Annotated in this window: 59 protein-coding genes and 6 tRNA genes (2 of these 65 cut by a window edge); 10 read left to right on the top strand and 55 right to left on the bottom strand. The window is 38.9% G+C overall.

The window, feature by feature from the left end; all coding sequences use genetic code 11:
- The 8 genes from IHV12_RS15915 to IHV12_RS15880 form a co-directional block, all read right to left on the bottom strand.
- Window positions 1–288, bottom strand: the beginning of a protein-coding gene (locus tag IHV12_RS15915; RefSeq protein ID WP_197191475.1) for a molybdenum cofactor guanylyltransferase. 318 nt of this gene lie to the left of the window's left edge; 288 of the gene's 606 nt are visible here — the first part of the coding sequence; the start codon lies at window positions 286–288; the stop codon falls past the left edge of the window.
- Complete coding sequence (locus IHV12_RS15910) at window positions 273–1,058, bottom strand: DUF92 domain-containing protein (RefSeq protein ID WP_197191474.1); 786 nt, start codon at window positions 1,056–1,058, stop codon at window positions 273–275. Before IHV12_RS15910 ends, IHV12_RS15915 begins: the two co-directional genes overlap by 16 nt.
- Window positions 1,059–1,616, bottom strand: a complete 558-nt coding sequence (locus IHV12_RS15905) for a 5-formyltetrahydrofolate cyclo-ligase (protein WP_197191473.1) — start codon at window positions 1,614–1,616, stop codon at window positions 1,059–1,061.
- Between the two features lie 108 nt (window positions 1,617–1,724).
- Window positions 1,725–1,874 (bottom strand): 50S ribosomal protein L33, encoded by a 150-nt coding sequence (rpmG, locus tag IHV12_RS15900; RefSeq protein WP_066242361.1) that lies wholly within the window; start codon window positions 1,872–1,874, stop codon window positions 1,725–1,727.
- A 99-nt stretch (window positions 1,875–1,973) separates the two neighbouring features.
- Window positions 1,974–3,956 (bottom strand): glycoside hydrolase family 15 protein, encoded by a 1,983-nt coding sequence (locus tag IHV12_RS15895; RefSeq protein ID WP_197191472.1) that lies wholly within the window; start codon window positions 3,954–3,956, stop codon window positions 1,974–1,976.
- A gap of 3 nt (window positions 3,957–3,959) precedes the next feature.
- Window positions 3,960–6,371 carry a sugar phosphate nucleotidyltransferase gene (locus tag IHV12_RS15890; RefSeq protein ID WP_197191471.1) on the bottom strand — a complete coding sequence of 804 codons (2,412 nt, stop codon included), beginning with the start codon at window positions 6,369–6,371 and terminating at the stop codon, window positions 3,960–3,962.
- Window positions 6,371–9,169 (bottom strand): 1,4-alpha-glucan branching protein domain-containing protein, encoded by a 2,799-nt coding sequence (locus tag IHV12_RS15885; RefSeq protein ID WP_197191470.1) that lies wholly within the window; start codon window positions 9,167–9,169, stop codon window positions 6,371–6,373. Before IHV12_RS15885 ends, IHV12_RS15890 begins: the two co-directional genes overlap by 1 nt.
- A gap of 11 nt (window positions 9,170–9,180) precedes the next feature.
- Window positions 9,181–9,828 (bottom strand): DUF4912 domain-containing protein, encoded by a 648-nt coding sequence (locus IHV12_RS15880; RefSeq protein WP_197191469.1) that lies wholly within the window; start codon window positions 9,826–9,828, stop codon window positions 9,181–9,183.
- 368 nt (window positions 9,829–10,196) lie between these two features.
- Between IHV12_RS15880 and IHV12_RS15875 the strand changes: the two genes are divergently transcribed.
- Window positions 10,197–10,388, top strand: coding sequence for a hypothetical protein (locus IHV12_RS15875; protein WP_066396184.1), 192 nt, complete (start codon window positions 10,197–10,199; stop codon window positions 10,386–10,388).
- Between the two features lie 19 nt (window positions 10,389–10,407).
- Window positions 10,408–10,872: a hypothetical protein gene (locus tag IHV12_RS15870; RefSeq protein WP_197191468.1), complete on the top strand. Its 465-nt coding sequence runs from the start codon at window positions 10,408–10,410 to the stop codon at window positions 10,870–10,872.
- On the opposite strand, the gene IHV12_RS22920 is transcribed toward IHV12_RS15870, so the two are convergent.
- The 8 genes from IHV12_RS22920 to IHV12_RS15835 form a co-directional block, all read right to left on the bottom strand.
- Complete coding sequence (locus tag IHV12_RS22920; RefSeq protein WP_255552626.1) at window positions 10,867–10,989, bottom strand: hypothetical protein; 123 nt, start codon at window positions 10,987–10,989, stop codon at window positions 10,867–10,869. The genes IHV12_RS15870 and IHV12_RS22920 overlap by 6 nt on opposite strands.
- Window positions 10,990–11,135: 146 nt before the next feature.
- Window positions 11,136–11,795 carry a phosphate signaling complex protein PhoU gene (gene phoU / locus IHV12_RS15865; RefSeq protein ID WP_191753821.1) on the bottom strand — a complete coding sequence of 220 codons (660 nt, stop codon included), beginning with the start codon at window positions 11,793–11,795 and terminating at the stop codon, window positions 11,136–11,138.
- Between the two features lie 23 nt (window positions 11,796–11,818).
- Window positions 11,819–12,604, bottom strand: a complete 786-nt coding sequence (pstB, locus tag IHV12_RS15860; protein WP_370568839.1) for a phosphate ABC transporter ATP-binding protein PstB — start codon at window positions 12,602–12,604, stop codon at window positions 11,819–11,821.
- Window positions 12,605–12,650: 46 nt separating this feature from the next.
- Window positions 12,651–13,529 (bottom strand): phosphate ABC transporter permease PstA, encoded by an 879-nt coding sequence (pstA, locus tag IHV12_RS15855; protein WP_197191467.1) that lies wholly within the window; start codon window positions 13,527–13,529, stop codon window positions 12,651–12,653.
- On the bottom strand, window positions 13,529–14,443 hold the full coding sequence (gene pstC, locus IHV12_RS15850; protein WP_197131217.1) for a phosphate ABC transporter permease subunit PstC: 915 nt from the start codon (window positions 14,441–14,443) through the stop codon (window positions 13,529–13,531). Before pstC ends, pstA begins: the two co-directional genes overlap by 1 nt.
- Before the next feature lie 149 nt (window positions 14,444–14,592).
- Window positions 14,593–15,552 carry a PstS family phosphate ABC transporter substrate-binding protein gene (locus IHV12_RS15845; protein WP_197131136.1) on the bottom strand — a complete coding sequence of 320 codons (960 nt, stop codon included), beginning with the start codon at window positions 15,550–15,552 and terminating at the stop codon, window positions 14,593–14,595.
- A gap of 234 nt (window positions 15,553–15,786) precedes the next feature.
- A complete protein-coding gene (locus IHV12_RS15840; protein ID WP_197191466.1) occupies window positions 15,787–17,838 on the bottom strand; it encodes a penicillin-binding transpeptidase domain-containing protein in 2,052 nt (683 codons plus the stop codon).
- A 120-nt stretch (window positions 17,839–17,958) separates the two neighbouring features.
- Window positions 17,959–19,236 carry an MFS transporter gene (locus tag IHV12_RS15835; RefSeq protein WP_197191465.1) on the bottom strand — a complete coding sequence of 426 codons (1,278 nt, stop codon included), beginning with the start codon at window positions 19,234–19,236 and terminating at the stop codon, window positions 17,959–17,961.
- A 232-nt stretch (window positions 19,237–19,468) separates the two neighbouring features.
- On the opposite strand from IHV12_RS15835, the gene IHV12_RS15830 reads away from it, so the two are divergent.
- Complete coding sequence (locus tag IHV12_RS15830; protein ID WP_197133118.1) at window positions 19,469–19,729, top strand: hypothetical protein; 261 nt, start codon at window positions 19,469–19,471, stop codon at window positions 19,727–19,729.
- Here the strand turns inward: IHV12_RS15830 and IHV12_RS15825 are convergent, their stop codons facing one another.
- The 9 genes from IHV12_RS15825 to IHV12_RS15785 all read right to left on the bottom strand — a co-directional run bounded on the left by IHV12_RS15825 (window position 19,730) and on the right by IHV12_RS15785 (window position 23,410).
- Entirely contained in the window at window positions 19,730–20,341 is a 612-nt protein-coding gene (locus IHV12_RS15825; RefSeq protein ID WP_197133120.1) for a superoxide dismutase, read from the bottom strand.
- Window positions 20,342–20,556: 215 nt separating this feature from the next.
- Window positions 20,557–20,632: transfer RNA gene (locus IHV12_RS15820), tRNA-Phe, on the bottom strand.
- A 9-nt stretch (window positions 20,633–20,641) separates the two neighbouring features.
- Window positions 20,642–20,734: transfer RNA gene (locus IHV12_RS15815), tRNA-Ser, on the bottom strand.
- 7 nt (window positions 20,735–20,741) lie between these two features.
- Window positions 20,742–20,818, bottom strand: a tRNA-Ile gene (locus IHV12_RS15810).
- Between the two features lie 25 nt (window positions 20,819–20,843).
- Window positions 20,844–20,919: transfer RNA gene (locus IHV12_RS15805), tRNA-His, on the bottom strand.
- 22 nt (window positions 20,920–20,941) lie between these two features.
- Window positions 20,942–21,018 (bottom strand) — tRNA-Met (locus tag IHV12_RS15800).
- 4 nt (window positions 21,019–21,022) lie between these two features.
- Window positions 21,023–21,097 (bottom strand) — tRNA-Asn (locus IHV12_RS15795).
- A 153-nt stretch (window positions 21,098–21,250) separates the two neighbouring features.
- Complete coding sequence (locus tag IHV12_RS15790; RefSeq protein ID WP_197133122.1) at window positions 21,251–21,733, bottom strand: DUF456 domain-containing protein; 483 nt, start codon at window positions 21,731–21,733, stop codon at window positions 21,251–21,253.
- Between the two features lie 72 nt (window positions 21,734–21,805).
- Window positions 21,806–23,410, bottom strand: coding sequence for a Na/Pi cotransporter family protein (locus tag IHV12_RS15785; protein WP_197133413.1), 1,605 nt, complete (start codon window positions 23,408–23,410; stop codon window positions 21,806–21,808).
- Window positions 23,411–23,600: 190 nt separating this feature from the next.
- On the opposite strand from IHV12_RS15785, the gene IHV12_RS15780 reads away from it, so the two are divergent.
- Window positions 23,601–24,140: a DUF1189 family protein gene (locus IHV12_RS15780; RefSeq protein ID WP_197191464.1), complete on the top strand. Its 540-nt coding sequence runs from the start codon at window positions 23,601–23,603 to the stop codon at window positions 24,138–24,140.
- 32 nt (window positions 24,141–24,172) lie between these two features.
- On the opposite strand, the gene IHV12_RS15775 is transcribed toward IHV12_RS15780, so the two are convergent.
- On the bottom strand, window positions 24,173–25,048 hold the full coding sequence (locus IHV12_RS15775; protein WP_197191463.1) for a DUF1002 domain-containing protein: 876 nt from the start codon (window positions 25,046–25,048) through the stop codon (window positions 24,173–24,175).
- A gap of 168 nt (window positions 25,049–25,216) precedes the next feature.
- Between IHV12_RS15775 and IHV12_RS15770 the strand changes: the two genes are divergently transcribed.
- Together IHV12_RS15770 and ispG are read left to right on the top strand one after the other, a co-directional pair.
- Window positions 25,217–25,540 carry a LysM peptidoglycan-binding domain-containing protein gene (locus IHV12_RS15770; RefSeq protein WP_197133128.1) on the top strand — a complete coding sequence of 108 codons (324 nt, stop codon included), beginning with the start codon at window positions 25,217–25,219 and terminating at the stop codon, window positions 25,538–25,540.
- Between the two features lie 101 nt (window positions 25,541–25,641).
- On the top strand, window positions 25,642–26,754 hold the full coding sequence (gene ispG / locus IHV12_RS15765) for a flavodoxin-dependent (E)-4-hydroxy-3-methylbut-2-enyl-diphosphate synthase (RefSeq protein WP_197191462.1): 1,113 nt from the start codon (window positions 25,642–25,644) through the stop codon (window positions 26,752–26,754).
- A 440-nt stretch (window positions 26,755–27,194) separates the two neighbouring features.
- Here ispG and IHV12_RS15760 read toward each other — a convergent pair whose 3' ends face one another.
- The 9 genes from IHV12_RS15760 to IHV12_RS15720 form a co-directional block, all read right to left on the bottom strand.
- Window positions 27,195–27,572: a DUF4190 domain-containing protein gene (locus tag IHV12_RS15760; RefSeq protein ID WP_197191461.1), complete on the bottom strand. Its 378-nt coding sequence runs from the start codon at window positions 27,570–27,572 to the stop codon at window positions 27,195–27,197.
- Between the two features lie 115 nt (window positions 27,573–27,687).
- Window positions 27,688–27,900, bottom strand: a complete 213-nt coding sequence (locus IHV12_RS15755) for a DUF1540 domain-containing protein (RefSeq protein WP_144699038.1) — start codon at window positions 27,898–27,900, stop codon at window positions 27,688–27,690.
- Window positions 27,901–27,969: 69 nt separating this feature from the next.
- Window positions 27,970–28,383: a Fur family transcriptional regulator gene (locus IHV12_RS15750; RefSeq protein ID WP_197133415.1), complete on the bottom strand. Its 414-nt coding sequence runs from the start codon at window positions 28,381–28,383 to the stop codon at window positions 27,970–27,972.
- Between the two features lie 8 nt (window positions 28,384–28,391).
- Window positions 28,392–29,240 (bottom strand): metal ABC transporter permease, encoded by an 849-nt coding sequence (locus tag IHV12_RS15745; RefSeq protein ID WP_197133135.1) that lies wholly within the window; start codon window positions 29,238–29,240, stop codon window positions 28,392–28,394.
- Between the two features lie 12 nt (window positions 29,241–29,252).
- Window positions 29,253–30,029, bottom strand: coding sequence for a metal ABC transporter ATP-binding protein (locus IHV12_RS15740; RefSeq protein WP_197133138.1), 777 nt, complete (start codon window positions 30,027–30,029; stop codon window positions 29,253–29,255).
- Window positions 30,030–30,151: 122 nt separating this feature from the next.
- Window positions 30,152–30,805, bottom strand: coding sequence for an HAD family hydrolase (locus IHV12_RS15735; protein WP_197191460.1), 654 nt, complete (start codon window positions 30,803–30,805; stop codon window positions 30,152–30,154).
- Between the two features lie 102 nt (window positions 30,806–30,907).
- Window positions 30,908–31,828, bottom strand: a complete 921-nt coding sequence (locus tag IHV12_RS15730) for a metal ABC transporter substrate-binding protein (RefSeq protein ID WP_305069390.1) — start codon at window positions 31,826–31,828, stop codon at window positions 30,908–30,910.
- 13 nt (window positions 31,829–31,841) lie between these two features.
- Window positions 31,842–32,714, bottom strand: coding sequence for a metal ABC transporter permease (locus IHV12_RS15725; RefSeq protein WP_144699028.1), 873 nt, complete (start codon window positions 32,712–32,714; stop codon window positions 31,842–31,844).
- Window positions 32,711–33,460, bottom strand: a complete 750-nt coding sequence (locus IHV12_RS15720; RefSeq protein WP_197133145.1) for a metal ABC transporter ATP-binding protein — start codon at window positions 33,458–33,460, stop codon at window positions 32,711–32,713. The genes IHV12_RS15725 and IHV12_RS15720 overlap by 4 nt, the downstream gene beginning before the upstream one ends.
- A gap of 290 nt (window positions 33,461–33,750) precedes the next feature.
- On the opposite strand from IHV12_RS15720, the gene IHV12_RS15715 reads away from it, so the two are divergent.
- Entirely contained in the window at window positions 33,751–35,010 is a 1,260-nt protein-coding gene (locus tag IHV12_RS15715; protein WP_197133148.1) for an NCS2 family permease, read from the top strand.
- Between the two features lie 101 nt (window positions 35,011–35,111).
- Window positions 35,112–35,372, top strand: a complete 261-nt coding sequence (locus IHV12_RS15710) for a DUF2624 domain-containing protein (protein ID WP_066396234.1) — start codon at window positions 35,112–35,114, stop codon at window positions 35,370–35,372.
- A gap of 63 nt (window positions 35,373–35,435) precedes the next feature.
- On the opposite strand, the gene IHV12_RS15705 is transcribed toward IHV12_RS15710, so the two are convergent.
- A complete protein-coding gene (locus IHV12_RS15705) occupies window positions 35,436–36,329 on the bottom strand; it encodes a deoxyribonuclease IV (protein WP_197191459.1) in 894 nt (297 codons plus the stop codon).
- 23 nt (window positions 36,330–36,352) lie between these two features.
- Window positions 36,353–37,636, bottom strand: coding sequence for a DEAD/DEAH box helicase (locus IHV12_RS15700; RefSeq protein ID WP_197191458.1), 1,284 nt, complete (start codon window positions 37,634–37,636; stop codon window positions 36,353–36,355).
- A gap of 175 nt (window positions 37,637–37,811) precedes the next feature.
- Between IHV12_RS15700 and vrrA the strand changes: the two genes are divergently transcribed.
- Together vrrA and IHV12_RS15690 are read left to right on the top strand one after the other, a co-directional pair.
- Entirely contained in the window at window positions 37,812–38,438 is a 627-nt protein-coding gene (vrrA, locus tag IHV12_RS15695) for a VrrA/YqfQ family protein (RefSeq protein ID WP_197191457.1), read from the top strand.
- A 117-nt stretch (window positions 38,439–38,555) separates the two neighbouring features.
- A complete protein-coding gene (locus IHV12_RS15690) occupies window positions 38,556–39,503 on the top strand; it encodes a 4-hydroxy-3-methylbut-2-enyl diphosphate reductase (protein WP_197191456.1) in 948 nt (315 codons plus the stop codon).
- Between the two features lie 57 nt (window positions 39,504–39,560).
- On the opposite strand, the gene IHV12_RS15685 is transcribed toward IHV12_RS15690, so the two are convergent.
- The 18 genes from IHV12_RS15685 to IHV12_RS15600 form a co-directional block, all read right to left on the bottom strand.
- Window positions 39,561–40,682, bottom strand: a complete 1,122-nt coding sequence (locus IHV12_RS15685) for a Nif3-like dinuclear metal center hexameric protein (RefSeq protein WP_197191455.1) — start codon at window positions 40,680–40,682, stop codon at window positions 39,561–39,563.
- Window positions 40,679–41,380: a tRNA (adenine(22)-N(1))-methyltransferase gene (locus IHV12_RS15680; protein ID WP_197133161.1), complete on the bottom strand. Its 702-nt coding sequence runs from the start codon at window positions 41,378–41,380 to the stop codon at window positions 40,679–40,681. The genes IHV12_RS15685 and IHV12_RS15680 overlap by 4 nt, the downstream gene beginning before the upstream one ends.
- A gap of 182 nt (window positions 41,381–41,562) precedes the next feature.
- Window positions 41,563–41,907 carry a cytochrome c550 gene (cccA, locus tag IHV12_RS15675; RefSeq protein ID WP_066237583.1) on the bottom strand — a complete coding sequence of 115 codons (345 nt, stop codon included), beginning with the start codon at window positions 41,905–41,907 and terminating at the stop codon, window positions 41,563–41,565.
- A 240-nt stretch (window positions 41,908–42,147) separates the two neighbouring features.
- On the bottom strand, window positions 42,148–43,761 hold the full coding sequence (locus IHV12_RS15670; protein ID WP_197191454.1) for an AMP-binding protein: 1,614 nt from the start codon (window positions 43,759–43,761) through the stop codon (window positions 42,148–42,150).
- A 33-nt stretch (window positions 43,762–43,794) separates the two neighbouring features.
- On the bottom strand, window positions 43,795–44,934 hold the full coding sequence (locus IHV12_RS15665) for an acyl-CoA dehydrogenase family protein (RefSeq protein ID WP_197133167.1): 1,140 nt from the start codon (window positions 44,932–44,934) through the stop codon (window positions 43,795–43,797).
- 254 nt (window positions 44,935–45,188) lie between these two features.
- Window positions 45,189–46,319 carry an RNA polymerase sigma factor RpoD gene (rpoD, locus tag IHV12_RS15660; RefSeq protein WP_066396256.1) on the bottom strand — a complete coding sequence of 377 codons (1,131 nt, stop codon included), beginning with the start codon at window positions 46,317–46,319 and terminating at the stop codon, window positions 45,189–45,191.
- 42 nt (window positions 46,320–46,361) lie between these two features.
- Window positions 46,362–48,170 carry a DNA primase gene (dnaG, locus tag IHV12_RS15655; RefSeq protein ID WP_197191453.1) on the bottom strand — a complete coding sequence of 603 codons (1,809 nt, stop codon included), beginning with the start codon at window positions 48,168–48,170 and terminating at the stop codon, window positions 46,362–46,364.
- A gap of 59 nt (window positions 48,171–48,229) precedes the next feature.
- On the bottom strand, window positions 48,230–48,697 hold the full coding sequence (locus IHV12_RS15650) for a YaiI/YqxD family protein (RefSeq protein ID WP_197133173.1): 468 nt from the start codon (window positions 48,695–48,697) through the stop codon (window positions 48,230–48,232).
- Between the two features lie 185 nt (window positions 48,698–48,882).
- Complete coding sequence (locus IHV12_RS15645) at window positions 48,883–49,698, bottom strand: pyruvate, water dikinase regulatory protein (protein WP_197133175.1); 816 nt, start codon at window positions 49,696–49,698, stop codon at window positions 48,883–48,885.
- Between the two features lie 18 nt (window positions 49,699–49,716).
- A complete protein-coding gene (locus IHV12_RS15640; RefSeq protein ID WP_231620774.1) occupies window positions 49,717–50,376 on the bottom strand; it encodes a helix-turn-helix transcriptional regulator in 660 nt (219 codons plus the stop codon).
- Window positions 50,377–50,467: 91 nt separating this feature from the next.
- Complete coding sequence (gene recO / locus IHV12_RS15635; protein ID WP_197191452.1) at window positions 50,468–51,211, bottom strand: DNA repair protein RecO; 744 nt, start codon at window positions 51,209–51,211, stop codon at window positions 50,468–50,470.
- A 47-nt stretch (window positions 51,212–51,258) separates the two neighbouring features.
- Window positions 51,259–51,402 (bottom strand): YqzL family protein, encoded by a 144-nt coding sequence (locus tag IHV12_RS15630; RefSeq protein ID WP_197133180.1) that lies wholly within the window; start codon window positions 51,400–51,402, stop codon window positions 51,259–51,261.
- Window positions 51,403–51,703: 301 nt separating this feature from the next.
- On the bottom strand, window positions 51,704–52,612 hold the full coding sequence (gene era / locus IHV12_RS15625; protein ID WP_197133182.1) for a GTPase Era: 909 nt from the start codon (window positions 52,610–52,612) through the stop codon (window positions 51,704–51,706).
- Window positions 52,605–53,003: a cytidine deaminase gene (locus IHV12_RS15620; RefSeq protein ID WP_197133184.1), complete on the bottom strand. Its 399-nt coding sequence runs from the start codon at window positions 53,001–53,003 to the stop codon at window positions 52,605–52,607. The genes era and IHV12_RS15620 overlap by 8 nt, the downstream gene beginning before the upstream one ends.
- A 7-nt stretch (window positions 53,004–53,010) precedes the next feature.
- Window positions 53,011–53,397 carry a diacylglycerol kinase family protein gene (locus IHV12_RS15615; RefSeq protein ID WP_197191451.1) on the bottom strand — a complete coding sequence of 129 codons (387 nt, stop codon included), beginning with the start codon at window positions 53,395–53,397 and terminating at the stop codon, window positions 53,011–53,013.
- Complete coding sequence (gene ybeY / locus IHV12_RS15610; protein ID WP_197191450.1) at window positions 53,394–53,861, bottom strand: rRNA maturation RNase YbeY; 468 nt, start codon at window positions 53,859–53,861, stop codon at window positions 53,394–53,396. Before ybeY ends, IHV12_RS15615 begins: the two co-directional genes overlap by 4 nt.
- The gene (locus IHV12_RS15605) at window positions 53,858–55,957 is read right to left on the bottom strand and encodes an HD family phosphohydrolase (protein WP_197191449.1); all 2,100 of its coding nucleotides are present in this window, start codon (window positions 55,955–55,957) and stop codon (window positions 53,858–53,860) included. Before IHV12_RS15605 ends, ybeY begins: the two co-directional genes overlap by 4 nt.
- A gap of 219 nt (window positions 55,958–56,176) precedes the next feature.
- A protein-coding gene (locus tag IHV12_RS15600) for a PhoH family protein (RefSeq protein WP_144698989.1) crosses the window boundary here: on the bottom strand, window positions 56,177–57,101 show its 3' portion. 38 nt of this gene lie beyond the right edge of the window; only the last 925 of its 963 coding nucleotides appear in the window; its start codon lies beyond the right edge, outside the window — the gene reads right to left on this strand; its stop codon occupies window positions 56,177–56,179.

Genomic DNA, 57,101 nt, shown 5'->3' with positions numbered 1-57,101 from the left:
TCCCTTTCTTTCCATCATCGCACTGTATATTCCCGCTAAAGGACCTTTTCCTTTAAAAGATTCAACATCGGTAATTAGTTCTGTGGCATAAGAATGGCTGTGCTCTAACTTCTCTATCCATTCTTCACGAACAACAGCTACGAGCTCATCTGAATGTGGAGCGATTGCATTCATCGCTTTTTCAAAAAAAGTGGTAACTCCCCATTTAGCGAACAATTTTGGACTACCAAACCTTCTAGATTCACCGCCTGCAAGAACAACCCCTATAACTTTCAACTTAGGAACCATATGTATAAACCTCCCGCAATCAGACCTCCAATAATCGTAGAGGAAAAATTCACAAGATTGTTTGTAAAAAAGGCATATCCAAATACTTTTACCGTCTTGGCACCACAATGAGCGCTGCTTTCGGTTTCTCTTTTACAAATGGAACAAACATACTTTTGTTCAAACCAAGCCCCGAAAAGGGTATCTGCTACGTTTCCTAAAAATCCAGAAATCGCAACACACAGCAGAATCGTAATCGATGTGTCATAAAGAAAATAAAAGCTAAAACCAATTAATAATGCTCCTGTCGCTGCTGCAACTGTACCTAGACTTGATACTGCACCTGATAAACCAGGTTCAACCTTTTTCCATTCTTTAATATGAAACGGTCTTCGCTTCGATAGGACACCTATCTCTGAAGCCCATGTATCTGCTGTAGCTGTCGCAAAGGTAGCCGCAAACACAATATGCCATAAAGGATCTGAAAGCGTCAGATGACCTATTGCTGCAAGTAGAGCTGCTCCACCATTGGCAAGTACTTGCCAAGCAGACCTTCCCTTTTTGTCTTCGATGTGTAATGCGTCTTGATCCTGTTTTTTGTCTTTCTTCCATTTCGTTAAAAGTGTAGAAGTTATGAAAAAGAGACCGAGAATAATCAAACCTTGCCAACCAAAAGCCTTATTAATAATTACTCCCAATATAAAAGCTGTTAAACTGCCTGCAATCGTTAGCCATTTGAATAAAGCTGACATGATGGAAAGAAGAGCGATACCTACAAGTATGATCATCATCTACCGAAATCGACCCTCTTCCGTAATAACCGTATCCACAGGGATATCATAGTTTTCATGTGGAAGAGAATTCGTAGTCTGTAAGGTGTAAGCAATTGAAAGTTTAGAACCATCATAAGATTGTAAGTAGCGATCGAAATATCCGCCACCGTAACCAATTCTGTACCCTTCTCTATCAAATACAAGACCTGGTACGATGATCATGTTCAGTTGAGACGGCTCTATGCACGGAGTAACATCTACCTTAGGTTCGTATAGATCCATATATACATTTTCTAGTTCTTCATATGAACGTATCTCTCTGAACTCCATCTGTTTATGTTTAGAGTAGCACTTAGGGACGCCGACAATCTTTCCTTCAGTCCATGCTTGGTTTATGATGTAAGACGTATCAAGCTCAAATGTTCTAGAAACGGTGATACCGATACAATTTGCCTTCTTCCATTCGTCCGTTTGAAATAAAAGATTAGATATCGATTCGCTTTTTACCTTTCTTTCTTCTTTTCCCATTGAGAGCAACAATTGTTTTAACTTCTTTCGCCATTGTGATTTATCCATATATTAAACACCTCTATAACGTGATGTATTTATCTTATCATGAGTCTGATTGCATGAAAAAACGCCTGATCCCTCATTTGCATGGGTCTCAGGCGCTTCTACGTGAAATTACTTTGTTTCACGGTGAACTGTGTATTTCTTTAAACGCGGGCTGTATTTTTTAAGCTCTAAACGGTCTGGATTCGTACGCTTGTTTTTTGTAGTGATGTAGTTACGATCACCAGTTTCAGTACAAGCTAAAGTAATGTTTACACGCATTGTTGTTTCCCTCCACATCTTTACCAAAGTACATTTTCATGGTTACTAACAGTCATATTCTCTATTAAACCATACCATAACATGATAACAAATTCTTTTCTAACGAGCAAGTGAGTTTTGTGAAAGTTTCTCATAGACTTTGGTATATTCTTTGAGAACATCTATAAATGTAGCATGTGACCATGTGAGAGGAGCCACTGACAAAGCCTCTCCAGTAAACGGATGCAGTTGTTCAGGTAAGACACCTGTAGAAAAACTATGTTCGTGAACCCAGCGTAAAATTTCATGAGGACGTTCTAGGTCTTGAAGTGATTTCGCACATTGCACATGCCATTTTGCAAGCCATAGCGTACAGATCAACCATGGATTCCCAGGCGCTCTTGTCATATCGTGCGTTTGTTGAAAGTAATAATCATTCGTATACCTTGCTATCCCGCCAACACCGGACTTAATGCTAAGCTCTTCATTCATCTGCTGCATCGTTCTGACGATTCGTTCATCATCGGCAGGATATACACCAAACGCAAAGAGAGCATACATGCTAGATTCCATCGTGAAATCTTTTTTATAGGCGTTATCATCCAACAGATAGATACCTCTTAAAAACCTTCCTGAATCTTCATCATACAAATGCTTTTCCATTCCAGCTTTTATTCGGTCTGCACCCTTCTTATACCTCTCTGCTCGATCATCTTCACCGAATAGCGTCGCAAAAGAATAAGCAGCCATAAGACCCCCATATACAGAGCTTGCTGTAAAGGTAAAGATCCCTCTTCTTTCTTCCCAAAGATCATAAGAAGGCAACGGAAGGTCAAGCTCTTCTTGCATATATTGAAGCAAAAATCTCGCACTCGGACGGACTAATGATCGATAGAGAGATTGAGCAAACTCAATATCTCCTGTTTCTTTATAATGTTCCCAAAATGCCCACAGTACGAGCGCTGTTTCATCTTCTTGAATCGGCAGCTGGCTCGATCCTTCTTTATCGATCATTGGATGCCAAGATGATCCGATCGAACCGTCGGGGTTATATTTATGATGAAGGTATCCTTCTTTTGTTAAAACATCTGCACACCTGCGATAGAAGTTCTTCACCATTCCATGAAAACCCGCTTTTGCGACAGCGGCTGCTATCAGTGCACCGTCTCTCGGCCACATGTAACTATAATGGTCGCGGTTATAATGCTGAATATCAGAATCATTGGCCGCTATGATATAACCATTCTCATTGGTTTGTGTCCGAATGATCAGTAAGCTTCTGTTATATAGATCAAGAAGTTCATCAGAGAGGTTGCACGGATTGATCTTTGTTTTATTTACCCATCTCCTCCAATACACATCGATCTTATCTAAAGTTAAAGATGGACCGATCTCCATGAGGTAATCGTAGAGCGAAAACACTTCCTCTCTACTTTTTCCAACGGTTAGAGCATAGTGCACGTCTCCTTTTCCGTGTGGTGGAACAATGCCTTGTACGGAAAAAGTACTATCCACTGATCCTTGCGCGATCGGGTTTACATGAAGATGACCATCTTCTGCATCTCTCCATGTTCCTTCAGCACTTAAGAAACGTTTGACCCCTGTTGTGTACTGGTCAATCCCCTTTTGATCGAATGAACCTGCAAACAAAAAGTAACGATTCTTCTTATAGTGGATGATCACAGATTTTTCAGGATCAAAGTAAGCTGTGTCTCCCACTTCATTCTCATAGATAGTTAGATCTTGGTGGAAGAAAAGTTTGATCCTTCTTTCTTCATTTGATTCGTTTAAAACGGTGATTCTCCGCATAAACATATTTTCTCTTTGATGTACGGCATCTTCAATCTTGAGCGTTATGCCTTCTTTTGCGTTCTTTGCGTACGAGAGTGTAACGAGCGAGTCAATATGATAACCGGGCTCGATCACCCATTCTTTTGAGGAAAGCCAAGAAAAGGAGCCATTGATACTGGCTCCTAGACGGTTAACATGCCCCTGTACATGATTTTGCTGACCGACGTAAGGAAAATAGATGTCTCTGATCTGCAAATATTCATCTAAATTGATCAATAATTTTCCGTTTCCTAAAACCAAATGTCTTGGCATCTGTTACACCTGCTGATACAACTGTATTTTTTCAATATATTGCGATGCCGCTTGTTTCGCTTGTTCAGGATCCGTATTCTGAGAATACACTGTGAAAACAGGCTGCTCTACGTCTGGAAGAATAAGCGTCCATCCACCTTCAGGATGGAAAACCTTAATACCATCAAGCAATTCCACATTGTTATCACGGATATCTTCCATCAGCCTGCGCATCACTCGGCCTTTCTTATCTTTTGGACAAGGTACATATTCTCGTAGCATATGAACATCTGGAAGCATCTTTACGAGTTCAGATAATGTGATCTGCTGCATTGCCATGATCTCTAAAATATGAACAAATGCGTATTGAGCGTCGTATTGGTAATTAAGGACCCCATCCCCTACTTCCATGATAGAACGTGGGTTAGCTTTCGTTCTGATCAACTTTCCTTTTAAACGTTCGGCGATGGAATCTAGCGCAGATGATCCATACACAGGGATAGCCATCTCTTTTTGTTTACCTTGAGAAAATGCTGTGAAAACATAGAGAGCAAGCATGGTCTCTTCATCTAACACTTCACCAGTCTCCGTAATGAGACGCAATGTTTCACCCGCTTCTCCGATCAAAACTCCGATATTGGCATTTGTTACTCTTACAAAAGATGCCATTTCCTCTGGTTTCGTTTGATATGGCGCGGTAAGGATCTCACAGTTCAATCGATTATAAAGGTTAGGAATAAAGTTCAGATAAGGCTGGTGGTTGTAATTCACCACAACTCTAAACTTTGCTTCTTGGATACCCTTTTCTTGTATTTCTTCTAAAAGCGCGGAAATATAATCTTCATGTTTGTTCGCCTGTACAGCACCTTTTCCAATACGATCAAATGATGCACGTCTATAATCTTCCTGCCAATATGCATTCTCGATCTTTCTTTCAAGATCTGAATGTATTGGAAGTCCTTTTTTATCATAGAATTCGATCATCAGTTGTTTCTCTCCCGTAGGATTAGAGAACCTTACGTAAACACCGCCTTCTAAGCGTTCTTCTTCGATAGAGAAACGGACAACTGGTGCGACAGTAGGACTAATATCAAGCGTGTGCACCCCGGAAGAATGAAGTCCTTGTATAAAAGATTGTTTAATCATAACTGAAAAGTCATGCGAATCACTTGCGATGATGATCTGTGATCCATAAGGGAGAACAGCTCCATAAGCTGATGCCAGTCTTGCGATATAATCTGGTGTGATCTCCACGTTAGCGATCCCAGAAACTCCTCTAGATCCAAACAAAGATTTTGTAGCTTTTTTACCCCATACGATCGAGGTGTGAACAAGCGCTTCTTCAAAGATCTCTTTTTCTGGCCAGATTTTAACATCTGGCTTTAGCGTCGCATTTTTACCTATCGTACAATGGTTACCTACTACAGCATGTTCAAAGATAGACGCGTCCTTCTCCACTTTCGTACCGTTCGCGATAGTTGCTCCTCTTAATTCACACTGATCTCCTACAAAAACATCGTTCCATAACACCGTTTTCTTTAAAGAACTTCCTGAGCTTACTACGCTATTCTTTCCAACAACAGATAGCTTTCCGATATGAGAGCCCTTCCTGATCACTGCTCCATCTGCAATGCTGACAGGAGCCTCGATCACAGCTCCATCTTCAATAAAAACATTCTCACCGATCCAGACACCTGGCTCTTTTTCTTCTCCCGCAAATGGAAGATCCACCAAGCCGTTCAACATATCGTAATGGGATTGGCGATACTGCTGAAGGCTTCCAATATCAGACCAATATCCCTCCGCTTGATAACCAAACAAATTTTTATCTTCTTTCATTAATAGCGGAAACAAATCCTTGCTAAAATCTACCGGAACATCTTTCTCGATAAAATTAAATACTTCTGGTTCAAGTACATAGATACCCGTATTCACAGTATCACTAAAGACTTCATTCCAGCTTGGCTTTTCAAGAAATCGAATGATCTTTCCTTCTTGATTGGTCATGATCACACCATATTCTAATGGTGAATCAACTTGCTTCATGAAGATCGTAGCGAGTGAATCGTTATCTTCATGAAATTGGATACCTTTTTCAAGGTTAAAATCCGTTAACGCATCGCCGGAGATCACGATAAAACGCTCATCAAGAAATTCTTCAGCATTTTTAATGGACCCAGCTGTTCCTAAAGGAGAATCTTCAACAAAATATTGAAGGTTCACACCAAAATCACGGCCATCACCAAAATAGTTTTTGATTGCGTCTGGTAAGTAATGAACGGTAACGGCGATATCTGTAATCCCAAATTTCTTAAGAAGTTCGATCCCATACTCCATTACGGGTTTGTGAAGCATCGGCACCATTGGTTTTGGCATATTGCATGTAAGAGGTCTTAAACGTGTCCCTTTTCCACCAGCCATAATTACACCCTTCATTAAACGATACCTCCCACTTTTGATGTTTGATTTTGTTTACTAATATAGAGTTCTGCAGTCTTTTCAGCAATGGAATCCCAGCTGAAAACGGTTCTAGCTATTTCCTCTCCATTCTTAGCGATGTCTTGGCAGCGTTCACGGTTTCTTAGGATATATTCTACAGCCCACACAATACTCTCTGGATCGTTAGGATATACTTTTAACCCTGTCTTTTCATGATCAATAATTTCTCTTAAACCTCCCGTATCAGAAACGATAGTCAGCTTCCCTGCAGCCATCCCTTCGAGCGCAACAATACCGAACGGTTCATAATGACTCGGGAAAAGAGCGGCATCAGCTTTTGCAAAATATTCATTTCTTTCCTCATCGCTTACGAATCCTGCTAGATGTACATAGTCTTCTAAGCTCTTCTGCCTGATCATTTCTTTTAGTTCATCCATTAAAGGACCTTTTCCAGCAATTACAAATTTGATGTGTTTGCCAGAATTCCTTAGTATATCTGCCGCTTCGATGATCGTTTGGAACCCTTTTTCTTTTACAAGCCTGCCAACCGAGAAAAGAAGAAGTTCATGGTCGTCGTGATTCCTTTCAATAGAAGGACTAGATTTAAAAGTGATCTGATCTGGATCTATACCGTTTGGCAGTATGGTTACCTTCTGTTCCGGTATGCTAAAAACCCCTGTTAACTCATTTTTCATATAGTCACTGCAGACGATCAAATGATCAGATCCATCCATAAGCTCCCATTCCTTCTGATTGATCTCGTATTGGAGTGGGGAAGTTATCCCGTTGTTCCTGCCATGTTCTGTTGCATGAATGGTAGTGATCAAAGGAATGTTCAGTTCTTTTTTAATGGCTAATGCCGAAACTGAAACGAGCCAATCATGTGCATGAATGCAATCAAAATCAATCTTCTTTGCGAGAGCCAGCGCTTGTTCAGTGATGGCCATGTTCAAACTTCCTGTCCAATGGAAAAACGACTCAAAATTCGGCTGCTTCCCGGCAACTCGGTATACATGTACACCATTATTCACCTCGTGTTCGGGATATCCCGGAACAGAAGAGGTAATAACATATACCTCTGATCCTCGCTCGACCAATTTTCTTGATAGATCAAATACATGCCTTGCTAATCCACCTACTACCATAGGAGGGAATTCCCATGAAAGCATTAATATTTTCTTCTTGTCAGCTTTTCGTTCGCTATAGTGGGACGCCACGTACTCATCATGTTTATTCTTAAAAAAGTGCCACAAATCGTTTGTAAGCATGAAGGGGTATTGGTTTTCAAACTCTGCTATTTCATTTGGATGATATGTTTTATTTTCAATCGATCGATCTAGTTCATGAAACCTCTCGATATGCTCTTGAAACCTTGACTTTGCATATTCTGCAGCACTGTTACCTTCAATGATAAATGCCCAGTCAGAGCTTGCAGCTAGCATCCATTCACGAACCATCTGATCTGCATATCGTTCAACAACGATGTTTGGTTCTTCATGTGAAAGACGTGCCGCGAGCTGGACCAGCTTTTTTTCACAATGATGCAGATGTCTATACATCCAAGCATTTGATTCGTTCAGCCATACTTCACCTGTTTGGTTTCTGCCCCATGTTGAAAAGCATGGTCTTACAGTCTCTAGATCTTGATAATGTCTAATTAAAAATTCTTGAGGTGTGATCCACGTGATGTTTTGTTCTGTTGAAACTTTCATGGATTGAAGTAAAAATTCTGGTCCTTCAAACCACCAATGTCCAAATAGCTCTGCATCAAATGGTGCAGTTATTAGTTGAGGAGGGTAAGATTGTTCGTTAGTATGTAGATATTCTGTAATGCGATGACAAAAATCATAAGCATGACTCTGCACTTTATTTAATGCCCATTCTCTTTGGTACCAGTCTTTGTTCTCCGTTTTCCCAGTTATTCTCCAATACTTTAAACCCGTATCGACTCGAATTCCTTCAGGATGGATGAAGCTCTTTATATATTCATTGTCCCTCTCATAGGCGACGTCTCGATAAAACTCTCGATAATCAAAATCGCCTGGATAGCCGACAGAAGAATTCCAAATTGTTTCAGAGATACATTGGTTTCGCGAGAACAATGCCACCCCATGCGGAGAGTATACAGGAGCTCCGATACCTTTAGATGGAACGGGCTTACTTCTGAGTAGAGTTTCTTCATCTACAAAAGTATATTGAATACCTGCATCTGCTAACGCGATATCTACTCCGGGAGAGTAAGCACATTCTGGCAGCCAAAACCCTTTAGGCTTTTCACCAAAGTACTTTTCAAAGGTTTGAACGCCTGCAAAGATTTGAGCTTTAACTCCTTGTTCAGTTTGAACATAGGGAAGGAATGCGTGGGTTGCAGAGGAAGTGATGCAATTAACCTTCCCAAGTTTTATATAGCGTTTAAAAGCATCTGTCACTTTACAATCGAATTCTTGATACGTTTCCATAATTCTTTTATATCGTTCTTCGTAAAACCCGATAATCTCTTCTTCTTCCGTATTCGAAGAATGTTTTTTTTCTTTTTTAACAAGTTTTATCGTAAGGTCTAAATGTTCTAAATAACGTTTTTGAATGACTGGATCGTTTAATAACTCCAACAAAGGCGGTGAGAACGATAAGGTCCAAGACAAGGCTTCAGGCTGATCTTCGAGTACCCATAACAACGGGATATATGTCTCAGTAAGTGCCTCAAATACCCATCTTTCCTCTAATCGATTCGCTTCTTTATGTCTCACATAAGGAAGGTGAGCGTGCAAGACTAATGAAAAATACCCGTTAGACATGTTTTACTCTCCTATCTAATTTTTTGATAATATGAATAGGTTGAAAAGTTTTCTAGCCATTCAGGCTCATCAACAATTTGGTGTTTCCATCTGTCAATCTTCTCATCATGCAAACTGTTATAGAGTGCAGGACTCGTCTCAGCAGGATTTGATCTTAACAGAGTAAAAAAACTTCCATCAAACGTGCGAGTACCAATATCAACGATATATGTTCTACCAGGTTCCAAGGATTGAAGAAACCAATTGTTAGTCATAGGAGGAAGTTCAACCTCAAACGTTCGATGAGCATTGTGGCCGAAGAAATCAATATCCGTTACGTCATAAATCTTTAGTACTGAAGGAAGTTCTTCCCAATTTGTGCGAAAATGATGTTCAGCCATCTGTTTTGTTGATTCAGAAAAACTCCAATAAACATACAAGCTATCAGGGGTCCTTGGCATCAGATGAACATTAGCCTCTTCATATTCAAAAGGCATCGTCCACTTCTCTTCTTTAAGAACGGGCTGAGATGGAAGTTCATGGTGCGATGGTGTTTGCTGCTGCCGGTATTTGTTCCAGCGATACTGAACCTTTCCTAAAGACATGTTCATTCTTTGAGCGATCTCTTGAAGGGTTAAGCCGTTCTCCTTTAGTTTGACAATATCTTCGATCAAGTTCATCACCTCATCCTAATTAATTATTCTATGAAATGTTTATTTATTACCATATTTTTTATAATCGTATCACTGGATATTTTTATATACAATGTGTCAAAAAAGTCGAAAAATGGCGCTTCCTTATCCCACTTGAGATTTCCGAATATGTAAAGTTTTTGTAACCGGTTTATCTCTCTGATAATTCTGTCTATTTGACAAAGTAAGACAAAAAACGTCGTTTTCATTTCCCTCATTTTCATGCCAGTATGGATTTAAATGAGAAAATAGTCGAATTGTAGCAATTTGTGTAAACTTTTGCGAAAAACCCTATACCACAGCAGAATACTATGTTATAAAAGTAAAGGGTATAGCTTTAAATTAGGGAGGATATTATGGAGTTTGCTATTTTTGGATTGTTACTAGTTGGTGTTATTCTTTTGATTCTTTCCTTTAGAAAAAACAAGGAAGCGTCAGTTGAAACACAGCTCGAGAACTTTACTATTCAGTTAATGAAAGAGATCTATCAAATAAAAAAGAAATTAAAAGTTCTTGAAGATGAAATGATGATTAATGATAAGAACTAATTTGTGAGGGGTAATGAGTATGACAAGCAAAAACCTTCGCGGATTTTCAGCAGGTATTATCCTTTCAACAGGAATTTTGGCTGGTTTTTATTATACGGCTGATGCTGATAAAACTTCTGAACTAACAGAAGAATCGGTAGCTCAATATCTTTCTGAAAAAGGCGAATTAGCAATTTCAAAGGAAGAGTATACTTCACTTAAAGACACTGAAACCGTTGCGGCTCCGGTTGCAAAAGAAGAACCTAAAACCGCGCCTCAAAAAGAGGAAGAAAAGGTGTATCAGATGACTTTAACAATCACTCAAGGAATGAGTACTGGAGAAGTATGTGATCTTCTACAAAAAGAAAACATCATTAAGAATAGCGATGAATTCTTAAAATATTTGCGTACGAACAATTTAGAAGGTGCAGTAAGAGCTGAATCTCATCAAGTAAACAGCAAGATGAGTTTCGATGAGATCGCTAAAGAAATCACAAGTTCATAATTCTACATAATAGTTTTCGTAAACTTTGTTGCTTTTGAAAGTTTGATTTCCGTTCCAGGCTGCTCGCTTTCCAATGGGCAGGCGGTGAGCGGTACGTTTCACTCTTAAGTGTCTCACCTGCCCGCCTGTCTTGTAGGAGTCTTACACCTTGCACTACAATCAATTGTTAAAGGTGACAAGGAGTTCAAAGCAACAATCTTTTATAAAAGAGCGGTAAAAAAAAGCGAGCACTGAAGTGATCAGTGCTCGCTTTTTTTATTTGTTTAATCGTTTAAACCGTATCTTTTTCCTTTTACTAAAAAGATAATACTCTCTGCAATATTTGTAGCGTGGTCAGCAGTACGTTCAATATACCTGCACACAAACAGAAGCTGACTGATCTGAGAAAGATGTTCAGGATTTTTTGTCATAAGCTCTAATAGTTCTTTAATGATTTTCCCGTATGTTTCATCTACTTCATCATCAAGTTCCGCTAGTTGCTTCGCTAGAGCTACATCTTCTTCCACATAGGCTTTTGTAGCTGTTGTAAGCATAGCGATCGCATGATGTGCCATCTTTGGAAGCTCTTCTAATGGTTTGATGAGCTCTTGTTTTCCAATTCGAATGGTAGACTTCGCAATATTAACGGCAAAGTCAGCCATTCTTTCAATATCAGACGAGATTTTGATAGCAGCAATGATTCGTCTAAGGTCAGATGCTACAGGTGCTTGTTTAGCGATCAATAGAATGGCCATGTCGTTGATTTCATCTTCAAGGACATTGATTCGATTATCATTTTCAATAATCTGTAGGGCTTTATCGAGATCTTGATTCTTTAATGCTTCAACAGAAAGCTCTAATGCTTCCTCTGCCAATTTAGAAATCTGTACGATCGCTTGTTTCATCTCTTCTAACTGAAGCTGAAAATTTTCACGAACAACCATTTATCTCACTCCTATTTCTTTAATTAACCGAATCGTCCTGTAATATAATCTTCTGTCCGCTTATCCGCTGGATTTGAGAACAATGTGCTCGTATCTGTATATTCCACAACTTCTCCATTAAGGAAGAAAGCGGTGCGATCTGAAATACGAGCTGCTTGTTGCATGTTATGTGTCACAATAACAATGCTATAGTCTTTCTTAAGCTCTTGCACGAGCTCTTCCACTTTTAAAGTAGAAATCGGATCTAAAGCAGAAGTAGGTTCATCCATAAGAATAACATCTGGTTCGATCGCTAAGCATCTTGCAATACATAGACGCTGTTGCTGACCACCTGATAAACCATATGCGTTCTCATGCAGACGGTCTTTTACTTCGTCCCAGATCGCGGCACCTCTTAAGCTTTTCTCAACTACCTCATCTAATACTTTTTTATTCTTGATCCCGTGAATACGTGGTCCATAAGCTACGTTTTCATAAATAGACTTAGGAAACGGATTTGGTTTTTGGAACACCATACCAACTTGTGTACGAAGTTCTTCTACGCCGTATTTAGAATCAAAAATATTCTTGTCTCTATAAACAATTTCCCCGGACATACGGACGATCGGAACCATTTCCACCATTCTGTTCAGCGTTTTAATAAATGTCGACTTACCGCACCCTGATGGTCCGATGATGGCAGTAACCTGCTTTTCAGGAATATCAAATTTAATATCTTTTAAAGCATGATCCTGTCCGTACCACAAGTTTAAATTATTGATCTTAAAAACAGGTGTGAAATCCTGTTCTTTTTCATTTTTTTGAACCATTTGTTTGTTGATTGTAATATCCATTTTCTCGTCCTCCTACTCTCTATTAGAAGCGTTTATGAAACTTATTTCGGATTAATACTGCGATTGAGTTCATAATCAGCAAGATGATTAACAGAATGATGATTCCACTTGCTGCAATCATATGAAACTCTTCTTGCGGTCTGCTCGTCCAGTTATAAAGCTGTATCGGTAATACAGTGAACTGCGAGAATATGTTTTCTGGAACAAACGCTACATAAGCTAATGCACCTAATACTAATAGTGGTGCAGTCTCTCCTACAGCACGTGATAAAGCAAGAATCGTTCCTGTCAAAATTCCGGGAAGTGCTGCTGGAAACACGATTCTTCTGATCGTCTGCCATTTTGTCGCACCCATTCCGAAAGAAGCTTCTCGAATCTCTCTCGGCACGGTTCGGATCGCTTCTTGTGAAGCAACAACGATTACAGGAAGAATTAGAAGACTCATCGTCAAACCACCTGCAAGTACACTTGATCCTAAGCCAAGTAGACGAACGAAGATTGTTAGACCTAACAATCCGAATACGATCGATGGAACACCAGCTAAATTAGAAATATTAATCTGAACAAATTTTGTAAAAGCGTTCTTTTTCGCGTATTCTTCAAGATAAATTGCGGTTCCTACACCAAGAATAAAAGAAACGGGTGCAGTTACTGCCATTACCCAGATGGTACCGAGCAGCGCAGCCCATATACCAGCACGTTCAGGCATTCGGGATGCAAAGTTCGTAATAAAATCTAAACTTAGATAGGGTAAACCTTCTGATAAGATTCTGTAGATCAAAACTCCTAGTACGAGTAAAGAAAAACACGTTGCCAGTATAAAAAGGAATTTAGCAAGCCCGTTTGCTGCTAATCTCGTTCCCATTCTTTTTTTAACAGATTCTTTATTGATTAATGCCATTAGTATTCCTCCCTAAACTTGCGGGAAATGAATTGAGCAAGTAGATTCATGATTAATGTAAATACGAACAAAGTCATACCTACTGCATAAATACTGTAATAGATCGTCGTACCATAGCCCGTATCTCCTTGGCTGACCTGAACGATATAAGCTGTCATCGTTTGGATAGACTCCGTTACATTAATATCTGCAGTTGGTCTAGAACCACCAGCAATGGTAACGATCATCGTTTCACCAATCGCTCTAGAAATCCCTAGTACGAATGATGCAATAACTCCTGAAAGTGCTGCCGGAAGTACCACTTTCATCGCTACTTCAAAGCGTGTTGCACCAAGAGCCAACGCACCTTCTCTCATAGAGTTTGGTACGGCATTCATCGCATCTTCAGACAATGATGCGATCATAGGGATAATCATGATTCCTACTACAATTCCGGGACTTAGTGCGTTAAAGATTGAAATTCCACCTGGAATGATCTTATCCAATAAAGGTGTAACGAATGTGAGAGCAAAGAATCCATAAACAATCGTAGGAATTCCAGCTAGCACTTCTAAAATAGGTTTAATAACTTTTCTCGTTTTTGCAGATGCATATTCACTTAAATAGATAGCTGCAGCAAGACCGATCGGGATAGCCACAACCATAGCAATCGCTGTTACGGTCAATGTCCCCATGATAAGAGCAATGATCCCAAAGTCAGCATGTTCGTCAGATGCAAAAGGAAACCATCTAGTATTGGTGAAAAATTCTACTATTGAGATTCGGTTAAAAAATGTAAAAGTTTCTGTTAACAATGTAAAGACAATACCTATTGTTGTAAAGATAGATATGATTGCACAGATTAAAAAGAGTTTTGGAACAACCTTTTCCATTACCGCTGATTGACTTCTTGAAGACTTATTCTCCTGAATCATAGAGCGGATTGATTTTTGGTTTGATTTATCTCTGGACACCAATAAGACCTCCTATAATTCGACAATACTAAACAGGTGAAAAGGTGAGGAGATTTCTCACTCCTCACCCTGATATATGATTCTTATTCCTTTACTTCAATAAAGGACAATTATTTACCTGCAAGCTCATCTAGCTTTTTCATTTGCTCTTCGTATTTTTCCTTTGGAAGAGAAACGTATCCGATTGTATCAGAAGAAGCAAGTTCACCTGAGTTTTCAAGAGCAAATTTCACATATTCATACACTGCTTCGTTATCTTTCAAAGATTTGTTATTAACATAAGTGAACAATGGGCGAGAAAGTGGTGCGTATTCTCCAGATTCAATCGTTTCTGGTGTTGGTTCAACTGGTCCGTTACCACCATCGATTGGAACAGCTTTGATTTTATCTTTGTTTGCTTGGTAATATGCATATCCAAAGAATCCGATTGCATCTTTAGAACCTGTTACACCTTGTACTAGTACGTTATCATCTTCAGAAAGCTGTGCGTCACGACGCATTGGTTTTTCTTCAAGGATTACTTCATCGAAGTAGTCATACGTTCCAGAGTCAGTACCCGGAGAGAAGACTTCGATTTTTTTCTTTGGCCATCCTTCACGAACGTCAGCCCATGTCTTAGCTGGGTTTTCTTCTAAGAAAATCTTCTTTAATTCATCTAGAGTAAGGTGATCAATAAAGTCGTTTTCTTTTGAAACAACTACTGAAAGACCATCTTTCGCAAGTTCAAATTCTGTATACTCAACGCCTTTATCTTCAGCTGCTTTTTTCTCTTCATCTTTAATCGGACGAGAAGCGTTAGCAAGATCTAATTCTCCACGAACGAACTTTTCAAATCCTCCACCCGTTCCAGAAACTCCTACAGGTGCTTGTACTTCAGGATTTGTAGCTTGGAACTCTTCAGAAACAGCTTCCATGATCGGGAATACTGTGGAAGATCCATCAATTTTTATCTTTCCGCTAAGATCTCCGCCGCCAGCTGCTCCATCTTCACTCTTGTTTCCACATGCTGCTGCGAAAACTAGGATTAGCGACATTACTGCCAAAAGGTACACAGACTTCATTTTCTTCATCTTGATAGGTCCCCCTAAAATATGATTATTTCGTCTTATCATGTTAGAGAAGTTTTTCTCAGGTCATGACCCCTTTTTAAAAGCTTGTTTCTTTCTTACATGTTCTACAATAAACCTCCAATGTGAAGTACGTTTTAATGAATTGTAAAGGTATTGTTAAGACTGGTTTATCCATGAATATGTTCTTAGTCTTTGCTATCGGATTTAAACTATACAAAAAAAGAACCACGCCAATTAGCGTGATTCTTCTTGTTTTTCTTCTATAGGATCTGGTTTAGTTGGAATTCCTTCTTTTTTCATAGCGAAGTAAGCATCCAGAGCTCCTTCAGCTATTTCACTATTCGTATTTCCTTCTTTAATATCGGGAACGACAACAGCAAATGCTACTTCTGGATTTTCATAAGGGGCATAACCGATTAACGTTTTGTTAACGATTCCGGTAGCTTTATCGATCTCAGCTGTCCCTGTTTTTCCTGCTGGGTTATAATCCTTGTTCTTAAACTTCCAAGCTGCGGTACCGTTATTGCCATGCATCACTTCATAAAATCCTTTTTGTACAACCTTAATCTGACTCGGTGACATCTCAATCTTGTTTAACACATTAGGCTCAAAACGGTACTGAAGTTTTCCAAGTTTATTGGGATCAACGGATGGCTCTCTCACCTCTTTCAAGAGGTGCGGTTGCATCCTTAACCCGCCGTTTGCAATGGTTGAAACATATTGAGCCATCTGCATCGGTGTGTACGTATCAAACTGTCCGATAGAGAAGAACATGGCTTGGGAGAGTTCACGGCTCATGCCTGTATTATACCCGGTCGCTTCAGATGGAAGGTCAATTCCAGTTGGGACACCAAGTCCGAACTGGCTATATGAGTTCCTTAAGATTTCAAACGCTTCTTGAACTTTATTTTCATTAAATCGCTTGTTTGAATAATCATATCCTGCGAGTTTCATGGCAATATGCCACATGTATACGTTAGATGAGCGTTCTAACGCTTCTACAGCATCAACTGGTCCCATACTTTCGTGTGATTTCAAAGATCTTCCATCTCCAAAAGTGAGTGGTGCATCATTTATCACGGTATTTGGTGAAACGACACCTTGTTGTAAGCCTGTAAGTACGGTAGCTCCTTTAACGGTCGAGCCCATCGCATAAGAATGATAAACGTTACCAAAGGGAATGTCTTTAAACTTTCCTGTCTTTCGGTCATATTCTTTTGCGGCCATTGAAAGGATTGCACCCGTATTCGGATCCATCATTACTACATAGGCACTGTCTAATTTACTGTTGTCGTATGCGTTTTTACCTCGGATCGCGTCTTTTAATTTATCTTCAATGACTTTCTCGACTTCTTGTTGAAGTCTCATGTCTACTGTTAATACAAGATCGCTACCTCTTGCTCCCTCTTCCTCAACTGGATCTCCTACTGGGTTTCCTTTTTTATCAGTTACGTATTTAATCTTCGTTTTCGTACCGCGGAGCAATGATTCGTATTGTTCTTCAAGAAAACTCGTTCCGACCATATCATTACGATCGTTTCCTCGAGAAGTATAATAGTCCATTCTTGATTTCGGAATTTGTTTTACTTGGCCAAATATATCACGGAATGAATTATTAAATGGATAAGAACGTTCAGCATCCGGCTTAATATCCACACCTTCTAACTCAGGTAAGTGTTCACTGACGGTCGCAATCTCTTTTTCGGTCGCACCAATCTTTATACGCTGTGGAGATAGTGTATAGCCTCGGTCCATCTCACTTTTTATAGCCAGCACTTCAAGTTCTTTTTCAGAAAATGAGTTAATATCCTCTTCTGTTACTTTTTCTAGCATAAGATCGTATAGCTCTTCCGGAGGTGTATCTTTCTTTTCCTCTTTCGAGATTCTTGATTCAACTTGCTTTTCGTTCAAAAAAATAAAATAGTCTTTTTTGTCTCGCTCCGTCAACTCTTCTGTTCCTTTTTCGATGAGATCTGCAAGCTTCTGTGCCAACTTATGTCTTTCATCAACATCTGCTTCTTGTGTTCTCGTATATGTAATAGAGAAAACTGGTTCATTATCAACAACTACGCGGTAATTAGCATCAAGCATCTTTCCACGCGGAGCATCCAATTTCGTTGTAACATTTTCTGTTAAATAGGCTGTACGCTGATATTCCTCTCCTTTAACAATCTGTACATAGCCAAGACGGAGAACTAGAACAGAAAAGAGAAAAAAGACAGAGATAAATAAGGCATTGATACGAATCGGAACATGATTTTTTTTCTTTTTATCTTTTGTTTTCATAATATTGTAAATCTCCCTTTAAAACAGCACAGACACCTTAAAAAAGGTGTCTAATGTGAACCGGTAATTATATCTACATAATAATAGTATCCTTACCAAGGTAATTATGTCAAAAGATAATCATTGTTTATTTGTGTTGTTACCATCTTGTTGAGTCTCAGCGATCTCAATCGTTTTTGAAGAGTTAAATGTGGGGAACGAAACTTTTCTTAAACAAAAATAAATCATAAAGTGTCCAGCACCTAGAATAGGAAGTAACAATGGAATGCCTTTTTCTTCAGATAGAAGGTGTACTACGATGATAAACGTAAGAATAGAAACGATTCTTCCTGCATTTAGATACATCTCACGAACAACGATATATTCAATCCTTTTTTCGTGTATACCACGGCATTTTCCAATAATATCGTAAGTTAATGACACATAAGGCACTAACAACAAAGGATAAGCGATCGATACTGATACTCCATATATAATGAGAAGTGTAAATGAAATAGGAAATAGCAGCATGAATGGGGATACGAATAAGAGCAGCCCTCCTCCAAATATCGCCTTCATACGATTTTTGGGATTCAAGTAATGGGATACACAATAATATCCGATAAACGAAACAAAAGATTGGATGAAACCATACGTTCCAAGAGCAAATTCACTTTTAGAAGCGGTGTAAACCCAAATGACGATTAAGAAAATAAAAGTACCTTCGCGAAATCCTTGAAAAAAGTGTGCTCTTAATAGTTGCAACCAAGCTTTATCGTGCTTACGTTCTTGCAAAACTTTTCTGATACCGTACACACCGTCTGCTGTTCTCCTCTTTAAAAAAAAACTGATGACAACGGCTATCAAAAATAAAGCCATCGAAATACTGAATATGGTTTCATACCCCAGATGTTTGTCCATCCTAGTAATGATATAACCTGCACTCAGTGGTCCGATCATTCCTGATATTGAATTTAAAACACCTAAATATCCATTAAAAAAGTCTCGAGTCTCGGGTTCTGTAACCTCAAGAGTCAGAACATTAAACGCGAGCCAGTAAAATCCCAACCCGAATCCTAACATGGCTCCTAATAAAATGATGTAGTTACTTGCCATCGAACCCATCAAAAGGACTCCTATATAAAACAAAGCAAGGATGAAAACTCCAATCCTTAATACGATGACGCGATCGATCTTTTTAGCAAACCAACCAGCAAAATAGAACGCTATTGGCTGCATTACAACAATAGAAAGGTTATAACAGGCAATATCGGTGATCTTTCCCGATTGTTTCCACAGAAATATGTTAACAAATGTATTAGATAGAGCCGTACTTAACGTAAACAATCCACCTACAAATAACAGTAAAAACAAATCCCTAGGGTATTGGTCGGTATCCATGATTTTTTTGAATCTCATGTTTTCGCCCCCTTACATTTCGTCGTTAGTGTCTTTCAAGACGATAGGAGCTATTCACTTTTAAAGAAATTGGATTTTATTGCAAAGTTGTTTTCATATACTTTGATGTTCATTAAAAGTAGTTGATCTCCACTCTCAGTTGACTATAGGTCGCATAGTAAGTGAAAAAGAAACATTCAAAAGCAACAAATTTTTTAAACAACAAGTTTTTGCAAAGAAGGAGTGAACGAATTTGTTTGAGTATTGGATATATGATCTTGTTGATGAACAACTCTTGATTCAAACCTTACAGAGTTCTAAGGATAAAAATACAGATCAGCGTCTACTTTGGTACTTTCAATCCAAAAATGTATTTGTTGTTCAGTCCACTGTACCCTTTGGTGATGGCAACTTCACCCTAGATGAATTACTAGTATCATTATCTGATCATTATGAAATTCACGATAAAGGCATAATAAAAAGCCACTGGCATGCCAGTGGCTTAGTTACTTAATTATTTTGCTTCGTTGTAACGCTTTTCAACTTCATCCCAGTTTACAACGTTCCAGAACGCTGAAATGTAATCAGGACGCTTGTTTTGATATTTTAAATAATAAGCGTGCTCCCACACATCAAGTCCAAGGATAGGTGTCTTCCCGTCCATAACCGGAGTATCTTGGTTTGGAGTGCTTGTTACTTCAAGCTCTCCATTGTTTACTACTAGCCAAGCCCAACCAGAACCGAATCTAGTCTTCCCAGCGTTTGCAAACTCTTCTTTAAATGCATCAAGACTTCCAAATTTGTTGTTGATCTTGTCAGCAAGTTCGCCTGAAGGTGTGTTCGCTCCACCTGGTGCGATTACTTCCCAGAATAAGCTGTGGTTCGCGTGTCCACCGCCATTGTTTCTAACAGCGTTTTGAATGCTTTGCGGAAGAGCATCTAAATTAGTTAAAAGATCCTCTAAGCTTTTGTTCTCGAATTCAGCTTGTCCTTCAAGAGCAGCGTTTAAGTTATCAACGTATGTTTTGTGGTGGCGACCGTGGTGGATCTCCATTGTTTCTTTGTCAATATGCGGTTCAAGTGCACTTGTTTCATAAGGTAATGCAGGCAGTTCAAATTTAGCCATGTTCATTTCCTCCTCATAATATGTAAAATTTTTTATGTTCATTTTCAAGAGTTACTTGAAAAGTGAAACCAGTTAATCAACTTTCTTGTTTAGAAAGTATTCAACATGTTTACCTTATCAAATTTAGAATGAACTTTCAATTCTTAAACACTGTACCCTTTTTAAACATAAAAAAACCTTACGACACGCTTATCGTAAGGTTGATGTTATATGTATGGTGGCTCGAGACGGAATCGAACCGCCGACACGAGGATTTTCAGTCCTCTGCTCTACCGACTGAGCTATCGAGCCAATATGTAATGGAGGAGGTAGAGGGATTCGAACCCCCGCGGGTCGTTAAACCCCTGTCGGTTTTCAAGACCGATCCCTTCAGCCGGACTTGGGTATACCTCCTCGATTATGGTGGACCCTGTAGGACTCGAACCTACGACCAATCGGTTATGAGCCGACCGCTCTGACCAACTGAGCTAAGGGTCCATTGGAAAAACTTATGTAAATATTATGGGGCGGACGAGGGGAATCGAACCCCCGAATGTCGGAACCACAATCCGATGCGTTAACCACTTCGCCACGACCGCCATCGTGAGTAAAAAAACATTTTGGTAGCGGCGGAGGGAGTCGAACCCACGACCTCACGGGTATGAACCGTACGCTCTAGCCAGCTGAGCTACACCGCCAAAATGGCTCCACAGGTAGGACTCGAACCTACGACCGATCGGTTAACAGCCGATAGCTCTACCACTGAGCTACTGTGGAATAACGTCTTAACGTTTGTTAAGGACAAGAACTACTATAGCACGATGTTTCATTTAAAGTCAATAACATTTTTAAAATTCATCTAAACGAACACTTGTGCTTTTTCAGAACAAAAATAATATAGCATGGTGGTACATAATTAGCAAGAGCGTATTATAAGACTTGGAAATAAAAATAACCAATCATAATGGCTTGCGTAAGCACTTTTATAAGTGTGGTACCGACAAAGGCAAGAACAGTCCCTATCCCTATTGATACAGCGGCTTTAAGTCCTTTCTTTTGAAAAAGAAGCTCTGCTAATACTGCGCCTATAAATGGCCCGATCAAGATCCCTGCGACCGGTATAACAAATGGTCCTGCGATCAAACCGATCGTACTTCCCCATAGAGCTGCCTTTGACCCGCCTTTTTTCTTCACTGCGTATGCATTTCCTACATAGTCAATGACAAATAAACTGATAAACAATAACACTTGAACAATGATGAAGAATGGTGTGAAAGGTTCGAACGAAAACGCAAATCCATAGATGATAAAGCCTGCCGCAAGAAATAATACACCCGGTAAGATGGGATAGATTAACGCTACAAAGCTAATGGCAAAAGCTAGACCGATGATGATCCAATATAAAATATCCATATGTACTTCTCCTTTATATTCTAAAAACACTAACTAAAAAACCAAGAGGCTAAAAAGCCTCTTGGTTTCATTTTACTTCTCTAATACTGCTTCTGCAATGTTAACAGCATGGTCGCCTATTCTTTCAAGGTTGCTGATGATATCAACGAAGACGATACCAGCATTTCCATCACACTGGCCTTCATTCATACGCATGATGTGTTGCTTACGAAGTGTACGCTCCATCTTATCGATTTTGTCTTCTAAGCTTAAGACTTCCTTAGCAAGTTCAACATTACCTTCTTCAAGTGCCTTAACCGCTTTATCAACAGTAGAAACTGTTAACGTAAACATTTCATCAAGGTCCTTTTTGGCCGTATCTGTTAAACGTACATTGTTTCGTAATTGATAGTCCACAAGCTCAATAATATTCTCCATATGATCTCCGATACGCTCTATATCACGAGAAGTATCTAATAGCATCGAGTGTTCGTTCGATTCTTGTGGAGTTAATGGATGAGCAGACAATTTGACCAAGTATGCCGTGATTTGGCGATCTAAGTTGTTAATCGCTTCTTCATATTGCAAGGCTAGGTCTGCATTCTTCTTATCTTTTTCGTTCAAATATGTGATCGCTTCTTTTAATCCGTTCTGTGAATAGTTAGCCATTCGAATGATCTCTTGTTTCGCTTGTCTAATCGCTAATGATGGCGCTGTTTCTAAGACGATTTCATCGAGATGTTTTGCTTTGTATTCAATGAGAACATCTTCGCCTTTTATTAACTTTGTAACGATGTAAGCTAATGCTCCAATAAACCAGAATTGGATAAGAACATTCGTCACATTAAATGTTCCATGCGCAAAGGCTATCTGCATAGCAGGCTCTAAATCTAACTTTGTTGATAGAAATTCAATATAGTGTCTGAATGGAACAAGTAAGATTAAGAAGATTAATGTTCCAAGTAAGTTAAAGATAACATGTGTCAGAGCAGCACGTCTTGCTGCAACAGTCGTACCGATCGCCGCAAGTATAGCTGTGATCGTTGTTCCGACATTATCACCGAACAACACAGGCAGTGCAGCTTTAAGATCAATCATATCTTGAGAGTAAAGTTCTTGTAGAATCCCGATTGTTGCACTTGATGATTGTACGATTACCGTAAATAAGGTCCCAATTACTACACCAAGGATCGGATTATCACTCATAGAAACAGTTAAATCTTGAAATGATTGAAGACTGCGTAGTGGCTTCATACCATCTCCCATTAGTTCAAGACCTAGGAATAGTGCTCCAAAACCGAATGTGATCTGTCCAAAATAATTGTATTTAGGATTCTTAAAGAAGAATATTAAGATCGAACCAACTGCAATGATTGGCAGTGCGTACTCTCCTACATCGATACCGATGATAAATGATGTAATCGTAGTACCGATATTGGCACCCATGATGACACCAATAGCCTGGCGTAATGTTAAGAAACCAGCATTCACTAGTCCTACAGTAAGAACAGTCGTACCCGAACTACTTTGAATTAATACTGTTACGAATATCCCCGCTAAAACTCCCATAAAAGGATTTGTTGTTAATTTATCAAGTATTTCTCGTAATCGGTCTCCTGCAGAGTTTTGAAGGCCATCTCCCATGTACTTAATACCAAATAAGAAGATCCCCAGTCCTCCGATAAATTGAAATAACATTTCTTGATAATTCAATGTTTACAGCTCCTTATTAACTATCTTTTATCAACCTACGCCATTATCTCTATTTGTATTGTTTGTGTAAATAAAAATAGAGCATTTGTAACATTACCTTTACAATTGAAGCATATTGTCGAAAGTTCTTGGTTCATGTAAACTAATTATGCTAACAATTAAAGGAGCTTCTCACATGAAATTACATATTCGCTTTGTTAAAAGTTTGTGGTCATTCAAATCTATCGCAAACTTCCGTTTCTTAGGGGTCGGTAGTACCATCATGTATGTTTTATTGTTGACACTGTTATGTATGATACCTGTTTTTAGCTTATTTTTAGTGAGCCTTATGTCTAAAAATAATCCTTTGAACAATTTTGAGAGTTATGGTTTGAATCCTGATCAAATGCAGAATTTCGCATCAACATTGGATGGCGTTTTCCCAATCATTGTAGCTGTCATATATATAGTGATGTATGTTCTCTTTTCAGGAATCTTATTTTCTGGCGCTTCTATACTAGCTGCTTTCGTTCTTCCTGTTGCAAAGCTCCTCAAGAGAAGACAGTCATACAGACATCTTTGGGTACTATCTTGTTACTCCATCACCATTCCATCGGTATTACTAACGTTCCTTTTCTTTGTAAACGTACATATCCCCTATTCATTTTTGTGGTTTTGGGTGTTAGCTTTTCTCATTTGTGTTCTCTCTATAACCAAGATTCCGAGAAAAAAATAAAAAAGCGGCTTTCCGCCGCTTTTTTTTAAGTTCTATTTAAACAGTGATCTGATCGCATCAATGATAGCCATAAAGAAATCAATTATCTTTTGGAAGAAAGACTGCGTTTCCTCATCTTTTAAGAAATCCCCTAGATTATTACTGATGTCCTTTAAGCCATTTTGAACTTGATCCCAATCTATATTTAGATCTTTCATCTTATTGAACAACGCAAGCAACCCGTTTAGTTCTTCTTGTGTCAGTTCAATCCCCATGTCTTTCGCGACTTTTTCAATCAAAGCACGCAGATCTTCTTCTGATTGTACCGGGTTTTTCGCAATTTCTTCTTTGACACGTGTCATCAGCTCAGTGGCTTCTTTCGTTCCGATTCTCTCACCAAGTTCTGCAGTCTTTACCATCTCTTCATTCGCAACTTGTTTTTGAGCTTCTGGAATCTCAATCTGCGCTGTAGACTCGTACGCTTTTATGATACCTGTTAAAGCAGCTGTTCCTGAAACTTTAAATGGTGCTGTTACATAGATCTCCGCATCTGTCACACCTGCAGTTGTTAAAGCGTTCATATACATTTCTTCTGTTACCCAATTGATATTATTTGTCTTGACCGACAACCCTTGGTCTTTATCACCAATTGTAATCTTTGTCGACGAGATCGCTTTTGATCCGATTTGCGCTTTAGAAATATAGTTACCTAAGTATTGATGTTCTTCTTCGTTTGTAACAACCACAGATTCTACATCAGCAGGAACGTCCATTTCTTTTAAAAGTTCGTTTTTTTGTTCTTCTGTTAAGTTCTCACCTAACGTAACGATAATGTCGCCAGGTACAGCATCAGCATACATTGTTAATGGAGCAATAAATAGCGCTGCAGTCATTATAGATAGCAGAGCAAGGATTTTCGTTTTTTTCATTACTTTCACCTCTCCAATCGGTACAACTACAAAGATACGCAGAAATTCAATTTTTCTGTCCTTCCGCCTTTCCATTTTACACCATGCTCAAGAAAGAAGTCACTTTAAACTTGTCATAAAGAAAATGGACAAGCATATAGTAACATATGCGAAAGGAGAGGGATTTTTATGAAACGATTCATAAGGGTTTGTGTGATCATGCTTGTTTTATATGTGGTAGCTTATGATCTGAAAATCGGGACACTCCCTCAATCAAGTCCTGCCAACGCAGAAATACATACAGAAAAGAAACAAGATAAGAACAAACAAACTTTCAAAACGTATGAAGTAACACCTGGAGATACGTTAATTTCTGTTGTAGAGAAACTTAATTCTAATAAAAATTATTCCATTGTATCCATGATCAAAGATTTCAAATCATTAAACCCTGGAGTCAATCCAGAGAGTATACAATTAGGTAAATCCTACAAATTCCCTTTATATTCTAAGTGAGTGAGATAACATTACTTGTCAAAACAAAATGTTCCCTGCTAAAATGAACTGATGATAGGACAGAATAATACTGTCAATTTGAAAAAAGGAGCGATTCACCGATGAGTGAAATCACCCACCGTTCTAAAACAAGACCTGTAAAAGTAGGAAACTTAACAATAGGTGGTACTGATCAGGTTATTGTACAAAGTATGACAACAACAAAGACACATGATGTTGAGGCTACAGTAGCTGAAATTTTACGTTTGGAAGAAGCGGGCTGCCAAGTGGTACGTGTTGCATGTCCTGATATGCGAGCGGCAGAAGCAATCGCAGACATAAAGAAGAGAATTAATATTCCACTAGTTGTAGACATTCATTTTGATTATAAGCTTGCGCTGAAAGCCATCGAAGGTGGAGCAGACAAGATTAGAATCAATCCTGGTAATATCGGTCGTCGCGAAAAGGTTGAAGCTGTAGTAAAAGCTGCAAAAGCTAAAGGAATTCCGATTCGAATCGGCGTTAACGCGGGCTCACTTGAGAAGAAATATCTTGAGAAGTACGGTTATCCTACTGCCGATGGTATGGTCGAGAGTGCTCTGCACCACATTAAAATTCTAGAAGATCTTGATTTTCATGATATTATCGTTTCCATGAAAGCATCTGATGTTAACCTGGCTATCGAAGCTTATGAAAAAGCTGCAAAAACCTTTGATTATCCTTTACACCTTGGGATCACAGAATCAGGTACACTTTTTGCGGGTACTGTAAAAAGTGCTGCAGGACTAGGTGCTATCCTTCATAAAGGAATTGGTAACACTGTTCGTATCTCGCTAAGCGCAGACCCTGTTGAAGAAGTTAAGGTTGCACGCGAACTATTGAAATCTTTCGGCCTTCTTTCCGATGCTGCCACATTGATTTCTTGTCCGACTTGCGGCCGTATCGAGATCGATCTTATCTCAATCGCTAACGAAGTTGAGGAATATATCTCGAACGTACGTGCACCGATCAAAGTTGCTGTACTCGGTTGTGCTGTAAACGGACCTGGAGAGGCTCGTGAAGCGGATATCGGAATTGCTGGAGCTCGTGGTGAAGGATTGTTATTCCGCCACGGAGAAATCATAAGGAAGATTCCAGAAGATCAGTTATTAGATGAACTTAAGAAAGAAGTCGACATTTTAGCAAAAGCACATGAAGAGAAGTTAAAAGCTGAAGCTGCAGCTCAGCAAGTATAAATTTTAAAAAGCTCCCATCTTTGGGAGCTTTTTTCTATATCTAGAATCGATCTTTGCTTTTTCAAAATACTGTTTTCGTATACATTGGTGTTTCCTGAAAGTAGTTGATTTCCGCTCCAGGTTGCACGCTTTCCATGGGGCGAACGGTGAGCTTCCTGTCTAGTTGCAGTGACTAGCACGTCGAGGTCAAAAGGTAAACGGTCTTTGAAGAGCAAAGTACCCCTTCTAAGTCCATTTACCTTTTTGCTTGTCGTGGCTAAACGATTCACTTAAAAGGGTAACGAACGAATGTGGCTCACCGCCTGCCCCGCGGAAAGCGAGCATCTGAAACGGAAATCAATTACTTCTTCAAGCTACAAAGCCTACTCAAACTGTTTTTTAAAACGCCATATTCCATAAAAAAGAAGAAGCGGTTAGCTTCTCCTTTGCTCCTTTTTCCTTTAAAAGAATGGTGCAAAAAACAACGAAATGATAATTGATACGACTCCTATTCCGATCGCCCAATTACCAAGCGAATGTGCACCTTGTCTTCTGGCAATGAATCCGACTATAATACCCGCTGCCCCAAACAACACAGGAAGTATGAACAAAGATAAAACAGATAGGATGATTGCGATGATTCCAGTCGCTTTACCTCCAGCTCTTTCCTGTGAATCTTCGTGCTCATGTCTGTGATCGTCTCGATCTGAATAACGAGGTCTCTCGTTCTCAGGTAACGTCATATCACTTCTTACAGGAACCGGTACAGCCTCTGCAGCCATCTCTTCACGAAATGCTGCTTCGTTATTTATAGTACGTTCATCTCTTTCGTATGCCATGATGATTCCCCCTCTTATCGTGTTAAGGAGCGTTCTTATTATGGCTTTAAAGTAACATTTTCATAGATGTTAGTTTATGGGCATTGAAAAAGAGGCCCGCTTTTGGCCTCTTTGTTTAATGTTTTGCTTTAAACGTATGACAACATGTTTCAGCTGTATCGTGAGCAGCATCTTTATGAGCTGCATCACCATGGAGGCTACCGTCTGCACTCATGTCAATAGACATATTTGCATGCTTGTCGATCTCAACAAGAATGGCATCTGCTACACAATTGTTACCTTCCCCCCAATACGTACAATTTGATACATTACATTTTACTTCAGGCATAAAAAAACCTCCTTTCACCTTAGCTTGGCTAAATAAAAGGAGATACATACTTGAATACATATAAAAAGTTTAACTTTTGCATGTTTCACAATAACCATAGATCTCAAACTTATGACCCGTGACATCAAAACCGTTCAATTCACTGTCTAACACTTCCATCGGGCACGTATGAATAGACTTCGTACTTCCACATGTAAGGCAGATTAAGTGATGATGATGTTCATTATGTGAACACGTAAACCGAAACTTCTTCTCACCTTCCCACTCTGTTTCTTCAAGTAATTCTAATTCGACGAAGGTGGTTAAATTTCGATAGATCGTATCAAAGCTAAGCCCAGGGTACTTGTCCTTAAGTGCTTCTTGGACTTCCTTAGCTGTAAGATATCTCTTTTCACGAGCAAATAATGAAAGAAGATCTTTTCTTTTTTCCGTATACTTATAACCTTTCTTCTTTAAAAGCTCCATTGCTTGTTCAATTGTCATCGCAAATTTCACAAGTGACCCACCTTTCTGGAACCTGTAAATTTTTTATAAAAAATACTTAAGCACAAAATGACAACCAAGCATAAAACAATCGTTCCGCCTGATGCAAGGTCTAGGTAGTATGACAGAAACATGCCAGAGATTACTGATATCTCACCAAAAAGAACGGAGAGCCAAATCGCCTGTTTAAATCCTTTTGCGATCCGTATGCTTGCAGCAACGGGTAATGTCATAAGTGCTGATACTAATAGAATGCCTACGATCTTCATAGATGCAGCAATGACTAAAGCTGTTATCGCCATAAAAGCAACCAAGATCCAATTGCTTCGAATTCCAGATAGCTTTCCTTGCTCTTCATCGAAAGATAAGACAAATAATTCTTTGTACATAAAAAACACGAACAAAAGAACAACAACAAGAATAGCAAAAACCGTCCAAACATCTGATCGCTTAACTGCAATAATACTGCCGAAGAGGTAGTTGAACAGATCTGTGTTAAAACCATCTGCCATTGAGATAAAGATGACACTCAGACCGATTCCAGCTGACATGATAATAGGTATAGCAAGCTCCTCATAATGCTTGTACACTTTTCTAAGTTGTTCAATAAATATGGCTCCACCTACCGAGAAAGCCATCCCCATGTAGATGGGATTAGCGGCAGCAAAAAAAGAAGACCATTTTCCTAACAGCAAATTGGCAGCAATACCCGCTAAGGTGATGTGGGACAAAGCATCTGCGATTAACGCTTGCCGTCTTACCACAATAAAAACCCCTAATACAGGAGCAAGTAAACCAACCATAATTCCTGTTAAGAAGGCATTTTGTAAAAATTCATATTTTAAAAACGGTAACATGTGTTCCTCCCCTTACTCGTGACCATGATCATGGTGAAGCACATGAACATGATGACCATAAAAAGCAGACATATTTTCAGAAGAGCTTTCCTCAAACTCTTTCGTATTTCCATGAAAATGGATCTGTTTATTCAAACAAGCTACATCCGTAACATAATTCGTCATGACACCAACATCATGAGTTACTAAAACTAGAGTCATGTTATTCTCACGATGCAGTTCTTTCAGCATCTTATAAAAAGAATCTGATGATTCAGTGTCGACTCCAACGGTAGGCTCATCTAATATCAATAGTTCAGGGTCACTGACTAAAGCTCGCGCAATAAAGATACGCTGTTGCTGACCTCCAGATAACTCACCTATGTTCTGGTGGGCATACTGATCCATGTTCACAGATCTTAGAGCTTCCCACACCTTGTTCTTATCTGAAGCTTTTAAGAATCTAAACAATCCTACTTTACCGAAAAGCCCCATCGATACAACTTCAAACGCTGTTGCCGGAAAAGCTGTATTGAAGCTATTCGCTTTTTGTGAAACATACCCTACTTTGTCCCAGTCATTAAATTTATTTACTTTTTCCCCAAATAGATAAACGTTTCCTTCTTGAGGCTTCTGAAGACCTAATATACATTTGATTAGTGTAGATTTACCTGAACCATTCGGACCTACTAGTCCAAGAAAAGATCCTTTTTTTATCTCCATCGTTACATGCTGGAGAACATTTTTATCGCCATAATGAAACGATAGATCATCTACACGAATGGCTATCGATTCTATATTGTTATTCATGAGTAACCTCCGTGAGAAATTGAAAAATAAGTAGTAATGAGTACGATTTAAACTGTCTCATAGTATACACGAATTATGAACAAAGTAAAACAACATGCTCTGTGAGCATGCTTATACACGTTTTATTCCATTCCTTTTATGAGGTTCCTAACACTGTGCAATAAATCTTTTGGTCTGATGATTTGATCTGCTTCTTTTAGATACTTTGCATCAAGAGTCGTTTCAATAGCTAAGCAATATGCTCCTGCCCCTTTGGCAGATTGTATACCAAGTGGTGCGTTTTCGATAACTAGCCACTCTGATGGCTTGAAGGAATATCGCTCCATAGCTAATAGATAAGGTTCAGGAGATGGTTTCCCTTCTTTTACATCATCTCCAGTAACAATTATATCAAAAGTCACAGGAAGTTTACTTAACACTTCAAAAACAAATTCTTTTCTACTCCCTGTAACGACAGCAATAGGAATCTGCTCCTTACTTAAGGCTTTAAGCGTAGATACAGTTTCTTCTATAAAATCATATTGAGCATGTTTCTTAAAGTAATCTCTTTTTTGTACATATATATCTTCAATCATCTCTTTGTTAACATCAACATTAGAATATTCAAAAACATCTTTTATCGTATTTTTTCCTGGCATTCCTTCTCTTAAGTAAAAGACCAACTCTTCATGATCATAGCCCTTTTTATTGAATGCATGACGCCACGCTTCAACATGGTGACGCATCGTGTCTACAATCACACCATCCATATCAAAACAGACTGCTTTTATATTCATACCTTTTTCCACCTTTATTGCAAACTTCACTCTATGTATTATAAAGCATTGTTTAATAAAAACAAAAAGAAGCTGAATCATTTTCAGCTTCTTCATAATGTTTTATTTTAATCCCTCAATAATGGTTTCTGTATTCCATTCCATCATTTTTTTGTAAGTGTCTCCATCTTTACCAGGCTTACCTAGAGAATCGGTAAACACTTTTCCTTTAATAGGAATTCCTGTTTCTTTTGATACAGTTTCCATACTTCTTGCATCAACACTTGTTTCAACGAACAGAGCTGGAACGTTTCTTTCTTTTAGAAAATCGACCAAGCTCTTAATCTGCTGTGGTGAACCTTGATTTTCAGAATTAATCTCCCAAACATAAGCCGTTTCTATATTGTAGGCTTCTCCAAAATATTTGAATGCACCTTCACTCGTAGTAAGTACACGTTTCTCTTTAGGAATCTTGTTTAATTCTGAAATGGTTTTGTCATGAAGAGCTTTTAGTTCACCAATATATTTTTCAGCGTTACTTTGATAGTACTCTTTGTTTTCTGGATCTTCTTTCATCAATGCATCTCGAATGTTTTCAACATACTTGATTCCATTCTCAATATTCATCCATGCATGTGGATCATATTGTTTTTCAAGACCTTTAGATTCCAGATGAATCGCATCTACCCCTTCACTAACACGGTAAACTGGTGCATCTTTGCCATCTTTATCAGCTGTTTTCATTAGTTTGTCAAACCAAGAATTTCCTTCTTCGAGATTAAGCCCATTATAGAATACTGCATCTGCATCCGTTGTTTTTAAAACATCTTCTGGAAGCGGATCATACTCATGTGGATTCGAACCAATAGGTGCTAAGCTATGAACTTCTACCTTGTCTCCTCCTACATTCTTAACTAAGTCATAGATGATAGAATAAGTAGCTACGACTTTTACCTTTTCTGAATCATTTTCACCAGCACTGCATCCTGTTGCAGCCGCTAATAATGCCCCTGCTAAAAAGAGCTTTGTCATTCTTTTAAACATGCAATCATCCTCCCTATTTCTCCAACAGCTCTAGTCTGTTTTTTCTAGATTTGTGCGCTTTCCAAACGATTCCTTGTGATGGGGAAAAGAAGAACGCGAGTGCAAACAGAAAAGCTGAAACTAAAACGATCGTTGCGCCTGATGCCAGGTTATACGTAAAGCTGAAATATAAGCCAAACACCGAAGAAATAACACCTATTAATGCAGACAGATAAATCATCACAGATAATCGATTGGTTAAGAGATAAGCCGTCGCTGCTGGTGTTATCAGCATCGCAACTACTAAAACAATCCCTACCGTTTGCAAAGATGCAACCGTGACCATTGTTAATACTGCCATTAAACAATAATGAATCCATTTGTTTGGCAATCCATAGCTTTGTGCCATTGTTGGATCAAATGTTGAAACGAGGAGCTCTTTGTAAAACAAGACGACAAGACCGATTACTAGTACCCCAATTCCAAGAGTGATCCACATGTCACTCATTCGAACAGCAAGAACGTTACCGAAAAGAATGTGATACAGATCGGCAGAGCTTTTCATCATCGTAATAATCACGATTCCTACAGCAAACATACTCGTAAACATGATCCCTATAGCCATATCATGTTTGATTCTGCTATTCTGGCTCACATATCCGATTCCGATCGCAGTAAGAACCCCCGTTATAACCGCGCCGAAGAAAAAGTTGATTCCTAGCATGTAACTGATCGCAACACCAGGCAACACGGCATGTGAGATTGCATCCCCCATTAAGGCCATGCCTCTTAAAATAATGAAGCATCCAACAATCCCACAAATAATACCTACAACTACTGAGGTAAATAACGCTTTTTGTAAAAATTCATATTGAAATAACGCTTGAAAGAATTCAAAAATACTCATGATGTCACATTCACTCCTTTAGGCTGAAGAAATGAGAACTGATTGGCGTAAGCTTTTGTGATCACCTCTGGCCGAAGAACTTCTTCAGATGCTCCAAATTGAATCATATTTTTATTCAAAAGCAGTAAGTGATCGAAATAGGACTCAGCTTTACTCAAATCATGATGTACGACCAAAATGGTTTTTCCCTCTTTTTTTAGATCTCTCAGAATATGAATAATCGTTTCTTCACTCGCAACATCTATTCCAACGAATGGTTCATCAAGAAAGAACAACTCTGCTTTTTGAGCCAGCGCCCTTGCAAGGAATACCCTTTGTTGCTGTCCACCTGATAGTTCACCGATCTGCCGATTACTGAACGTTTCCATACCTACCGTCTTCAAACATTCATAAGCCCACTCTCTATCACTTTTTGAAGGACGCTTGAATAATCCTAGTTTTGGATACGTTCCAAGCAGGACTACGTCAAATACTGTGATCGGAAAATCCCAATCGATATCTGAACGCTGTGGAACATATGCGATTTTTTTTCTCCATTTTTTAAGCGACTCTCCAAATATAGAAACATCACCTTTATCTTTTGGTATTAAGTTTAAAGCGGCTTTCATCATAGTTGATTTACCAGCACCGTTCGGTCCGATGATTCCCACTAAACTCCCTTGATTCACTGAGAATGATATATCCTTAACTACTTGGTTCCCTAAGTATGAGACATATAAATGATCGATTTGTAATGCCTGTATCATGGAAAAAGACCTCCTTTTTCGTCGAGTAACTTTTTTTGCCCAAGTGCAACTTTAAATTAAAAAATAATCCCTTCACAATTGTATGAAACAAAAAGAAGGAAAGTGAATATTTTAGAAAAAGTAAATGTTTCCTTTAGGCAACTTTTTTACTTAAGTCAAATTATATAGTGTGGACACAAGATTGTAAACGATTTTCTCTAGCCATATTTCTACATTTGCTATATAATCAACTCTGGCAGGAAACTGCTGGGTGGGAGAGGGATGTTTTTTAAGATTTAAGGAAGGAACAAATGGAACAAAATCAAGTTTCACTAAAGAAAGAAGTGCTTGCAGGGATCACCTCATTTTTCACTATCGCTTATATTATTGTCGTTAATCCGCTAATATTAGCAGATGCTGGGATGCCATATGAGGGGGTAGTTCTCGCTACGATCCTAACTTCTGTAGTTGGATGTCTGATCATGGGGCTGTATGCAAAGGCTCCGATCGTATTAACGCCGGGCATGGGGGTAAACGCGTTCTTCACGTATACCATCGTGCAAGGTATGAATTTAAGCTGGCAAGAAGCTCTTGCTGCTGTCGTGATGTCTGGGATATTCTTTTTAATCGCAGCTTCGACACCTTTAAAGGATATACTTTCAAAAAGTATACCTCAATCATTGAAACATAGCATCACAGTAGGAATCGGGTTATTCTTAACGTTTATTGGATTACAAAAAGGCGGAATCATCGAAGCGAGCTCCGCAACTTTTGTAAAGTTAGGACATTTAGATCGTCCTGATGCTATCCTAACGGTAATTGGTCTTTCGGTCACACTGGCATTGTTTCTAAAAAACGTTAAAGGAAGTTTTTTAATCGGGATTGCTTTAACTACTCTTATTGGATTCTTTATGGGTCATACACAAGAAGTTAAAGGCATGTCTGAAGGATTTTCCTTTAAGCCGTTTGGTGAATTGTTATTCGCATTTGATTTTTCAGGGATAACAGAGCTTTCCTTTTGGATAGCAACGTTCTCATTAACCATGATCATCACGTTCGAGAATATGGGATTGTTGTATGGCCTGTTACCTGATCAAGAAAAGTTTCCAAAAGCTTTCCAAGCGAATGCTGCTTCATCTATCGTTTCCGGCTTATTTGGAACTAGTCCAACAATCTCAACGGTAGAGAGTGCATCTGGAATTCAAGAAGGCGGAAGAACAGGAATCACAAGTATCACAGTTGCTGTGTTGTTCTTTTTTTCCATGTTTGCAGCACCTTTCATCGCCTATATTCCTGATGGGGCTATCGCTCCTATTTTAATTATCATTGGCGGTTTGATGGTTCAGCAGATTCAGCATATTCCTTTTGCTGACTTTACAGAGATGTTTCCATCATTTCTTATTATTGCGCTGATACCTTTAACGTACAGCATCGTGGATGGTCTTGCATTTGGATTCATCGCATACCCGCTTGTTAAATGGATGTCAGGACAGAAGAAACAGGTTACAGCACCGATGTATGTAATCGCCTTTTTATTCTTTATGAATTTTATTCTTCATACAATAGTATAAAAATATAAACAAAAAGACTTTGGACAATGTTCCGAAGTCTTTTTTTAGCACTTTCTCCCCTTCTCCCTCATACAATGAGAAAGTCGGGAGGGGGTTTCTAAATGAATCCAATCATTGTTCATTTTGTAAATCAGAAACTTAATTCGATCAGTCCGAACGAACTGATCTCACTAGCCGCGCAATATCAGCTTCCCATTTCACAAAAAGAAGCCGTACAGATCGTAAACATATTGCGAAGGCAGACGATTGATATCAAAAATCTATCACAGCGAAAGATGATCATAGCTACCATCGCAAAAGAAGTTAGCCCTGAAAAAGCGAACTATATCCAATACTTAATTCAAACGTATATTGATAGGTAAACAAAAAAAGCCGCACAGATGTGTGGCTTTTTTTGTTTATTCTTAGGTGTAGTTGGCTAGATCTTATGCGTTTAACAGTTTGTTCTGAAGTTCTGGATCAAACGTTTTTGCTTTGATCATCTCGATCTCTAATTTATATGGAGGTCTTTTGTTGTTTTTATCTGTACCTACATAAGGTGTTTCAAGAATCTTCGGGATATCCTTAAATTGTTCATGATGAACGATGTAATTTAAGGCATCGAAGCCAATATGTCCAAAGCCAATGTTTTCATGTCTGTCTTTAGCAGCTCCTGTTACATTTTTGCTGTCATTAATGTGGAAAACTTTAATCCGATCCATTCCGATTACTTTATCGAACTGGTTCAATACTCCATCAAAATCATTAACGATATCATAACCTGCATCATGTGTATGGCATGTATCAAAACAAACAGAAAGTTTTTCGTTAAGCGTTACACCATCAATAATCTGTGCAAGTTCTTCGAATGTCTTGCCGCACTCAGATCCTTTACCGGCCATTGTTTCTAGAGCAATTTGAACATTTTGCTCTTTCGTCAATACTTCGTTAAGGCCTTCGATGATTTTCTTGATTCCAATCTCTGAACCTTCTCCAACATGTGCTCCTGGATGAAGTACGATCTGTTTTGCACCAAGTGCGTCAGTTCGTTCGATCTCTCTTCTTAAGAAATCGACTCCCAGCTCAAATGTTTCAGGTTTCACAGCATTTCCGATGTTGATGATATACGGTGCATGAACAACAATATCAGCGATGCCATTCTCGATCATGTGTTTCGTTCCTGCTTCGATATTAAGGTCTTCAATTTTTTTTCGTCTCGTGTTTTGGGGTGCACCCGTATAGATCATAAATGTATTGGCACCATATGAAACAGCTTCTTCACTCGCAGCGAGAAGCATTTTTTTACCGCTCATTGAAACGTGAGATCCTAGTTTAATCATATTTTCCCCTCTTCCCTAACCTACTATCTGATGTTTCTTCTTTTCTTCTTCATAAGTTTCTTTTTCTGTTCGTCCATTTTCTTCTTATAACCTGGCTTTACTTTTCGTGGTTTTGGTACATAAACGCCATCTTGCTCTTTTGCACCTGTACTTTTCTTACTCGGTTTCACAGGTACCCACTCACCGTTCTTGTATTGCTCGATATGGAAAACAATCTTTTTCTCTTTTAACTTTTGAACAGAATGCTGATCGGTCTGCTCGTAAAGAGATGCGCAGATTCCAGACATTCCAGCACGACCCGTTCTTCCTGCTCTATGCACGTAAAAATCTAGATCTTTAGGAAACTCATAGTTGATGATGTGGCTGACACCTTTAATGTCAATACCTCGAGCTGCAAGATCCGTTGCTACTAAGAACTGAAACTCAGCTTTCTGAACGCGTTTCATGATGTTCTTTCTTGTACGAGGCGGAATGTCGCCATGAAGACGTTCAACGCTCATTCCTTCAGCACTCATAGCATCTGCGATCTCATCGACTGCTTTTTTTGTGTTTGCAAATATAATCGCAAAATAAGGATTATAATTTCTTGCTGTTTTGATCAGTGTAGGAAGTTTGTCGTTGTGTTTTGTTTGAATAAGAACGTGCTTGATATCTTTTGCAGTAATATGCTGAGGTTCAACGTGAACGTGTTTAGGATTCTGCATATATTTTTTCAAGAATGGCTGCAGCTTTTCTGGTACTGTGGCAGAGAACACCATCATCTGAAGTTCGTTAGCCATACGAGAAGCGATCAAATCTACATCTTCAATAAAGCCCATATCGAGCATCTGATCAGCTTCATCCACTACGAGCATGTTAGCCGTAAATACGACTAATTCTTGTGCGTTTACCAAATCTTTTATACGACCTGGAGTTCCGATCACTAATTGAGGAACTGTTTTAAGCTTCTCAGCCATACGTTTTCTATCCGTTCCACCAACAATTGCTTTTGCGCGGATCTGTTTATCCTCAGGCATATGCTCAGAAATCTTCAGAAACTCATTATAAATTTGCTGTGCTAATTCACGAGTAGGAGCTGTGATTACTGCTTGTACTTCGTCTTTTGTGATATCTATTCTATGCATCAATGGAAGCAGGAACGCAAATGTCTTTCCCGAACCTGTCTGTGATTGTCCGATCATGTCTTGCCCGTTGATAATTCCAGGAATTACACGCTCTTGAATATCAGTTGGTCTTTCAAATCCAATACTGCTTAAAGCAGTCTGGAGCGATTCGTTTATTTTTAACCGTTCAAACGGAGATTTCATACGCTCACCTTTTCTTTTCAAATATAAATTCTTCACTTTTAGTATTATAGAGTAAGTTTTGCATTTAAGCCAACCATCCTTAAGATTAATAAGAAAACAGGGATAAATATCACACATGTTTTTCTATTTTCATATTCTATATATGAGCGTATTATTTTGGAAAGGAGGGGGAATTATGCAGCCTTTTTATAGATATCCAAATCAACATCAGCATCCTATGCAACCCTTTCAAGTAAATCCTTATCTTCAAAACATGAATGGGATGAATGGTATGCCGCGTCAGGTGGGTTCTGTCGACAGGTTCTTGGGGACGATTGGCAGCGGTGGAAGTATAACAGGTGGAACAAGTGTGTTTACGATGTTAAACAACGTGCAAAAGGTCTTAAAAGTCGCTGAGACGATGGGACCTATGATCAAACAATATGGTCCTGCAATGAGAAATCTGCCTTCCATCATGACAGCTCTTAAAGATTTCCAAAGCGGTTCGAGCTCAAAGGCAGAGAATGATACTGAGGCAGATACCTCCGAAAAACCGGAAAACACAGAACAAACGACTGACACCAATGAAAAAAGCGAAGCTAAGAAAAATGTTGTAAAGAAAAATGAAAAGAAAGAAAAAAGAAAACCAGAAACTGAAGAAAAGGTGGTTGTAGCTGGACCTAAGTCTACAAGTACATCCACACCAACCGAGGCACCAACTGTTATTAGAAAAACGCCAAGTGCTACAAAAACTATTCCAACAGCTCCAAAAACAAACGTACCTAAAGGCTACCACTTATCGGGGCCGAAACTATATGTATGAGTATAGTGTTTGAGTTCTTATGGTCTCTCCTTTATAATAAAAACATACAGAAGTAAATCTCCCAAGACAGCATAGATCTCTGTGCTGTCTTTTATATGGATAAAGGAGAGATCGAATATGGAAATCGTTAAAATATCTCCACGAGGATATTGTTATGGTGTTGTGGACGCGATGGTCATGGCTCGCCAAGCAGCTAATGATCCGACACTGCCTAGACCCATCTATATACTTGGTATGATCGTTCACAATAAACATGTGACAGATGCCTTTGAAGATGAAGGGATCATTACCCTCGACGGAGCGAACAGACTTGATATTATTAGAAACATTGAATCGGGCACCGTTATTTATACGGCTCATGGAGTTTCTCCAGAAGTGAGACGAATTGCGCATGAAAAGGGCTTATATGAAATCGATGCTACATGTCCTGATGTTACAAAAACGCATGACCTCATTCGTGAAAAAGAAAAAGAAGGATATGAGATTATCTATATCGGTAAGAAAGGTCACCCTGAACCAGAAGGAGCGATAGGAATTGCACCTCATATCGTACATCTTGTAGAAAATACGGATGATCTAGATTCACTTAACGTGAACAGCGAAAAGATACTCATTACAAATCAAACGACGATGAGTCAATGGGATGTAGCCGAACTCATCAAAAGATTGCTTATGAGATATCCTACTGCGGAGGTTCACAAAGAGATCTGTTTAGCCACTCAGGTCAGACAAGAAGCTGTTGCGAACCAAGCAGGTGATTGTGATCTTGTTCTTGTAGTTGGTGACCCTAGAAGTAATAACTCAAATCGTTTGGCACAAGTTTCAGAAGAAATTGCAGGAACAAAAGCATACCGAATTTCTGATGTATCTGAAATTGAGTTGAGTTGGTTAGAGGGGGTCAAAAAAGTAGGAATCACATCTGGTGCTTCTACACCAACACCTATAACGAAAGAAGTTATCGATTTCCTAAAAAACTATGATGACCAAAATGAAGAGACATGGAAAAAAGAGCGTAAGGTAACACTTAATCGCATACTTCCAAAAGTTAAAGAGAAAAAGTCATAAAAAAGAAAAGTCGGGTATATCCCGGCTTTTCTTTTTTTGTAAGTGTATGAGTCTAGTCTACATAAAGGTAAAAGGATCAGTGATGATGTTTGATTCTACAACTTCAGTCTCATATTTGTTGGCATCTATTTTTTGTTCAAGTAATTCCTTGAGCTTCCTCTTCATGATCTGTTCGATATGATGTCCTGCATCTACGATTGTAAGACCTTCTTCTTGTGCATCATGTGCATTATGGTAATAGATATCTCCTGTTACTAATACATCTGCACCTTTATGAAGAGCGGGATAAATATATTTGTTTCCATCTCCTCCGACTACGGCTACTTTTCTTAGCATAGATTTTTTTCCTTTAATAACACGAAGACTCGAAATTCCAAATGCATTTTTTACATGATCAACAAATTCTTGAAGGTTCATCTCTTCAGGAAGCTTTCCGATCTTTCCAATTCCAAGTTCTTCACCTTTGTTTAATAGCGGATAGAGATCAAACGCTACCTCTTCATAAGGATGCGCTTTTCTCATCGCCGATACAACGGCTTTTTGAAGAGATTGTGGCATGATGGATTCGATCTTCACTTCTTCAACTTTTTCTAATCGCCCTTCTTTGCCTATAAAGGGTGACGTTCCTTCTAGTGGAGTAAACGTGCCAGTTCCATCACTAGAAAAAGAACAATGGCTGTAATTTCCGATATGACCAGCTCCAGCATTGCCAATGGCAAGTCTTACTTGTTCTTCATGTGTCCGAGGTACAAACACAGATAACTTTACGAGTTGATCTTCATAGGTTGTAGATAACACTTCTGTGTTCATTAATTGCAATTGATCAGCCAACCATTCATTCACACCTAGCCTAGTAACATCCAAATTCGTATGCGCTGCGTAAACCGTTATATCGTTCTTGATTAATTTTTCGATTACTTTTCCTTTTGATGTGCTGATATCAATCTTTTTCAACGGACGGTAAAGCAATGGATGATGAGCAATAATGAGATCTACTTCACCTTCAATCGCTTCATCTACTACACTTTCTAAAACATCAAGTGCGATCATCACTTTTTTTATAGGCTTGTTTAATGAACCAACTTGCAATCCGATAGGGTCACCTTCTACAGCCATCTTTTTAGGTGCGAACCCTTCTAATAGAGAAATGATGTATTGCCCACTTGCACATTTACTCAAGAAATCCACTCCTCTGCGTGTTTAATGTTTCTTCTTAGTTCTTCTCTTTTTTCTTCTGCTGTTACTCCTGAACTATTTTCCATCTGAGTCAATATAGCATTCCATTGTTTGACTTCCCCAGCCCACTTTTCTTTAAACGCTTCGTTCTGATGTTTTAATAAAAATGGTCCGAATAATAATTCCGCTTCTTTATGTTCTGTATAAGGTTGTTCACCAGAACGTTCAGCTACAAGGATTTCGTAAATCTTACCATCTTCTTTTAAGATTTCTTCAGCGATTAATACCCAATCCTCTTTTAATAGCCACTTTCTCACTGTTTTTGATCCAATATTAGGTTGAAGAATAAGACGTTTTGTACACCCAAACTTATTCTTCCCTTTTTCAAGTATAGATGTGATTAAAGACCCGCCCATGCCACAGATTGTGATAACTTCTGCTTCGTCTGGGTTCAGTACTGAAAGTCCATCACCTTTTCTTACTTCGATCACATCGGTCAGGTTATCTAGAACCACCTGTTCTTTCGCTGATAAATAAGGACCGTCAGTAATCTCACCTGCAATTCCTTTTTTTATCACTTTTTTCAGTCCTAAATAACAAGGAAGATACGCGTGGTCAGAACCGATATCTGCTAATATTGTGTTCTCAGGTACGTATGAAGCCACTCGCTCTAGTCGATTTGATAATTTTTCTGAATTCATTTTTATCACCGTTTCAATTAGTTTGTTCCTTTTAGTATTCTCAAACTTTTATCATTTTTTGTAAAGAAAGCCTGGTTGACCAAAAAGCATATATAAAAATACTATCGTCTTGTTCATAATTTACTTCTGGATGCACAAAGAAAAAAGCTTCCTGTTATTAATAACAAGAAGCTCTTCTTATTTTATTTTTTTTCTGCTAACCAATCAACTAATATTTTTGCTTCTTCACCTTTAACTAGCCCTGCTGGCATTCCAGAACCTTTACCGTTCTTCACGATATCTGCAATTTCTTCAGGCTTGTACTTGCCGCCAATCTTTTCCAGTGCAGGACCAACATTACCTTCTAAGTTCTGTCCATGACAAGAAGAACAGTTCTGCTTATAGATTGCTTCTGGATCCATAGCAGCCTTTTCTTTATCTTGACTAGCCGTATGAATTTTGTTGATACCATATCCGCCCATTGTAAGCATAAGAACAATTCCAATAACTCCAATAATGGCAAAAGGAATGAGTGGATTACGTTTCATGCAAATTCCTCCTTCATCTGTACACTACAAGTGTTGTGATCTTGATAAACTTAATATGTATAGTAAACAATCCATAACCTATTGTACTGTAAAAGCGTTTACTTGGGAAGTACAAACTCTATTTTTCCCAGTTTTGTCACAGCATTAACTTTTTAAACTTTTTTGCCTAACTTTTGTAGATTCAGTCATTTACTTTATGTGAGAAGGCACAAAAAAACAAAAAAGCCACACTGCTGGTGGCTATTCATGCATAACTGAAAGTGCCTCAATCGCTTGTTCTCGAAGCTTAAATTTTTGTACTTTTCCAGAAGCCGTCATCGGATATTGATCAAGAAAGAGATAATATTCTGGAATCTTAAAGTGAGAAATCTTTCCTTTACAATAACTCTTCAATTCCTCTTTAGAAAGTGTATGACCTTCTTTTAACTGGATGCATGCTGCTACTTTTTCTCCAAATTTTTTATCCGGAACACCAATCACTTGTACATCTAAAATGGAAGGATGAGAATAGAGAAACTCTTCGACTTCTCTCGGATATACGTTCTCACCGCCACGTATGATCATATCTTTTAGGCGGCCTGTAATTCTAAAGTAACCTTCTTTATCAACAGTCGCGAGATCTCCCGTATGAAGCCATCCATCTCTATCAATCGCTTCGTCCGTTGCTTCAGGCATCTTATAATAGCCTTTCATAACATGGTAACCTCTTGTACAAAGTTCTCCTTGTTCACCATGGTTCACTTCTTGATTTGTTATCGGATCGACCACTTTTGCTTCTACTTGAGAATGCTTCTTTCCAACCGTTTCTACTCTGCGCTCTATCGGATCATCTGTTCTCGTTTGTGTGATAACAGGGGAGGACTCTGTTTGGCCGTAGGCAATCGTAATCTCGGACATTCCCATCTTCTCGATCACTTTCTTCATGACTTCAATCGGACAAGGTGACCCCGCCATGATTCCTGTGCGAAGTGTGCCTAGATCATAAGAATCAAAATCGGGAAGGTTCAGTTCTGCGATGAACATTGTAGGGACTCCATGCAGTCCTGTACACTTTTCGTTTTGAACCGTCTCTAAAACTTCCTGAGGATCAAATTGCACGATCGGTACCATCGTAGCTCCGACTGAAACTGCTGCAAGGGTACCTAATACACAGCCGAAGCAATGAAAGAACGGTACAGGTATGCACAATCGATCTACATTCGTTAAGTTCATGCTATCCGCGATCTGCCTAGCGTTATTTACAATATTGTAATGAGTCAGCATGACCCCTTTCGGAAATCCCGTAGTACCTGACGTGTACTGCATATTGATAACGTCATCACAGTGAAGAGAGGCTTCTCTTATTTCAAGCTCTTCATCTGATATAACATTTCCTGCTTCCAACATATCTAAAAAAGTCTCATAAGAAGATGATTCAGCATCTAGTTGAATAAAATGTTTTAATACAGGAAATTCAGATGATCGGTCTCTCACAGAGTCCACCATATCTTTGTAAGATGTAGTACGGAATTGTTCGATAAAGAATAAAGCTTTTGCATCAGACTGCTTCAACAAGTAATCTAATTCAGAAGATTGATAATTCGTGTTGACCGTGACGAGAACAGCACCAGCTCGTGCAGAACCGAACTGAAGCAGCAGCCACTCAGGTACATTGGTAGCCCAAACTGCTATATGATCTCCTTTTTCAATCCCCATAGCCATCAAGCCTTTGGCAACTTTAGTCGTTAATTCATAAAATTCTTGATAGGTGTAGCGAATTCCTAGTTTGCTGTAAACCATAGCTTCTTGATCCTTAAGTTCTAACGCTTGTTTTCTTAAACAATCCCCTACAGTTACTTTCATTAGTTCAGCCATAATTCACCCCATCGCTTGATCTCTTAATGAATGTTAGCAGCCAATTTCCCTTGCAATAACGATACGTTGGATTTCTGATGTACCTTCTCCAATCTCAAGAAGTTTAGCGTCTCTGAAATAACGTTCCACATGATAATCTCTCATGTAGCCGTTACCACCATGAATTTGAACAGATTCAGAACAAATCTGCATACATGCTTCTGATGCATATAATTTTGCCATCGAAGCTTCTTTTGAGAACTTCTTACCCTGGTCTTTGAGCCATGCCGCTTTGTATACCATTAATCTGGCAAGTTCGATCTTCATGGCCATATCTGCTAGCTTGAATTGAATAGCTTGGAACTTTGAAATCGATCTTCCAAATTGTTTGCGCTCTTTCGAATACGCTAGAGCCCTCTCGTAGGCCGCCTGTGCAATCCCAACAGCCATTGCCCCTATACCTATTCTTCCTCCATCCAATGTCACCAGGAACTGTTTAAAGCCGTCTCCACGCTTTCCTAAAAGATTTTCTTCAGGTACTCTTACATCTTCCATAAAAAGTTCCGTAGTATTAGAAGAGTGAAGACCCATCTTCTCGTAATTATCGATAACACGGAATCCTTTAGCATCTGTAGGTACGATAATAGCTGATATTTCTTTATCGTTACCATTTCTATCTGTAATAGCGGTTAATGCTAAGTGCTTAGCATAACTCGCATTTGTGATATAGCATTTTGAACCATTAATCACCCATTCACCATTTTCCGTTTTCGCAGTTGTTTCTGTGCCACCTGCATCTGAACCCGCATTTGGTTCTGTTAATCCGAATGCTCCAAGAGAGTCTCCTGTGCAGATTGGCGTTAGATACTTTTCTTTTTGTTCGTGAGTACCAAATAGATTTAAAGGAGCTCCACCTAAAGAAACATGTGCAGAATATGTAATTCCAGTAGACCCACAAGCGCGGCTCAGCTCTTCTACAGCAATCGCAAAACTTATCGTATCAGCTCCGCCCCCACCGTATTCTTCGGGAAAAGGCAGACCCATCATTCCTAATTTAGAAAGCTTTTGAAAAATCTCTACCGGGAATTCTTTATTTTTATCTCTTGCTTCAGCACCCGGTGCTACCACTTCATCTGCAAATTCCCTCATCATTTTTTGAATCATCAACTGCTCTTCTGTTAATGTAAAATTCATGGTTGCATCCCACCCTTTAATAAATTTACGCCTCAAATTTGTATGCGCTTACATGTTTATTATAGATATAAAGGCTGAATTTTTACAAGATTTAAAGAATTTTTAATTTAATATTAAGGAGAATAAGCAAGCAACAAAAAGAATTTCGTAGAAAACAGTATCACAAAATGAGTTTTTGATGAGTTTGCATTGAGGTGGAATAATAAGTAAAATAAAAGAAATAAAAAAAGCTTGCCCAGATTTGGGCAAACTTTCTATTCTAAAAAGTCTTTTAATCGTTTACTTCTGCTTGGATGGCGGAGTTTACGGAGTGCCTTAGCTTCAATCTGACGAATACGTTCACGCGTAACGCCAAACACTTTACCTACTTCTTCGAGGGTGCGAGTACGTCCGTCATCAAGCCCGAAACGCAGACGAAGAACATTTTCTTCTCGATCTGTTAGTGTATCTAGAACATCTTCAAGCTGTTCTTTTAACAGCTCATAGGCAGCAGCTTCTGAAGGTGCTAATGCATCCTGATCTTCAATGAAATCACCAAGATGAGAATCGTCTTCTTCACCAATAGGTGTTTCTAAAGAGACTGGCTCTTGAGCAATCTTCAGTATTTCACGAACCTTTTCTGGTGTTAGTTCCATTTCAGCACCGATCTCTTCTGGAGATGGCTCACGTCCAAGATCTTGAAGCAGCTGGCGTTGAACACGAATCAGTTTATTAATCGTCTCAACCATATGAACTGGAATACGAATTGTACGAGCTTGGTCAGCAATCGCACGCGTGATCGCCTGACGAATCCACCATGTTGCATACGTACTAAATTTAAATCCTTTATCATAGTCGAACTTTTCAACAGCTTTGATCAATCCCATGTTACCTTCTTGGATAAGATCAAGGAACAGCATTCCACGACCAACATAACGTTTTGCAATACTTACAACGAGTCGTAAGTTAGCTTCTGCAAGACGGCGTTTAGCTTCTTCATCACCGTTCTCAATACGTTTTGCTAGTTCGATCTCTTCGTCTGCTGAAAGTAAGTCTACACGACCGATTTCTTTTAAGTACATACGAACTGGATCGTTGATCTTAACTCCTGGCGGTACGCTTAAATCATTAAGATCGAATTCTTCTTCCTCTTTTTCCATTTCGAACTTAGGATCTTCTTCGTCTTCTGCATCCTCAGATGCTTCAGCAACTTCAACACCTTGTTCTTCAAGGTATGAATAGAACTCATCCATTTGATCAGAATCTTGTTCAAAAGGTGCCAGCTTACTTGTGATTTCTGTATATGTTAGCCGTCCTCGCTTCTTACCGGCCTCAACTAATTGTTCTTTAACTTGATCGATGGTTAATTCGCCTTCCGTTCCTTGACGGTTTGGTTTCTCAGCCATTCGATCCCCTCCTTCCAAAACTTCAACCATCCTACATCCCGATTATTTAAGAGATCTTTTCATTCTCATAATTTCTTGGGCAATTTGGGCTGCCAGTTTTATTTCATTCCTTCTTATTGCGTCTTCTTGCTGCTTTTCTTTTTCTTGTATCTCCCGCAATAAAGGATAGCTAGAAATAATACGAATATAATCTGCGAGCTCTATTTCATTCAGCTCTTCACTGATTGTAAGCATCGCCAATTCTGAAGCTAATTTTCGTAATTTGTCATCATCGATACGCTGCATGAACAACCCTACATTGGGTTTATTTCCCTCTTCATAAAAGGCATATAAGTATGCAGCAATCGCGTTATGTTCTTCAACATTAAAGCCTGAATCCAACTTTTCCTGAATTAGAAAAGCGGCTTCCTCACTTTTTAACATATGTGCAAGAACAATACGTTCAGCATTCAGATTTCTAGGCAACAATGACTTTTGCAAAAGTGTTTGTATTCTAAAATTATTATCCCGCTTTTTAGGGCCGTTATCCTTAGACCTTTGCAGTTGCTTGAAAGTCTGTGTTTGCTGTTGTTTAAGAGCATCTAATGACAGATTAAATTCAGAAGCGATCTGTCGGAGATAATGATCTCGTTCAACCGCTTTTGGCAGACGCGCAATTTCTTGGATAATCTCTTCGATATAGATCATCCGTTCTCCTTCATCCCGAAGGTTTTTACCGCGCCTGTAATATTGTATTTTAAATGCCATCACAGTTAGGCTAGCCCCTATTATATCTTTTAAAAACGAATCGTTTCCAAATTGGGAAATATAGTCATCGGGGTCCATTCCATCAGGCATCTGTGAGATCTTCACGGTGCAGCCTTGTTTTGTTAAGATTTCTGAAGCTCTAAACGCCGCTTCGACTCCTGCTCGGTCTGAGTCATAGCAGATTGTGACAGACTGAACATTTCGTTTCAAAATGGCTGCATGATCTTCGGTCAGCGAAGTACCTAATGTTGCAACACCATTTGTAACACCTGCTCTATACGCTGCAATCGTATCCACATAACCCTCAAAGATGACAGCATGCTGTTTCTGTCTCATCTCGGCACGTGCAAGGTTTAAACCATAAAGAGTTCTTCCTTTCTGGAAGATCTTCGATTCCGGACTGTTTAAATACTTTGGCTCGTCCTTTCCGTCTAAAACACGGCCGCCAAAAGCAACAACTGCACCTGTACGGTCCCAAATCGGAAACATGACCCGATTTCTAAATCGATCGTACGGTTTTCCATCAGATTGTCTCTTTCCAATCAACCCGACTTTTTCAGCGATGTGTAGATCCATTCCTCGCTTTTGAAGAAATTGTGATGCGGTCTCCCATGAATCTGGGGCAAAACCAATCTGGAACCGCTCTATGGATTCTCTTGTGAATCCTCTTTTCTCCAAATACTCTAAAGCTGGTCTTCCTTGCTTTGTGTGAAGTAAGCAGTGATGATACAATTTAGCCAACAACTCATGAATCTCAGTCATCGCTCTTTTCTCGTCAGAGCTTTTTTCGGAGAAGTTTTGCTGATGAATTTGAGGAAGTTCAATGTCACTCTTTTTGCCTAGCTGCGTTACAGCTTCAACAAAAGTGTACCCTTCAATGTTCATTAAAAAGGAAAAAACATTGCCTCCCGCTCCACAACCGAAACAATGGTAAATCTGTTTGTCAGGTGAGACAGAAAAGGATGGCGATTTCTCCCCATGAAAAGGGCAAAGACCAAAATAATTTCTGCCTTGTTTCTTAAGAGGAACATAATCGCTGATCACGTCAACAATATCGTTAGAAGACCTGACCTTCTCAATTAAATCCTCAGGTATACGTTCCATATTACCACCACAGAATCTCTGATTCTTTTAGACACTAGATATATATTCGTTGCACAATTCTATTTTCCTTCAACATTCGACAGGATTTCGCAAAAAACTGTGCAGAATCTTTCTGTGTCCTCTTTTTTAAATTTAGCAGGTCCTTTTGAGTGCTTGCCAGAACGTCTAGCTTTTGCTGACATATAACGATCATGCAGCACTTGCTCCATTTCATTCTCTTGAAACTGTTTCCCTCTTGGGGTGATAACGTAAACCCCTTTTGACAAAAGAAGACTTGCGAGGGCATGATCTTGAGTCACAACAAGATCATTTCTTTTGGAATGATTATGTATGTAAAGATCAACTTCTTCAGGACTTGCATCAACCAATATCCAGCGACCAGGCTGGTCCGTGTTACTCGCGTGAGCGTAAGATGTAACGAATATTGGTTCAAAGACAAACATTTTGGAGAACTTGAATATTTCTTCCTTTATCACAACAGGACAAGCATCTGCATCTACAAATACATTACCAATTAATTTTTCCATATTCTTATGTTCTACTTTTACAGTGATTCTCCTTTATATGAGAGCATTTGTTTAAAATTAACATACTCAATTTATCACTATTTTGGACAAACTTATAAAATTTAATCACAATGTAATATTATAATAAAAGTCTCGCCGTTTTACCAGTAAAATGATGAAAATAAAAAAGCGCAATCATTTGCGCTTTATTTATATGACTTTCCTTGGAACAAGTTATAGATCACATTTGCAGATTCTTCGACCGCTTTATTGGAGACCTCAACCACTCTGCATCCAATTTGATCAACGATCTTGTTAAAGTAGACGAGCTCTTGTTTGATTCTTTCCATGTTAGCGTAGTTCGCTTCAGAGTTTAAACCAAGCGCTTTCAAACGTTCTCTACGTATGTCGTTTAATTTTTCAGGCGTAATCTTAAGACCGAAGCATTTGTTTGGTGATACTTTAAACAATTCTTCTGGGGGTTCTACTTCTGGTACGATGGGTACATTTGCCACCTTTAAGCGTTTATGTGCTAAGTATTGCGAAAGTGGTGTTTTTGAAGTTCTTGATACACCGATTAAAACAACATCAGCTTTTAGAATTCCTCTAGGATCTCTGCCATCATCATATTTAACAGCAAACTCAATAGCTTCTACTTTTCGAAAGTAATCATCATCTAGTTTATGCACGACTCCGGGTTCATATCTCGGAACTTGATTCAGCCGAGATTGCAGCTGATTCATAATCGGACCCATGATATCCACTGTAGGGATGTTGTGCAATGCCGCCTGCTTAGCAACGTATTCACTTATTTCAGGCACTACAAGGGTAAAAGCTATGATCCCGTTATGGTCCTTCGCTAATGAGATGACCTCATCAATCGTCTCTTTATCCTCAACATAGGGTACTCTCTTAATCTCTATTCCATTTGAATTAAATTGGCTCGCGGCCGCTTTAACAACCAACTCTGCCGTTTCTCCGACTGAATCGGAAACGACATATACGATAGGACGTCCTGTCATGTTGGCCTCCCCATTCAATTATAGTAATTCGTCATGTGCTAGTTCTACAAAAGCCTTCGTGATATTTGTCTTTGTAATTCTTCCTACAACATCAAAACCACTCTCATCGTCTGAGCGTTTAACTACTGGAAGACAATCTATCTGTTTTCTAATCAAGATGTGTGCGATATCTAATAGATAATCATCTTTAAAACAATATGTGATATTAGGCATCCTAGTCATTATAATGTTAATCGGGATACTATTGATCTCTTGTTTCCCCATACTTGCTCTTAATAAATCTTTTCGTGACGCTACGCCAGCAAGATGCCCATTCTTATTGATGATAAATAAAGTTCCAACATCCTCCAAAAACATCGTACAGATAGCTTCATACACCGTAGCTGAATCTTGTACGACCACAGGCATCGATGTGAATTCAGCAACTTTGATCTTTTTTATTTTTTCTGTTAAAAGCTGCGAGCCCGTCTTCCCGGTATAAAAATAACCGACTCTTGGCCTTGCATCCAGATAACCTGCCATCGTTAGAATAGCAAGATCGGGTCTAAGTGTAGCTCTTGTTAAATCTAGTTGATCTGCAATTTGTTCTCCTGTAATAGGTCCGTTATCTTTAACAATCTCAATGATTTTTTGCTGCCTCTTATTAAGTTCGATCGTGTACACCACCTTTTGCCGCATCCAATGTGTTATACTTATTCTCATTATTATAACCTATTCATTGGAGAAAGCGAACTAAAAAAACTGTAAAGAATAAAAGCTTCACAGTTTTTCACGATAAATCATCTAATTGTTTCAGAAACTTCTTTGATTTTAGAAATACCCCTGAGTATTCGTCCATGTAGGCGTCAAATAACATTCGAAGCTCTCTCTTCGTTTCCTTTTTTAAGGAGACATTTCCAAGCCTTGCAAGATCCAAGTGATAAAACATATGAAGCAGCTTTACCGAACCCCTTGAGATTCGCATCTTGTAAGGATCTTTGTATGAACACCTTTCACAAAGAAAACCTCCTTCTCTAATCGAGAAAGAAAAATCGCCTTCTGTTGAGTGACATGAAACACATTTACTCAGTTCAGGTACGATTCCACTTGTTTTCATTATTTTTATTTCAAATAAAAAAGCGATAACTTCGGGATCAATACCATGATTGATATATTCTAAGGATTGTTTGATCCATCCGAAAAGGTCTGGTTTCAGATCATCCTCAGATGTGTTTCTATCTAATAGTTCTACTAAGTAAGCTGCATAAGCTGTCTTAACTAGATCTTCTCTTATTTTTCTGAAAGAAGACAGCGCCTCACCTTGCTGTAAAGTTCCAAGCCCTCTGCCTTTTTGAAAAACAAAAATTCCGTATGTAAAAAGCTGCGTAATGGAAGTAAAGCGGCTTTTGGGCTTTTTGGCTCCTCTTGCCATTACGCCTACTTTCCCAAATTCTTTTGTATACAAAGTAATGATCGTATTGGATTCACCATACGGAACGGTTTTAATGACGATTCCTTCCACTTTATAAAGCAAGGTAAATCACCACCCTCTCAAATCTAAGAAGGCACCGTAGTTACTTTTTAATGAAATGGAGGTTCCTCAAGAGACTCTTCGTAAGGAATAACTGCTGATAATGCTGTTATTTCAAGGTCTAGCTCTTTGTATAACAAATAGGTATCAATACTGCCCGTTTCACAGAATACTTTCCAAGTAAATTCTTTCATGTTTGGACACACCTTTCTATTTGTTTTTCTCCTGTAATAACTAGGTTCACCTTAATTGTTTATTTCATGTCAAGGAAATTTTAACAGTTTTTTACTTTTGAGTTTTCGCAGTGGGTCATTCTTGTAAGTGGTTGTTTTCCGTTTCAGGTACTCGCTTTCCGGGGGGCGTGCGGTGAGCCACCTTGACGCTTTGCGCCCTAAGGTGTCTCACCTGTCACACTCATCCCCCAGGAGTCTCGCACCTTTCACTCCAAATAACTATTCAAAAACGAACTACAAACCCATTTAAAGTAACTGCTGTTTAATACTCATCCTCATTGAAACCGAACTCGGTTAGCTGCTTTTGGCGGTTTCTCCAATCGTTTTGTACTTTTACGTACAATTCTAAGAAGACACGTGAGCCTAAGAGAGTTTCAATGTCTGCTCTTGCTCTTTTTCCGATCTCTTTTAGCATCTTTCCTTGTTTTCCAATGATGATTCCTTTTTGAGACGAACGTTCTACAATGATCGTTGCGTTTACAAACACGACGTTCTTTTCTTCGCGTTCTTTCATCTCCTCTATGACTACTGCTACGGAGTGTGGAATTTCTTCGCGTGTCAAATGTAGAACTTTCTCGCGAATTAATTCTGCAGTAATAAATCGCTCCGGATGATCGGTTACCTGGTCTTCAGGGTAAAATTGCGGCCCTTCTTCCATGTAGGAAACGATCTGTTCAAGAAGTGTGTCCACATTGTTTCCGTTAAGAGCAGAAATTGGAACAACTTCAGCAACGTCTAGCTTATTTCTATACATATCAATCAACGGCAATAATTGATCAGGATGTACTTTATCGATTTTATTTATGACTAAAAAGACCGGATTTTTCACATTTTGAAGTCTGTCGATAATGAACTGGTCACCACGGCCATAACCTTCTTCTGCATTAATAACAAACAGGATAAGGTCGACTTCATTTAAAGTTTGCTGAGCCGTTCTTGTCATAAAATCGCCTAGCTTATGCTTAGGTTTATGAATACCTGGTGTATCAATAAAGATGACTTGAGATTCATCAGTTGTATAAACCGCTTGAATCTTATTTCTTGTTGTTTGAGGCTTGTCACTCATTATGGCGATTTTCTGTCCGATCACTTTATTTAAAAGTGTGGATTTCCCTACGTTAGGTCTGCCGATAATCGTTACAAAACCTGATTTATAGCCTTCTTTAATCATTTAGGTCCTCCGGTGAGAATGCACCAGGCAATAAATCTTTTACTAAGATCTCCTGTACATCACCTTTAAGGTTCGTTAAATAAACAGGCATTTCAGGCGGACATAACTCAGAGATAACTTGTCGGCATGCTCCACAAGGAGGTACAGGACGCTTCGTATCTGCTACAACAGCGATCGCGCTGAACTTCGTGTCACCTTCTGTATACGCTTTAAATAATGCCGTACGTTCGGCACAGCATGTTAAGCTGTACGCGGCGTTCTCAATATTCGCTCCGTTATATACTTTACCTTCAACCGTTAGTAGAGCTGCACCTACTTGAAACTTAGAGTAAGGTACGTAAGCCTTTTCACGTGCGAGTTTCGCTTGATCCATCAATTGTTCTTTATTCATTACTCTTTCACCTTCTTAACAAATATAGCTTCATACTATCTATGAGTGGTTCAATAAATAGCAGTATACCGATTATAACAGCAAATATTGAAAAAACCAAAACTGCACCTGCTGCGGCGTCTTTTGCCTTCTTCGCGAGGGGATGTTTTTTCTCTGTTATAAGATCAATCGTGCTCTCTATCGCTGTATTTACAAGCTCAAGCGATAGTACAATGCCTATTACAATAAATAAAAGGACGAATCTCTCTTTAGAAAAATCAAGTGCAATCGCGAAAATAATCACGATTACACTCACAAAGGTGTGGATTCTAAAATTTTGTTCCGATTTAAAGGTTGAGATTATTCCTGTAAAAGCAAAAACAAAACTTGAGAACAACTTTTTCCAAGCGATCATCTTTTTAGACCATATTGCTCCAGAATCTCTTCTTGTCTTCCAAACATTCTTTTTTCATCTTCATCGTTCATATGGTCATAGCCTAATAAATGCAAGAAGCCGTGAACGGCAAGAAAGCCCATTTCTCTTTCAAGTGAGTGTCCGTATTCTGCCGCTTGTTCCTTCGCAACATCAAGACAGATGATGATATCACCTAAGAACCTTGTCTCTTCACCACCGATGATCTCTGTCTCATCTTCACCCATTTCTTCCATAGCAAAAGAAATAACATCCGTTACACTATCTTTTTGTCTGTACTCATTGTTTATTTCTTGAATTCGTTCTTTCGTCACGATTGTTACTGATACTTCCGCTTGCCCTGTCTCTTCCATCTCAGCCGCTTTTTCAAGAACGTTACTTAATAACTCTTGAAATTCGGAGCTGTTTTCGTCAATCTCGTTTAAATACTCTACATGTAGCATCATTGTTTTTCCACCTTTTTTGTTTCTTCTGGATACTCAATTCTGGAATGAAAAATTCCTTTTAACGTTTCTGTAAGTGTTTTTGCAACGATGTCCAATTCTTTTAGCGTGATATCACATTCATCGAACTGACCATCTTCTAGCCTGTCATTAATAATTTTTCGTATGATCCCATCAATTTTAACAGGTGTTGGTTTCGTCAACGATCGAACAGCCGCTTCTACAGCATCAGAGATCCCGATGATTGCAACTTCTTTCGTTTGAGCTTTTGGTCCAGGATATCGGAAGTCCGATTCTGCTACTTCCTTATCTGTTAGCTGAGCTGCTTTATGATAAAAGAATTTTAGCAGGGTCGTTCCATGGTGCTGTTCAGCGATATCAATAATCTCTTTTGGAATCTTTTCTGCCCGGAGCATGTCAGCCCCATCATATGGGTGTGCCGTAATGATGGTCTTACTTAACTGTGGTGCTATCTTATCATGCGGGTTGTCCATATTCATCTGATTTTCAATAAAAAAATGCGGCCTTTTTGTTTTCCCAACGTCGTGGTAATAAGAACCAACTCTAGCTAGTAAACCGTTAGCACCAATAGACTCGCATGCCGCTTCTGAAAGGTTGGCGACCATGATGCTATGGTGATACGTCCCAGGTGCTTCCATGAGCACTTTTCTTAAAATTGGGTGGTTAGGATTCGAGAGCTCGATTAACTTTGTCACAGATAAAATGTTAAACGATGATTCTATGACCGGAAGAAGTCCTAGTGTTAACACAGCTGAAACAAAACCTGAAATGGCTGCACAACCAAGATCTAGCCCAATTTGCAGAGAAGTGAATTTTCCGTTTTGCAGCAATAACACACTCGCTACTGTTAGGATGGCTATAAAAGAAACAAAAAATCCAGCTTGCAAGATTTTAGATCGTTGTTGTGTCTTTCCTAAAAATACGATTCCTGAAATGCCGTTAAATAAAACATACATACTCATTATGAAATTAAAATTCCCAGCTGTTTGTTCGTTAAATATCAATGCTGCACTAAACGCAAAGATAATCGTAGATACGACTGCGAGCTCTTCATTAAACAACATCTTGATCATCATCGCTCCTGCCGCGACAGGGACAGCATACATGAGACTCATTAGACCAAGTTCTGTACTAACACTCAATACTTTCATCACAACGAGTGTTAAGGTGAAAAGGAGAGCGTAGATGGTTACATACTTACGAAAATGCTCTTTCTCACGCTCTTCTTTCATAAAATAATATAAACCTGCCATCACGATCAATACAAAAAGGAATAATCCGTAATAAGGATACGTTTTCATTTCCTGATCTAATAATCCAACCTTTTTGAGTCTATCAAAGATTTCAGGCGTGATTACTGCCCCGCTTTTAACGAGAACTTCTCCTTCTCGAATTACAACTTCTTCAACTTTGTCGCTCGCTTCTTTCCGTTTTTGGCGTGTTTTTTCTGTATCTAACGTTCTGTTCGCGATGATAAAGCTTCGTGTGATCTCTTCTGTTGCATTTCGAAGCGAATAAGGTAGATTGTTATCACGTATTAATTGAATAGCTTCGCTTCTTGCTTCTTCTACTTCTTCGACCATAATTGGCTCTGATAAAACTCTGTTCACTACATCAGGAGCTAAATTCTTCACATTGGTTAATTCTGCTTTACTTGCTTCAGCGAGTGCAATATACGTTTCATCTGATATGTCAGATTTATCGATTGAATCTTTTAATTGAATGACTTTCTGATCTAAAGAAAGAGTAGCCTCATCTTCCTTTTTCTTTTTTTCTTCAGATTCTGTAATCGTTATGACGATATCTAGCAAATCCTTTAAGGCTTCAGCTTGTACTAAAGCGAGGTCTTTATTAAACGTATACTCATTTTTAATACTTTCTTCAGCGAGCTTCTTTCTGGCTTCTGTCTGATCTTCTAACGGGATTGTGATAGGTGATTGAATGTCCCGGGGTGAACGCTCATAAACGTTAACATCCACTACATTAGGAGTTACGTTGCTGACTAAAAGGGAAAATAGAATGATTCCCATTACGATAAACGATACTGTTGCTACACTCAAACGAAAGTAATTAGACAAAAGATGCCTGAAATTGGCCAAACGCTACCACTCCTTAAACTGTACATCCTATTCTAATCTTAGCAAAAGTTGGTCAATTATGGTACTTCTCAATAAGAAAAGCTTAATTAATTGGTTTATTTATTCAATTTGCCACTAAAACCCGCTATACATACAAAAAACACGACTGAAGATCATCCTTTAAGGCAAAGAAAAAAGACTCCAAAATGGATGGAGTCCTTAGTCTTCGTATGTTTCATATGCTTCAATAATTCGCTGAACAAGTGGATGACGAACTACATCCAATTGTTTTAAGTATATAAAATCGATGCCTTTAACGCTTTCAAGCCTTTTTTCAGTTACTTTTAATCCCGATTCTTTTCCACGAGGAAGATCTATTTGAGTAAGATCACCTGTGATGACCATCTTCGATCCAAAACCAAGACGCGTTATAAACATCTTCATCTGTTCTGGTGTAGTATTTTGAGCCTCATCTAGAATGACAAAGCTTTCATCAAGTGTACGGCCTCTCATGTACGCCAGCGGAGCAATTTCAATCGTACCTCGCTCGATCAGCCTTTCTGTATGCTCAGCCCCTAGAAGGTCATGTAGAGCATCGTAGAGAGGACGCAGATAAGGATCTACTTTTTCTTTAAGATCGCCTGGGAGAAATCCTAAACTCTCACCCGCTTCAACAGCTGGACGAGTAAGCACGATCTTTTTCATCTTACCTTCTTTTAAAGCATTGACGGCCATAACAACCGCAAGATAGGTTTTCCCTGTACCAGCAGGACCGATACCAAATACGAGGTCGCGCTTTCTCATGGACTGCACATAGTGACGCTGTCCTAGCGTTTTTACACGAATTGGTTTTCCTTTGGCAGTAACAGCAATATCCTCTTCATAAAGCTCACTTAATTCATCCAGCATATTTTTTTCCGCAAGCTGAACAGCATAAACTATGTCTCTTTCTGAAATCTTGATACCTTTTCGCACCAACTTCAGCAGAACAAACAAAGTCTCTTCAACCATTTCTGCTTTATTCAGTTCACCTGATACTAAGATGTCTTCTCCTCTAGTGACTATACTTACGTTAAGCTTGTCTTCAATCACCTTTAAGAAAGCATCATTAGGCCCAAAAAGCGAAGCTGCTTCTGTCGTATTT

Origin of the sequence: Fictibacillus sp. 7GRE50 (genome assembly GCF_015903875.1) — a bacterium.
Lineage (GTDB): Bacteria > Bacillota > Bacilli > Bacillales > Fictibacillaceae > Fictibacillus > Fictibacillus phosphorivorans.
Note: the sequence above shows the minus strand (reverse complement) of the source record. Positions and strands in the feature narration are given on the sequence as shown.

Excerpts from the sequence above, each read along its gene's own strand:
- IHV12_RS15910 (WP_197191474.1), bottom strand. The coding sequence starts at position 1,058 with ATGATGATCATACTTGTAGGTATCGCTCTTCTTTCCATCATGTCAGCT.
- IHV12_RS15905 (WP_197191473.1), bottom strand. The coding sequence starts at position 1,616 with ATGGATAAATCACAATGGCGAAAGAAGTTAAAACAATTGTTGCTCTCA.
- rpmG (WP_066242361.1), bottom strand. The coding sequence starts at position 1,874 with ATGCGTGTAAACATTACTTTAGCTTGTACTGAAACTGGTGATCGTAAC.
- IHV12_RS15895 (WP_197191472.1), bottom strand. The coding sequence starts at position 3,956 with ATGCCAAGACATTTGGTTTTAGGAAACGGAAAATTATTGATCAATTTA.
- IHV12_RS15890 (WP_197191471.1), bottom strand. The coding sequence starts at position 6,371 with ATGAAGGGTGTAATTATGGCTGGTGGAAAAGGGACACGTTTAAGACCT.
- IHV12_RS15885 (WP_197191470.1), bottom strand. The coding sequence starts at position 9,169 with ATGTCTAACGGGTATTTTTCATTAGTCTTGCACGCTCACCTTCCTTAT.
- IHV12_RS15880 (WP_197191469.1), bottom strand. The coding sequence starts at position 9,828 with ATGAACTTGATCGAAGATATTGTCAAACTAAAGGAGAACGGCTTAACC.
- IHV12_RS15875 (WP_066396184.1), top strand. The coding sequence starts at position 10,197 with ATGGAGTTTGCTATTTTTGGATTGTTACTAGTTGGTGTTATTCTTTTG.
- IHV12_RS15870 (WP_197191468.1), top strand. The coding sequence starts at position 10,408 with ATGACAAGCAAAAACCTTCGCGGATTTTCAGCAGGTATTATCCTTTCA.
- phoU (WP_191753821.1), bottom strand. The coding sequence starts at position 11,795 with ATGGTTGTTCGTGAAAATTTTCAGCTTCAGTTAGAAGAGATGAAACAA.
- pstB (WP_370568839.1), bottom strand. The coding sequence starts at position 12,604 with ATGGTTCAAAAAAATGAAAAAGAACAGGATTTCACACCTGTTTTTAAG.
- pstA (WP_197191467.1), bottom strand. The coding sequence starts at position 13,529 with ATGGCATTAATCAATAAAGAATCTGTTAAAAAAAGAATGGGAACGAGA.
- pstC (WP_197131217.1), bottom strand. The coding sequence starts at position 14,443 with ATGATTCAGGAGAATAAGTCTTCAAGAAGTCAATCAGCGGTAATGGAA.
- IHV12_RS15845 (WP_197131136.1), bottom strand. The coding sequence starts at position 15,552 with ATGAAGAAAATGAAGTCTGTGTACCTTTTGGCAGTAATGTCGCTAATC.
- IHV12_RS15840 (WP_197191466.1), bottom strand. The coding sequence starts at position 17,838 with ATGAAAACAAAAGATAAAAAGAAAAAAAATCATGTTCCGATTCGTATC.
- IHV12_RS15835 (WP_197191465.1), bottom strand. The coding sequence starts at position 19,236 with ATGAGATTCAAAAAAATCATGGATACCGACCAATACCCTAGGGATTTG.
- IHV12_RS15825 (WP_197133120.1), bottom strand. The coding sequence starts at position 20,341 with ATGGCTAAATTTGAACTGCCTGCATTACCTTATGAAACAAGTGCACTT.
- IHV12_RS15790 (WP_197133122.1), bottom strand. The coding sequence starts at position 21,733 with ATGGATATTTTATATTGGATCATCATCGGTCTAGCTTTTGCCATTAGC.
- IHV12_RS15785 (WP_197133413.1), bottom strand. The coding sequence starts at position 23,410 with ATGTTATTTCAATTTATCGGAGGACTGGGGATCTTCTTATTTGGTATT.
- IHV12_RS15780 (WP_197191464.1), top strand. The coding sequence starts at position 23,601 with ATGAAATTACATATTCGCTTTGTTAAAAGTTTGTGGTCATTCAAATCT.
- IHV12_RS15775 (WP_197191463.1), bottom strand. The coding sequence starts at position 25,048 with ATGAAAAAAACGAAAATCCTTGCTCTGCTATCTATAATGACTGCAGCG.
- IHV12_RS15770 (WP_197133128.1), top strand. The coding sequence starts at position 25,217 with ATGAAACGATTCATAAGGGTTTGTGTGATCATGCTTGTTTTATATGTG.
- ispG (WP_197191462.1), top strand. The coding sequence starts at position 25,642 with ATGAGTGAAATCACCCACCGTTCTAAAACAAGACCTGTAAAAGTAGGA.
- IHV12_RS15760 (WP_197191461.1), bottom strand. The coding sequence starts at position 27,572 with ATGGCATACGAAAGAGATGAACGTACTATAAATAACGAAGCAGCATTT.
- IHV12_RS15755 (WP_144699038.1), bottom strand. The coding sequence starts at position 27,900 with ATGCCTGAAGTAAAATGTAATGTATCAAATTGTACGTATTGGGGGGAA.
- IHV12_RS15750 (WP_197133415.1), bottom strand. The coding sequence starts at position 28,383 with ATGACAATTGAACAAGCAATGGAGCTTTTAAAGAAGAAAGGTTATAAG.
- IHV12_RS15745 (WP_197133135.1), bottom strand. The coding sequence starts at position 29,240 with ATGTTACCGTTTTTAAAATATGAATTTTTACAAAATGCCTTCTTAACA.
- IHV12_RS15740 (WP_197133138.1), bottom strand. The coding sequence starts at position 30,029 with ATGAATAACAATATAGAATCGATAGCCATTCGTGTAGATGATCTATCG.
- IHV12_RS15735 (WP_197191460.1), bottom strand. The coding sequence starts at position 30,805 with ATGAATATAAAAGCAGTCTGTTTTGATATGGATGGTGTGATTGTAGAC.
- IHV12_RS15730 (WP_305069390.1), bottom strand. The coding sequence starts at position 31,828 with ATGTTTAAAAGAATGACAAAGCTCTTTTTAGCAGGGGCATTATTAGCG.
- IHV12_RS15725 (WP_144699028.1), bottom strand. The coding sequence starts at position 32,714 with ATGAGTATTTTTGAATTCTTTCAAGCGTTATTTCAATATGAATTTTTA.
- IHV12_RS15720 (WP_197133145.1), bottom strand. The coding sequence starts at position 33,460 with ATGATACAGGCATTACAAATCGATCATTTATATGTCTCATACTTAGGG.
- IHV12_RS15715 (WP_197133148.1), top strand. The coding sequence starts at position 33,751 with ATGGAACAAAATCAAGTTTCACTAAAGAAAGAAGTGCTTGCAGGGATC.
- IHV12_RS15710 (WP_066396234.1), top strand. The coding sequence starts at position 35,112 with ATGAATCCAATCATTGTTCATTTTGTAAATCAGAAACTTAATTCGATC.
- IHV12_RS15705 (WP_197191459.1), bottom strand. The coding sequence starts at position 36,329 with ATGATTAAACTAGGATCTCACGTTTCAATGAGCGGTAAAAAAATGCTT.
- IHV12_RS15700 (WP_197191458.1), bottom strand. The coding sequence starts at position 37,636 with ATGAAATCTCCGTTTGAACGGTTAAAAATAAACGAATCGCTCCAGACT.
- vrrA (WP_197191457.1), top strand. The coding sequence starts at position 37,812 with ATGCAGCCTTTTTATAGATATCCAAATCAACATCAGCATCCTATGCAA.
- IHV12_RS15690 (WP_197191456.1), top strand. The coding sequence starts at position 38,556 with ATGGAAATCGTTAAAATATCTCCACGAGGATATTGTTATGGTGTTGTG.
- IHV12_RS15680 (WP_197133161.1), bottom strand. The coding sequence starts at position 41,380 with ATGAATTCAGAAAAATTATCAAATCGACTAGAGCGAGTGGCTTCATAC.
- cccA (WP_066237583.1), bottom strand. The coding sequence starts at position 41,907 with ATGAAACGTAATCCACTCATTCCTTTTGCCATTATTGGAGTTATTGGA.
- IHV12_RS15670 (WP_197191454.1), bottom strand. The coding sequence starts at position 43,761 with ATGGCTGAACTAATGAAAGTAACTGTAGGGGATTGTTTAAGAAAACAA.
- IHV12_RS15665 (WP_197133167.1), bottom strand. The coding sequence starts at position 44,934 with ATGAATTTTACATTAACAGAAGAGCAGTTGATGATTCAAAAAATGATG.
- rpoD (WP_066396256.1), bottom strand. The coding sequence starts at position 46,319 with ATGGCTGAGAAACCAAACCGTCAAGGAACGGAAGGCGAATTAACCATC.
- dnaG (WP_197191453.1), bottom strand. The coding sequence starts at position 48,170 with ATGGAACGTATACCTGAGGATTTAATTGAGAAGGTCAGGTCTTCTAAC.
- IHV12_RS15650 (WP_197133173.1), bottom strand. The coding sequence starts at position 48,697 with ATGGAAAAATTAATTGGTAATGTATTTGTAGATGCAGATGCTTGTCCT.
- IHV12_RS15645 (WP_197133175.1), bottom strand. The coding sequence starts at position 49,698 with ATGACAGGACGTCCTATCGTATATGTCGTTTCCGATTCAGTCGGAGAA.
- IHV12_RS15640 (WP_231620774.1), bottom strand. The coding sequence starts at position 50,376 with ATGCGGCAAAAGGTGGTGTACACGATCGAACTTAATAAGAGGCAGCAA.
- IHV12_RS15630 (WP_197133180.1), bottom strand. The coding sequence starts at position 51,402 with ATGAAAGAATTTACTTGGAAAGTATTCTGTGAAACGGGCAGTATTGAT.
- era (WP_197133182.1), bottom strand. The coding sequence starts at position 52,612 with ATGATTAAAGAAGGCTATAAATCAGGTTTTGTAACGATTATCGGCAGA.
- IHV12_RS15620 (WP_197133184.1), bottom strand. The coding sequence starts at position 53,003 with ATGAATAAAGAACAATTGATGGATCAAGCGAAACTCGCACGTGAAAAG.
- IHV12_RS15615 (WP_197191451.1), bottom strand. The coding sequence starts at position 53,397 with ATGATCGCTTGGAAAAAGTTGTTCTCAAGTTTTGTTTTTGCTTTTACA.
- ybeY (WP_197191450.1), bottom strand. The coding sequence starts at position 53,861 with ATGATGCTACATGTAGAGTATTTAAACGAGATTGACGAAAACAGCTCC.